The following is a 53,886-nucleotide window of genomic DNA, read 5'->3' as shown; positions in this document are numbered from 1 at the left end:
GCGGGCGCCCTGATCTCGGCCGGGAAGTTCGGCAGGGTCGACAGGTCGTTGCCGAACGACGCGGTCTCCGAGGTGAAGCGGTCACCGGTGAGCTGCATACCGTCGCCCGAGTCCCCCGCGAACCTGATGATCACCCGGTCGAGGCGCCGTACGTCCTTCGCGCCCGCCGCTTTGCGCTGCTCCCCTACGACTGCTCCGTCGGCCTGCTCCGCTGGGCTACTGACCTGGCTGGTCACTGAACTGGACCTCCCTAGAGGCGGCTGTCCCGGACAGGCCTTCCCGCAGGCCTCCCAAAATCAACCCTACGACCGTGAGGGGCGCCTTCCCCGGGTCATTCGCATGTTGGACACGACTTCGAGACGTCCGAACACGCTGAGTCACATCTCGGGAGGCTCACGAGGGCTGGCTCACGAGGGGAGGCTCACGAGGGTTGGCTCACGAGGGGCGGCTCACGAGGGGCGGCTCACGAGGGTTGGCTCACGAGGGTTGGCTCACGAATTGAGGTAGGTCAGCACGGCCAGCACCCGGCGGTGGTCGCCCTCGCTCGGGGACAGCCCCAGCTTGAGGAAGATGTTGCTGACGTGCTTCTCGACCGCCCCGTCGCTCACCACCAGCTGCCGCGCGATCGCCGAGTTCGTCCGCCCCTCGGCCATCAGCCCCAGCACCTCCCGCTCACGCGGGGTGAGCCCGGCCAGCACGTCCTGCTTGCGGCTGCGGCCGAGCAGCTGCGCGACGACCTCCGGGTCCAGGGCCGTACCGCCCCCGGCCACCCGCACCACCGCGTCCACGAACTCCCGGACCTCCGCCACCCGGTCCTTCAGCAGGTAGCCCACACCCCGGCTGGAGCCCGCGAGCAGCTCCGTCGCGTACCGCTCCTCCACGTACTGCGACAGCACCAGCACACCGAGCCCCGGGTGCGCCTTGCGCAGCTGCACCGCGGCCCGGACCCCCTCGTCGGTGTGCGTCGGCGGCATCCGCACGTCGGCCACGACCACGTCGGGCAGCTCGCCCTGCGCGTCCAGCTCCGTGATGGTCTTGATCAGCGCCTCGCCGTCACCGACGCCGGCGACGACGTCGTGCCCCCGGTCGGTCAGCAGCCGGGTCAGGCCCTCCCTGAGCAGCACGGAATCCTCGGCGATGACCACCCGCACCCTGTCCTCCACGATGTTCGGCCCCCCACAGCCAGACGCCGCCCGTCCGCGGCCCCCAACGGCTCCGCGCCCACCCGTGCGACAGGCCCCAGCATTTCAGGCCCGGGGGGTGCGTGGGGGAGGGACCGGCTTCTCGGCTCACTGATTCGGGTGGCGCGGGGGACGGAGAGGCGGACGGAGGGGGGACGCACGGGGCGGGTGGGGCGGTCGGACGGGAGCGGACAGGGCGGACACGCAGGCCGGGGAGGGCGGCGCCCTCCCCGGCCGGTCACGGCGTGGCCGGGGGCCGGGCCCCCGCGCGGATCACCTCACGTGCTCCCCGCGCCACGGCAGCTCGGCCGTGACCCGGGTCGGGCCGCCCGCCGGCGAGTCGACCACCAGGATCCCGTCCACCGCGTCGAGCCGCTCCGCCAGGCCCGCGAGCCCGGAACCCGGGGACACCTCGGCCCCGCCCACGCCGTTGTCCACGACCTGCAGCATCAGCCGGTTCCCGGTCCGCCAGACCTCCACGCCCGCCCAAGTCGCCCGCGCGTGCTTGCTGATGTTCTGCAGCAGCTCCGACACCGTGAAGTACGCGATCCCCTCGATCGCGGGCGCCGGCCGCTGCGCCAGGTCGACCTCGACCCGCACCGGGACCGTGCACCGCGAGGCCACCGAGGACAGGGCCGCGTCCAGACCGCGGTCGGTGAGCACCGCCGGGTGGATGCCCCGGGCCAGGTCCCGCAGCTCCTGCAGCGCCGTCTTCACCTCGCCGTGCGCCTCGTCCACCATCCGCTGCGCCTCCTGCGGATCCTCCTGCAGCTTCTCCTTCGCCAGGCCCAGGTCCATGGCCAGCGCCACCAGGCGGGCCTGCGCCCCGTCGTGCAGGTCCCGCTCGATGCGCCGCAGGTCCGCCGCCGCCGTGTCGACCACGACCCCCCGGTCCGACTCCAGCTCCACCACCCGCGACGCCAGCCGCGACGGCCCGAGCAGCCCGTGCACCAGCAGCCGGTCCACCATCGTCAGCGCCCGCACGATCCACGGCGTGGCGATCGTGAAGAGCAGGCCCACCAGCGCCGTCACCGTGATCTCGAAGGCGTTGTCCAGGTAGATCCGGTGCGTCTCGTCCCCGTACAGCTGCATCCCGTCCTGTCCGGCGTACGTGGGGAACACCCAGAACCACAGCGGGTACGTCAGCAGCGCCCAGCCCAGCACCCACACGTTCACGGCGACCACGAACGAGAACACCGCCCAGGGCAGGTGCAGCACCGAGTACAGCAGCGCCCGCCACGAGGCGCCGCTCTTGAGCACGGCGCCCATCCACGCCATGGCGCCCCGCCGCTTCACCCGCAGCGGCTCCGGGTCGGCCACGTCCAGGTCCAGCAGCGCCCTGGCCCGCACCCGCTCCAGCGCCCCGATGCCGCGGCACCCGGCGAGCGCCCCCGCCAGCACCGGTATGCCGAGGAACGTCACCAGCAGGCCCGCCCCGAGCGACACCATCGTGACCGCGTAGGTGAACAGCAGGACGCTGATCGGCAGGCTCAGCAGCACGTAACCGAGCTCGCGCCAGGTGCGGCCCTCCACCGGCGCGCGCAGCGCGGCGGGCAGCCGGTGCCGACGTTCGGTGCTCCCGGGGAACGAGGACCCGCTGTCGAGTCCGTATCCCTGTCCGTACTCCGTGGCCATGGGCGTCGTCCTTCTCCTCGTCCTGGCGGCTGTGCTCTCGTACCTCCACCCTGCTCCGTCGCAGGTCGGCGGACCATGGAGTCCGTCGGCGTCTTGGACGGGGGGTTTTCCCCACCTCCGGTGCGCGCCGGGCGCGGGCACCGGCCCGGCACCGGGTGTGAGCGCCGGGGGCTGGGTGTGAGCGCCGGGGGCTGGGCGTGAGCGCCGGGGGTTGGGGCGGCGGTCGCCGGGGCGGCGGTGCCCGGCGCTGGCGCCGGTGGCCGGTGGCCGGTTGCCGAACGTCGCCTGCGGTGCCGGGCGCCGCGTGCGGTGCCGGGCGCCGCGTGCGGTGCCGGGTGTCACGTGCGGTGCCGGGCGCCGCGTGCGGTGCCGGGCGGTGGCGCCGGGCGGGCCGTGAGGCGCCTGGCGCCAGGGGGCCGTGTCGTGCGCTAGCGCCGGGTGCCGGGGGCGGAGTCGTCCGTGCGGTCGCGCCAGGGCAGTTCCGCCGTGACCGTCGTCGGGCCGCCGTCGGGGGACTCCAGGACGAACAGGCCGTCGACGGCGTCCAACCGGTCGGCCAGCCCCTTCATCCCCGTACCGCCGTCGAGACTGGCGCCCCCGCGGCCGTCGTCCCACACCTGGATGAGCAGCCGGTCGTCCGTCCGCCACACCTCCACCGACGCCGACCTCGCCCGGCTGTGCTTGCTGACGTTCTGCAGCAGCTCCGAGACGGTGAAGTAGGCGATGCCCTCGATCGCCGCGGCCGGCCGGGCGGGCAGGTCGACCGCCACCTTGACCGGGACCGTGCACCGCGAGGCCACCGACGACAGTGCCGCGTCCAGGCCCCGGTCGGTCAGGACCGCCGGGTGGATGCCCCGGGCCAGGTCGCGCAGCTCCTGCAGCGCCAGCTTCACCTCGCCGTGCGCCTCCTCGACCATCGCCGCCGCCGCGTCCGGGTCCTCCAGCACCTTCTCCTTGGCCAGGCCCAGACCCATCGCCAGGTTGACCAGCCGCGCCTGCGCCCCGTCGTGCAGATCCCGCTCGATGCGCCGCAGGTCCGCCGCGGCCGTGTCGACCACCACGCCCCGGTCCGACTCCAGTTCGGCGATGCGCCGCTCCAGCTCGTCGGAGGGCGACAACAGCCCCCGCACCATCGCCCGGTCCACGTTGGTCAGGCCCCGCGCGACGAACGGCAGCACCGGCCACAGCACGAACAGCGAGACCGTCGTGAAGGCGAAGGTGAACACCCCCCACGGCAGCCGCACGAACTCGTACAGCACCGTGCGCCAGCCCACCGGGTCCTTCAGCTGCATCCACAACCGCTGGAAGAAACCACCTCCGCCGCGCAGCCGCAGCCGGCTCGGCTCGTCCACCCGCACCCCGAGCAGCGCCCTGGCCCTCGCCCGCTCCATCCTGCCCAGCTGCCGCGCCCCCATGAGCCCGGCCGCCAGCAGCGGGAACCCGACGACCGTCAGGGTCAGCCCGAAGCCGGTGAACAGCACCGTCACGACATAGGTGAAGCCGACCAGCGCGACCGGAAGGTTCGCCAGGAGGTGCGCGATCTCCTTCCAGGTGTGCCGGTCGTAGGCGAGGCGGGGCGGGGGCGGACGGTCGTCCCGCCCGGCCGCCGTCGTGGCCCCGGCCGCGCCGGGGGACGGGATGCGTTCGGTCATGTGCGTAAGCGTGCCCGGCGGCGGACCGCCGCGCCATGAGGTGGACCGCCAGGATTGACTGAGGAAAACCCCACCCCCGCATGCCGGGGTGTGACGGGCTGCTTACCCTGCCTTTATCAGGGCCTAGACTCCCGTGCGTACAGATCGTCGAACAGCGGCGTCCGTGTTTCCGGCCGGACCGGGACGCCGCGGTCTCGTCGCAGATCCAGTCCGAGTTTCAGGGAGCGAGGGACGGACGTGCCGGAACCGACCGTCGTCACCACGACCGTCGTCGCGGCGGACTACTTCCAGTCCTACTCGGTCGTCGGACTGCTCGCCGTCGTCGGCGTGCTGTTCGTCGCCGTCGCCTTCGGGGCCGGCCGCCTGCTGCGGCCCGTGGTGCCCACACCGGAGAAACTGCTGACGTACGAGTGCGGCGTCGACCCCGTCGGCGAGGGCTGGGCCCACACCCAGGTCCGCTACTACGTCTACGCGTTCCTCTACGTGATCTTCGCCGTCGACTCGATCTTCCTGTTCCCCTGGGCCACCGTCTTCGCCGCCCCCGGTTACGGCGCGACGACCCTGGTGGAGATGTTCATCTTCCTCGGCTTCCTGGCCGTGGGCCTGCTCTACGCCTACAAGAAGGGCGTCCTGGCATGGACGTGACCCCCGAGCCCGTGTCGCTGCCCGAGCCCGTGTCGCTGCCCGAGCCGAAGCGGCTCGGCGCCCTCGCGCGCCTCGCGCCCGAGCCGATGAAGGTGATCCTCAACTGGGGCCGCCGCTACTCGCTGTGGGTCTTCAACTTCGGACTCGCCTGCTGCGCGATCGAGTTCATCGCCGCGTCCATGGCCCGCCACGACTTCATCCGCCTCGGCGTCATCCCCTTCGCGCCGGGTCCCCGCCAGGCCGACCTGATGGTGGTCTCCGGCACGGTCACGGACAAGATGGCCCCGGCCGTCAAGCGCCTCTACGAGCAGATGCCCGAACCGAAGTACGTCATCTCCTTCGGCGCGTGCAGCAACTGCGGCGGTCCCTACTGGGATTCCTACTCCGTCACCAAGGGCGTCGACCAGATCATCCCCGTCGACGTCTACGTCCCCGGCTGCCCGCCCCGGCCCGAGGCGCTGCTCCAGGGCATCCTCAAGCTCCAGGAGAAGATCGCCCGGGAGTCGCTGGGGGAGCGCTACGGCACCGGCCCGGGCCGCCCTTCCGCGGCGGCCCTGCAGAGCGGCCTGGTCCGGCCGCCGGCCCCCGCCCCCGGCACCGGCCAGGCCCCGGGGTCCGACTCGACGTCCGGGGAGGGACGATGACCGCGGTCGGCTGGCTCCCCGCCGACGCCGGGGAACTCTTCGGCCCGGACGCCACCGCCGAGGAGTCCTACGAGGTCCTCACGGTCGACGTACCGCCGGCCGCCTGGATCGCGGCCCTGGAGACCGCCCGCGACCGGCTCGGCTGCACCTACTTCGACTGGCTGAGCGCGGTCGACGAACCGGGCACCGGCTTCCACGTCTCGGCGCACGTCGCCGCCCTGTCCCCGGTCCGCCGCCTCCTGCTGCGCACGACGGTCCCGCACGACGCCCCCGTCCTGCCGTCGGCGATCGGCGTCTACGCGGGCGCCGCCTGGCACGAACGCGAGACCCACGAGATGTTCGGCGTCACCTTCGAGGGCCACCCGGCACTGGACCACCTGCTCCTGCCGGAGAACTTCGAGGGCCACCCCCTGCGCAAGGACTTCGTCCTCGCCGCCCGCGTCGCCAAGGCCTGGCCCGGCGCGAAGGAACCGGGCGAGCCGGAACACGGCGGCCCCAAGCGCCGCCAGATGCTCCCGCCCGGCGTCCCCGACCCCAACGAATGGGGCCCTCTGAAGGGCCAACTCCCTCCGTCCCCCGCCCGCCCGGCCCGCGGCGCGGCCCGCCCGGCGGGCGAACGCCCACCCCGCGGCACGACACCCCGCGCCGCGGGCGAGCGCCCGGTACGCCGCACCCGTTCGGCCTCGGAGGGCTCGGCGAGTCAGACTCCGGCCGCGTCGTCCGTGGCGGGGGAGGGCGGTGCGTCTTCCCGGGCTGCGGGAGAGGCCGCCACGGCTCCTGCGGCCGGCCCGCGTCGTACGCGTTCGGCGTCGGAGGGCTCGGCGAGTCAGACTCCGGCCGCGTCGTCCGTGGCGGGGGAGGGCGGTGCGTCTTCCCGGGCTGCGGGAGAGGCCGCCACGGCTCCTGCGGCCGGCCCGCGCCGCACGCGTTCCGCGGCCGAAGGCTCCGCGAGCCAGACCGCGCCCGGTGGACCGGCCACTCCGGCTCCGGCCAGTCCGCGCCGGACCCGCAGCGCCGCGGAAGGGTCTGCCAGCCAGACGCCGGACGGCCCCGACGCCCCGACGGCGGAGACCGAGTCCCCGGCGTCCGCTCCCGGGACCGCGCCCTCGGACCCGTCCTCGCAGCGCACGCGGTCGGGCACGCCCGCCGGGCCTCGCCGGGCGCGCAGCGCCTCCGAGGGCAGTGCGAGCCAGCGGACCGCGTCCGCCCGCGGCGACGGCGAGCCCGGCCGTCCCTCCCGCGCGCCGCGCAGCGCGGACGCCCCGTGGCACCACGCCCGCCCCGCCTTCGACGAACCGGCCCCCCAACCGTCCCCGGAGGCCGCGCCGCTGCCGACCACCCCGGAGCCCACAGGCGACCCTGCGGACCAGCCCGGACAGCGCGCGGAAGCGCCGGAGCCGACGGGACCGGCGCAGCCGACGGAGCCGACGGAGTCCGCGAAGCCGACGGAACTCGCGAAGCCGACGGAGTCCGCGAAGCGCACCGAGCCCTCGGAGGAGCGCAGAGAGCCCGAGGAGTCCGGGGGGCCCAGGGAGTCCGGGGAGTCCTCGGATCTCAGGCTGCCCAGGGAGTCCTCGGATCTCAGGCTGCCCGGGGAGTCCTCGGAACCGACTGAGCCCACCACCCCGAATGGTCCGCAAGACCCGAACGGTCCGCCCGACCCGAACGGTCCGCTCAACCGCAACGGTTCGCCCGACCCGAACGACCCGCCCACCCCGAACGGTCCGTCCGACCAGGACGACCCGAACGCCCCGAACGACCCCGCAGGAGGCCCGCGGTGAACGACGTGCTCGACGTCGCCCTGCGACTCCTGATCATCTTCGTCGTCTTCCTCACCTTCCCCCTGATCATCGGCCAGACCGAGCACAAGGTCATGGCCCACATGCAGGGCCGACTCGGCCCCATGTACGCCGGCGGCTTCCACGGCTGGGCCCAGCTGATCGCCGACGGTGTGAAGTTCGCGCAGAAGGAGGACGTCGTCCCGGCGGGTGCCGACCGCCGCATCTTCCAACTGGCCCCCGCCATCGCCCTCCTGCCCTACCTCCTCGTCCTGCTGGCCATCCCGATCGGCCCCGGCGAAGGAGCCGTCGGGCAGGTCATCGACGCCGGTGTCTTCTTCGTCCTGGCCGTCATGGGCGTCGGCGTCCTCGGCTCGCTGATGGCCGGCTGGGCCTCCGCGAACAAGTTCTCCCTCCTCGGCGGCCTGCGCACCGCCGCCCAGCTCCTCGCCTACGAACTGCCGATGCTGCTGACCGCCGCCTCCGTCGCCATGGCGGCCGGCACCGTCTCGCTCCCCGGCATCCTCGACGCCTTCGAGTGGTGGTGGCTGCCCTGGCAGATCGTCGGCGCGATCGTCTTCTTCGTCGCCGGACTCGCCGAACTCCAGCGTCCGCCCTTCGACATGCCCGTCGCCGACTCGGAGATCATCTTCGGCGCGTACACGGAGTACACCGGCCTCCGTTTCGCCCTGTTCCTCCTCGCCGAGTACGCCGGGATCGTCGTGCTGTGCGGCCTGACCACCGTCCTCTTCCTGGGCGGCTGGCACGGCCCCTGGGGCTCCGACGGCCTCGGCTGGGTCTGGACGCTGCTGAAGACCGCCGTCCTCGCCTTCCTCGTGATCTGGCTGCGCGTCACCTACCCGCGCCTGCGTGAGGACCAGCTCCAGAAGCTCTCCTGGACCCTCCTCGTCCCCCTCTCCCTCGCCCAGATCGCCCTCACCGGCGTCGTCAAGGTGGTGATCCAGTAACCATGGCCCCGATCCCAGGAAGTGGCCTGGCCAAGGGCCTGGCCGTCACCCTCCGCACGATGACGAGGAAGTCCGTCACCGCGCAGTACCCGGACGCCCAGCCCGACCTCCCGCCCCGCACCCGCGGTGTGATCGGCCTGTTCGAGGAGAACTGCACGGTCTGCATGCTGTGCGCCCGCGAGTGCCCGGACTGGTGCATCTACATCGACTCCCACAAGGAGACGGTCCCGCCCGCCGCCCCGGGCGGCCGCGAACGCAGCCGCAACGTCCTCGACCGCTTCGCCATCGACTTCTCCCTGTGCATGTACTGCGGCATCTGCATCGAGGTCTGTCCTTTCGACGCCCTGTTCTGGTCCCCGGAGTTCGAGTACGCCGAGACCGACATCCGCGACCTCACCCACGAGCGCGACAAGCTCCGCGAGTGGATGTGGACGGTCCCGGCCCCGCCGGCCCTCGACCCCGGCGCGGAGGAACCGAAGGAGCTCGTGGCCGCCCGCAAGGCCGCCGAGAAGCTGGCCGCCCAGCAGGCCCCGCCGGCCACCGAGCCCCACGCCGACGAGCAGGCCCGCGCCGCCGAACAGCCCACCCGCCCCCAGGGCGACTCCCGGCAGCAGACCGACCAGCCGAACCCGGACCAGTCGAACCCCGGCCGGCCGAGCGTGCCTCGACCGCAGCCGGACCAGTCGAGCCCCGCCGCCCCCGAGCCGGACCGGTCGAGCCCGGCTCAACCGCAACCGGATCCGAAGCAGGAACCGAAACCCGATCCGCGGCAGGAGCCGAAGCAGGAACCGAAACCCGATCCGCAGCAGGAGCCGAAGCAGGAGGGCCGGGAATGACCCTCGCCGCCACCGCCGGCCTCCTCGCGACGGGCCCGGCCACCGCAGCCGCCGCCGAAACCCACGGCTTCCTCTCCCCGACCGGCGTCGAGATCGCCTTCCTCCTCGTCGGCCTGGTCACCTTCGGCGCCGCGATCGTCACGGTCACCACCCGCCAGCTGGTGCACGCCGCCCTCTGGCTCGTGGTCGCCCTCGGCGGCCTGGCCGTCGAGTACCTCCTGCTCACCGCCGAGTTCATCGCCTGGGTGCAGGTCCTCATCTACGTCGGTTCCGTCGTCGTCCTCCTCCTGTTCGGCCTGATGCTCACCAGGGCCCCCATCGGCCGCTCCCCGGACGCCGATTCCGGCAACCGCTGGGCCGCCCTGACCGTGGGCGTCGCCGCGGCCGCCGCCCTGGTGTGGGTCGTCGTCGACGCCTTCCGCACCACCTGGATCGACCTGGACGGCCCCGCCGCCGGTTCCACCGAGGCCACCGGCGCGAGCCTCTTCCAGAACTGGGTCCTCCCCTTCGAGGCCCTCTCCGTCCTCCTCCTCGCCGCCCTGGTCGGCGCGATCGTCCTCTCCCGCAAGGCGAAGGCCGACACCGCCACCACGCCCGGCGGCGCCCCGGCCGGGAGCACCCCTCCCACCCGGAACGACACGGCCCCGGCCGCCCGGAGCGAGAAGGAAGGGACCCGCTGATGCACCTCGCCTATCCCGCCGTGCTCTCCGCCCTCCTCTTCTGCACGGGCCTGTACGGCGTCCTCGCCCGCCGCAACGCGATCCTGGTCCTCATGTCGGTCGAGCTGATGCTCAACGCCGTCAACCTCAACCTGGTCGCCTTCGACGTCTGGCTCAGCAGGACCGCCGAGGAGACCCTGCACTCCGGCCAGGCCCTGACCCTGTTCACCATCGCCATCGCCGCCGCCGAGATCGGCATCGGCCTGGCGATCGTCCTCGCCGTGTACCGCAACCGCGGCACCTCGGACATCGACAAGCTCCGCGACACCTCCGAACGGCACGACCCCGACGGCCCCGACAGCGACGCCCGCACGGCCGAGCGGTCCGGCGAGGCCCAGAAGGCTGAGGCCACCGCGTGACCACGACCACCCTCGCCGTCCTCGTCCCCCTCCTTCCGTTCCTCGGCGCCGTCGCCGGCCTCCTCCTGGGCCGCACGGCACCCGGGTTCGTCCGCCCGCTCGCCGTCCTGCCGACGCTCAGCGCCCTGGTGCTCGCCGCGGTGGTCGCCGTACGCCAGGGCGGTGACGCCGCCGTCGACGCGGCCACCGAACTCACCCCCACCGGCTCGGTCCCGATCGAGCTGGCCCTGCACATCGACGGCTTCGCCGCCCTCGCCGCCGTCCTGGTCGGCCTGGTCGCCTCCTGCGTGCAGATCTACTCGACGGGCTACCTGCGCGACGACCCGCGCTACCCCTCCTACGCCGCCCTGGTCTCCCTGTTCACCTCCGCGATGCTGCTCGTCGTCTACTCCGGCGACCTGATGGTGCTGCTGGTCGGCTGGGAGGTCATGGGCATCTGCTCCTACTTCCTGGTCGGCCACTACTGGGAGACCCCGGAGGCGCGCGCCGCCTCCCTCAAGGCCTTCCTGGTCACCAAGCTCGGCGACGTCCCCTTCCTGATCGGTCTGTTCGCCCTGGCCACCGACGCCGGCTCGTTCCGCGTCACCCGGATCCTCGGCACCGTCGCGAGCGGCGGGCTCGACCACCCGACGCCGATCGCCCTGCTGCTGCTCGCGGGCGTGGCGGGCAAGTCGGCGCAGTTCCCGCTGCACACCTGGCTCCCCGACGCGATGGCGGGTCCCACCCCCGTCTCCGCGCTGATCCACGCCGCGACGATGGTCGCCGCCGGTGTCTACTTCATCGCCCGTCTCCTCCCCGTCTTCGAGGCCTCGCAGGCCGCGATGGTGGTCATGGCCGTCATGGCCGCCGTCACCATGGCCGGCTCGGCCCTCGCCGCGCTCGCCCAGGACGACATCAAGCGCGTCCTCGCCTACTCGACGATCGGCCAGCTCGGCTACATGACCGGCGCCCTCGCCGTCGGCGACCGCGGGGCCGCCGTCTTCCACCTCCTGTCGCACGGCGCCTTCAAGGCGCTGCTGTTCCTCGCGGCCGGCGTGATCATCCACGCCGCCGGCACCAACTCGCTCGCCGCGATGTCCCGCATGCGGAACCTGCGCGACCGGGTCCCCGACGCCTACTGGACGATGACCGTGGCGCTCCTCGCGCTAGCCGCGATCCCGCCGTTCAGCGGCTTCTTCTCCAAGGAGGCCGTCCTCGGCGTCGCCGAGCACGTGGTCACCGGGCACACCGAGCACGCGCCCGCGGCCGCGGGCTGGATCGTCCTCGTCGCCGGTCTGCTCACGGCCGTCCTCACCGCCGCCTACGCGATGCGCCTGTGGCTGCTCGCCTTCCACGGCCGGGGCGCCGCAGCCCCCGACCACGGCAGGCAGCCGCTGACGATGACCGTGGTGCTGTGGGTGCTGGCCGTGCCCTCCCTGGCCCTCGGCGGATTCGCGTTCCGCGTGCTGCCCGACTGGTTCGACGGCCGGGACCTGGGTCCGACCCCGACCACCTCGGTGCTCGGCACGGGCGTGGCGCTGGTCGGCGGCATCGTCACCTACGCCGCCTGGCGGCACACCACCGCTCTCGCGGCCCGCGTCCCCATGGGCGCGGTCGCGGCCCACCCCGAGGGCGACGCCGCCCGGGTCGAGGCGGAGGCCATCGCCACGCACGAGCCGGCCTACGGCGACATCGCCTACGCACCGGACCCCGCCGACCCCGGACGTCTGCTGCTCGGCCCCCTGCACCGGCACGCGGCCGCCGGCTTCCACCTGGACACCGTGTACTCGGCCCTCTTCGTCCGCCCGGTCCAGGCCGGAGCGAGCCTCGTCCGGTTCCTCGACCGCGAGGTCGTCGAGACCTACGTGCGCGGTGCGGGTGCGCTGCCGCGCTGGCTCGGCACCGCCGTACGGCGTTCCCAGACCGGCAACGTCCAGACCTACGTGAGCGCGCTGCTCGCCGGCACCGTCGTCCTCGCGGTCGCCGTCGTCCTCGTCGCCACGGGAGCGTGAGCAGGCGTGATCGATATCAACGAGTCCGTGATGCAGTTCGTTCTGGCATTCGTCGTCGTCGGCCCGCTCCTCGGCGCCGCCGCGGCTCTCCTGCCGGCCCCGCCCGGGCTGAAGGGGACGTCACCCGAGCAGGCCGTGCTCCGGCACGGCGTCACCGTCACCGGCGCCGTGCTCGTCGCGGCGATCGTCCTCGCGCTCGGCTTCGACCACGACCAGCCGTCGAAGATGCAGGCCAGCACCGACATCAGCTGGATCCCCGCGCTCGACGTACGCATCCACCTCGGCATCGACGGCATCTCCCTCCCCCTTCTGGTCCTGACCGCGCTGCTGACCTTCCTCTGCGCGCTCTACTCGTGCTTCAAGATGCCCGCGGGTCCGACCCCGAAGGCCTTCGTCGCCCTGCTGCTCGTCCTCGAGTCCGGCACGCTGGCGACCTTCGCCGTCCTCGACCTGCTGCTGTTCTTCCTCGCCTTCGAGATGGTCCTCATCCCGATGTACTTCCTCATCGCCCGCTGGGGCGGCGAGGGTCGGAGCCAGGCCGCGTGGCGGTTCATCCTCTACACGCTGCTCGGATCCGTGGTCATGCTGCTCGGCCTGCTCCTGATCGGGCTGGAGGCGGGCACGTTCGACATGATGGCACTCGCCACTGACAACGGCCGGTCGCTGACCACATCGGTGCAGGTCATCGCCGTTCTGGCGATCGGGATCGGGCTCGCCGTGAAGACGCCGATGTGGCCGCTGCACAGCTGGCTGCCCGACGCCCACACCGCGGCCCCGACGGTCGGCTCGGTACTGCTGGCCGGCGTCCTGCTGAAGATGGGTACGTATGGATTCGTCCGGATCCTGCTCCCGATCGCACCGGAGGGCTTCCGCACCTTCGCCCCCTACCTCGCGGCCCTGGCCGTCGTCGGCATCATCTACGGATCGCTGGCCTGCCTGGCCCTGGCCAGGCAGGGCGCGAAGGGCGACCTCAAACGCCTCATCGCCTACTCCTCCGTCGGCCACATGGGCTTCGTGCTGCTCGGCATCTCGACGATGACCCCGACCGGCGTGAACGGCGCCCTGTTCGCCAACATCGCCCACGGCCTCATCACCGGCCTGCTGTTCTTCCTGGTCGGTGCCCTGAAGGACCGCACGGGCACCACCGACCTCGACACCCTCGCCGAGGAGACCGGAGCGGCACTGTACGGCAGGGCCCCGCGCCTCGGCGGCCTCCTGGCCTTCGCCGCGGTCGCCTCGCTCGGTCTGCCGGGACTGGCCGGGTTCTGGGGCGAGATGCTGGCCCTGTTCGGCGCGTTCCGGCCCGCGGAGGGCCTCAGCCGCCCGGCCTTCCTCACCTTCATGGTGATCGGCGCGTTCGGGACGCTGCTGACGGCCGCGTACCTGCTGGTCGTGGTCCGCCGCGTCTGCATGGGCGCCCTGCCCCAGGACGCCCCCCGGCTCACCGACGTCCGCTCGTACGAGTTCGCGGCCTGGACCCCGCTCGTCGTCCTCACCGTCGTCGCGGGCCTGTGGCCCAAGGCCCTCCTCGGCCTGAGCGACCCGGCCGTTCAGCAGCTCCTCGCAGGAGGCACCCGATGAGCTCCCCGGCCCAGCCCCTGGCCGCCTCGCTCGTCCAGTCCGTCGACTGGCTCGCCATCGCGCCGCCCACCATCGCGGCGGTCGTCGCCCTCGCCGTCCTGGTCGCCGACCTGTTCGTCGCCGAGCACCGCAAGGCGCTCCTCGGCTGGACGTCGGTGGCCGGACTGGCCGTCGCCACGCTCATGCTGCTGCCCCTGCTGGACGGCGACCGCAGCACCTTCTGCCTGACCGGCGACGCCGCCGTGTGCAGCTACACGGCCGACCGCTTCACCCTGGTCATCCAGTTCCTGGTCCTGGGCGGCGCCCTCCTCTCCGCCCTCCTGTCGGTCACCGCCCTCAAGGACGCGGGCAAGGTGCTGCCCGAGGGCGAGTACTGGTTCCTGCTGCTGTCCTCAGCGGCCGGCGCCGCCCTCCTGCCCGCCTCCCGGGACCTGGCCACCCTGATCGTCGCACTGGAGGTCGCGTCCCTGCCCGCCTTCGCGCTGGTCGGCCTGAAGTACGGTGACCGGAGGTCCTCCGAGGCGGCCCTGAAGTTCTTCCTGTCCTCGGTCACCGCCACCGCGGTGAGCCTCATGGGCATCAGCTTCCTGTACGCCTCCACGGGCACCCTCCACCTGACCCAGGTCGCCGACCGCATCCAGCAGGTCGACGGCCAGCTCCACACGCTCGCGGACACCGGCGTCGTCCTCACCCTCGTCGGCTTCGCCTTCAAAACCGCCGCCGTGCCCTTCCACTTCTGGGTGCCCGACACCTACGTGGGCGCGCCCCTGCCGATCGCCGCCTACCTGTCGGTCATCGGCAAGGCGGTCGGCTTCAGCGGCCTGATCCTGGTCACCGTCGTGGCCCTCCCGTCCTACGCCGACGTCTGGGGCCCGGCCCTGGCCGTCCTGGCCGCGCTCACCATGACCGTCGGCAACCTCGGAGCCCTCCGCCAGCAGGCCACGCGCGCGTACAGCGCGGTACGCCTGCTCGCCTGGTCGTCCGTCGGCCAGGCCGGCTACCTGCTGGTGCCGATCGCGGCCGCCGCGTACTCCGGGGACGCCGAGAGGTCGATCGGCTCCACCGTCGCCTACGCCCTGATGTACGGCGCCGTGAACCTGGGCGCCTTCGCCGTGGCCGCGCTCGTCGGCCGGGCCAGGCCCCTCAACCGCGTCGCCGACTACCGCGGCCTCTACGCGTCGAGCCCCCTCACCGCGCTGCTCCTGGCGTTCTTCCTGCTCTGCCTCGCCGGACTGCCGCCGGGGATCATCGGCCTCTTCGCCAAGGTCACCGTCTTCTCGGCGGCCGTCGACGCCGGTCTCGGCTGGCTGGCCGTGATCATGGCCGTCAACGTCGTCATCGCGCTGTTCTACTACCTCCAGTGGACGGCCCTGCTCTTCCGCGCCGCCCCCGAGGGCGAGGCCGCCGAGCACCGGGTGCCCGCCCCCGTCACCGCCGCGCTCGCCCTGACCGGCGTCCTCGGCATCGCCCTGTCCGGTGCCCCCCAGCTGGTCCTGCGGTTCACCGACACCGGACTCTTCTGAGCCCGGAGCCGGGCACCTCTCCGGGCCCGGACCGCACACCGGCACGCTTTCGCCACGCGCGTGCGGGGCACTCGGCCCCGCACGCGTGCGTGGCGTGTCCGCGGCCGTCACCCGTACGGTCCACGGCCAGCCCCGCGCGCACAAGGGAACTAGTGCCTCCCGCCTGGCGTTGACCAGTACGGGAGGGTCCACTGGACGTGACACCACGGCACCAGCGGCACCGCAGCACAGAAAGCAAGGGTCCCCCTGCCGCACCACTTGGAGGGCGTACCGTGCACCGCCGGCACAACGGGCTCAGGACAGCAGTCCTCCTCGGAGGACTGTCCGCACTCATCATCGTCATCGGCAGCTTCTTCGGCCGCATGGGGCTCGTGATCGCCGTACTGGTAGCGCTGGCCACCAACGCGTACGCGTACTGGAACAGCGACAAGCTGGCCCTGCGCGCCATGCGCGCCCGCCCGGTGAGCGAGTTCGAGGCGCCGGGGCTCTACCGCATGGTCCGCGAACTCTCCACGCAGGCCCGCCAGCCCATGCCGCGCCTGTACATCTCCCCGACGGAGGCGCCCAACGCCTTCGCCACCGGCCGCAACCCGCGCAACGCCGCCGTGTGCTGTACCGACGGCATCCTGCGCCTCCTCGACGAGCGCGAGCTGCGCGGCGTCATCGGCCACGAGCTCAGCCACGTCTACAACCGCGACATCCTCATCTCGTCGGTCGCCGGCGCCCTCGCCTCGGTGATCATGTTTCTGGTCAACTTCGCCTGGCTGATCCCGATCGGGCGCTCCGACGACGACGACGGCCCCGGCCTGCTCGGCATGCTGCTGATCATGATCCTGGGCCCGCTCGCCGCCTCCGTCATCCAACTGGCCATCAGCCGCTCCCGGGAGTACCAGGCGGACGCCTCCGGCGCCCAGCTCACCGGCGACCCACTCGCCCTGGCCAGCGCCCTGCGCAAGCTCGACCACGGCACGAAGCAGCTCCCGCTGCCGCCCGAGCCGCGCATCGAGACCGCCAGCCACATGATGATCGCGAACCCGTTCCGCCCCGGCCAGGGCCTGTCGAAGATGTTCTCCACACACCCGCCGATGGCGGAACGCATCGCCCGGCTCGAGAAGATGGCAGGTGGGAATCAGTGAAGACCATCCTGAACGTCATATGGCTCGTCTTCAGCGGCTTGTGGCTGTTCCTCGCCTACATGCTGGCGGGCCTGCTCCTGTGCATCACCATCATCGGCATCCCGTTCGGCGTCGCGGCCTTCCGCATCGGCGTCTATGCCCTGTGGCCCTTCGGGTACACGACGGTCGAACGCCGAGACGCGGGCGCGCCGTCCTGCGTCGGCAACGTCCTGTGGCTGGTGCTCGCGGGCTGGTGGCTCGCCCTCGGCCACATCGCCACCGGTATCGCCCTGTGCGTCACGATCATCGGTATCCCGCTGGGCATCGCCAACTTCAAGCTCATCCCCGTCTCGCTGCTCCCGCTGGGCCGCGACATCGTGCGGACGAACGAGCCTTTCGCAGTGCGCTGAGCCGGGCGCGAGGCAGGTTCCACGGCCCGACAGGCCCTCGCATTTCGCCGGTTCTCCACAGGCCCCGGGTTATCCACAGGCCCGCCCGGAATTCGGCGGCGGTCTGCATGATGAACCCATGACCGCGACGACCGAGCATCTGCACCGAAGCGACGACCGGCACCCACAACAGCCGCCGGAGGACACTCACTTCCTCCCCGCGCACCACCACCACGGCACGAGCAGATGGGCCACAAACGCGTGGACCAGGAGCACCCGGCCCACAAGCGCGTGGATCAGGAGCACCCGGCCCACAAGCGCGTGGACCAGGAGCACCCGGCCCACAAGCGCGTGGATCAGGAGCACCCGGCCCACAAGCGCGTGGATCAGGAGCACCCGGCCCACAAGCACGCGGCCCACGAGCACCCTGACCGGCAGCAGCCGGAAGGGCCCGTGAACCGGAACAGAGCCCCGAGCAGGCCCGTGCCGACTAGCTCCGGCCGGCCCTCGCCCGCGCCCACCGCCGCACCCCGTAGGCCGCGACCCCCACCAGCAGCACCCCCGCGCCCACCACGACGGAGACGCCGGGCAGCGAGAACGCCAGGACGACGCATCCCACGAGCCCCACCACCGGCACGACCCGCGCCGCCGGTGCCGGATCCAGCGTCCAGGCCGACGCGTTGGCCACCGCGTAGTACGCCAGCACACCGAAGGAGGAGAACCCGATCGCGCCCCGCACATCCACCGTGGCGGCCAGGACCGCGACCACCGCACCCACCGCCAGCTCCGCCCGGTGCGGCACCTGGAAACGGGGATGCACCACCGCCAGCGTCCCCGGCAGATGCCGGTCCCGGGCCATGGCCAGCGTCGTGCGCGAGACCCCCAGGATCAACGCGAGCAGCGAGCCCAGCGCGGCCACGGCCGCACCCACCCGCACCACCGGCACGAGCCAGGGCAGCCCGGCCGCCCGCACCGCGTCGGCCAGCGGCGCCGTCGCGTCCCCCAGACCGTCCGACCCCAGCACGGAAAGGACCGCCACCGCCACGCACACGTACACCACCAGCGTGATGCCCAGCGCCAGCGGAATCGCGCGCGGGATGGTCCGTGCCGGGTCCCGCACCTCCTCGCCGAGCGTCGCGATCCGGGCGTAGCCGGCGAACGCGAAGAACAGCAGCCCCGCCGCCTGCAGCACGCCGCCCGCCCCGCCCGACGTCCCGATGCCCAGCCGCCCGGCGTCCGCCTCACCCGACACCAGACACCCGGCCACCACGAAAGCGAGGACCGCCAGGACCACCGCCACGATCACCCGCGTCAGCCAGGCGGACTTCTGGATGCCGCCGTAGTTCACCGCGGTCAGCGCCACCACGGCCGCGACCGCCACCGCGTGCGCCTGCTCAGGCCAGACGTAGGTGCCCACGGTGAGCGCCATCGCCGCGCAGGAGGCCGTCTTGCCCACCACGAACGACCAGCCGGCCAGATAGCCCCAGAAGTCCCCGAGCCGCTCACGCCCGTAGACGTACGTGCCACCCGAGGCGGGATAACGGGCGGCGAGACGGGCCGAGGACATGGCGTTGCAGTACGCCACCACGGCGGCGACGGCGAGCCCGATGAGCAGGCCGGAGCCTGCCGCGTGCGCCGCCGGAGCCAGCGCGGCGAAGATCCCGGCTCCCACCATCGAACCGAGTCCGATGACGACGGCGTCCCCCACACCGAGCGTCCGGAGCAATTCGGAACCGGAGGTGCCGGAGGAACGGGAGGCAGTCATGGGTCGCACCCTACTGATCAGCGCAACCGGGGCATGCAGCCAGGACGTCCTCCCCACCAAGGGGATGTGAACGGGCGCGGCAAGGACGACGCATCCGGAAGGTCCGACGACGTACGACGCACGGGCACGGCCTGCGGGGAGCAGGATCACAGGGCCGGGACAGTGCGGGCACAGCCTGAAAGGGCAGGTTCACGGCATGACCATCATCAGCTGGATCATCCTGGGGCTGCTGGCCGGGGCGATCGCGAAGTTCCTGCTGCCGGGGCGCGACCCGGGCGGCCTCATCGGTACCACCCTGATCGGCATCGCGGGCGCGTTCATCGGCGGCTGGATATCGGCCCGCTGGATGGACCACCCGATCACCAAGGACTTCTACGACGGGACCACCTGGGCGGCGGCGATCGGCGGATCGCTCGTCCTGCTGATCGCCTACCGCCTCCTGTTCGGCCACTCGCGCGACTGACCGCGCCGGCGGTCTGCGCCCGCAGACCGTGCCCGCGGACCGCGCCCGCGACCGCGCGCGCAGACCGCGCCCGAGTGCGAGAAGGGCGGGCACCGAACAGGCGCCCGCCCTTCCTCGTGACCCGTGCGGACCGTGTGATCCCTGGAGCCCCGTCCGACCCGTGCAGGCCGTGGAGCCCGGGGACCGAGCGGTCCTACCGGTAGTTCACGAACTGGATGGCGAAGTCGAAGTCCTTGCCCTTCAGCAGGTTGATGACGGCCTGCAGGTCGTCACGGCTCTTGGAGCTGACCCGCAGCTCCTCGCCCTGCACCTGCGCCTTCACGCCCTTGGGGCCCTCGTCGCGGATGGTCTTGGCCACCTTCTTCGCGTTCTCCTGGGAGATGCCCTCCTGGATCGACGCGAAGATCTTGTACTCCTTGCCGGAGAGCTGGGGCTCGCCCGCGTCCAGGGCCTTCAGCGAGATGCCGCGCTTGATCAGCTTGGACTGGAAGACGTCGAGGATGGCCTTGACCCGGTCCTCGGAGTTCGCCTCCATGAGGATCTTCTCGCCGGACCACGCGATCGAGGCGCCCACGCCCTTGAAGTCGTAGCGCTGCGAGATCTCCTTGGCGGCCTGGTTCAGTGCGTTGTCGACCTCCTGCCGCTCGACCTTCGAGACGATGTCGAAACTGGAGTCGGCCATGTCCTGTGGCTCCTTGTATCGGGGTGCGTGTCTGCGTACCGGCGTACGGGGCGGCCTCCGGGCCCGTTCAGGCCCCGGCCGCATCCGGACAAGCCTAGCCACCCCCCGCCCCCGGGGCGGCGATCAATCGGGTGGCGAAGCACCCCTCCACATCAGGTATCGTTTACGTCGTTGCCACGGAGCACCGCCGGAAAAAGCGGCGCTACGAGCAGCAACCCCGGCGGTGTGCCCGAGCGGCCAAAGGGAGCAGACTGTAAATCTGCCGGCTCAGCCTTCCCAGGTTCGAATCCTGGCGCCGCCACACTGGGGAAGACCCCCTCTGATCAGGTTCTTTGCCTGCTCGGAGGGGGTTTTCGTTTGCCCTCCCCGTTCGATTCGTTGTGGACTGGGCATGGACGTGTCTCACCTCGTACCGCCCGAATCCCACCGTTGATCAGTGCGTGTCCCCCAGGCGTCCCCCGGGGGTGAGCATGATCACTCCGGCTCGTTCCACTCCCGCAGGGCCGCATCGATCCGGCTGTTTGCCTGCTCGCGCGTCTCGTCGAGCACCTTGGCGTACACCTTGTGCAGCACGGCGATGCTGTGGCCGGCACGGCGGGCACACTCCATAGCGTCGACTCCGGAGCTGAGCCAGAACGAGACGCCAGCGTGCCGGAGGTCGTAGGGGCGGCGAGCCAGCAACGAGGACGTTTCCGCCTCGCTCAGCACATCCTTCCGAGCCTTCGCCCACACCTCCCCGTAGCCGGTCTCCTGTAACAGGCCATCGCGGTTCGTCCGGAAGAGCCGACCATCGGGGGCCGTTCCGTGCCTGGCGATGTGCTGCCGCAGCAGACGGACGAAGTGCGGCGGGATCGGCACCGGACGGGAGTCGTTCTTGGCGCGGGCCTTGAGGTGGCGCGTCTCATGCGCCGTGCCGTCATCGGTCCAGCTCCGACCGGCCCGGACGACCCCTTGCCGCAGGGTCAGCATCCCCCACCCCGTTTCTGGAAGGTGGCACTGACTCACTCGCAGTCCGGCAGCCTCAGCGGGACGCATGGCCGCGTAGTACAGGCACCCGAAGAATGCTTCCAGGTGCCGCCCACGCGGGCCCTGTTCACGCACACCGGCCAGCAGTGCGCGGACCTGACGTGGGTTGGCCACGCTCTCCGGGTCCACTGCTTCCACCGACTTCGGGGCGGTCCACTTCACGGCCGTGATCGGGTTGACCGGCACCGTGAAGTACTGCTCTTCCACGGCGAGCCCGAGAACGTCACTCAGGCAGGCCCGCTTGCGCTTCGCGGTGCGCGGCGATGCTTCCTTCCCGTCCAACCGCAGGGACAGCGCGTCCAGGGCCAGACGTACGGTCGCAGGGTCCTCCAAGGCGGAGACCGGCATGGAGTGCTTGGAGATCCAGGCGAGGGCGCGGGCCACATCGTCCGGCGGGGTCTCCTCCCAGCGCTTCCGGTTGTACGCCCACCCGTACAGTGCGCGCCGCATCAGCGAGGGGTCGGGCATCCCTGTCTTCGTCTTTACGAGCGCAGGGGTGATGGTCGCCAGAGCATCGGCGTAGTTCTTCCGCGACTTCGCCGGCGCCAGCGCCCACTTGCGGTCGATGTATGTGCGGCTGTGCTCGTACCAAGTGATGGAGCCCTGCTTGGCGCGCAACTCGGATACGGGTAGGCCGGTCTCTTCGTCGAACTGGTCGCCGCGCCGCACGGCCGACATGAGTTCAGAGCGGCGACCCTCGGCCTGCACCTTGAGTGTGTAGCTCTTGGAGTGTTTGCGCTCCCCGACCAGCCAACGCAGGCGGTAGGGCTTCGGGCGATCCTTGCGGACTTCGATGGAGTAGAGGCGAACGTCGTAGGTCAGTGCCATGTGAACTCCAGAAGGGCCCGCCGGAAGCGGGCCCCTCGTGTCTTGGGTGCGGGAGGCGGTCAGGCGGCGTCTTCCATGGACGACCACCACGCGTCAAGGTCGGCGCGGCGGCACCGGAGTTGACCGTTGGGGAGCTTGATGAGCTTGGGTGCCTGGCCACGGGCACGCATGCGGTAGAAGGCCGCGCGGCTCATCTCGATCTCTTCGAGGACTTCGGGGAGCTTGAGCATCTTGGGGCGGGCCAAGCCAGTGACTCCTTCGGAGAGTTCAGCGGGCAAGGGGAGGGGCGGCAGCACGGCCGCGTCTGTCCGAGGTGCGGATTTCTGCGTCACCGCGTCATCTGCGTCATTCAGGGCGCTGACCTGCGTGTTTGAGTGACGCAGGGCGTTTCGGGGTGCGTCACCGGTGACGCAGGCTTCCGTCACCGGTGACGCGGGTGACGCGGGGTGACGCACCCGGCCGCCCGTCTGCGTCACCGCTCTCGCAGCAGGTCACGGGGCGTTTGCCGTCCGTGGGTGACGCGGGTGACGCAGCGTCTCTTTCCTTCGGACAAGAGAGGGGTTGATGTCTGTTGTAGTGCGCGGCTCAGGGCGTGAAGAACGGGCCGCTTCGCGGCGCGACCATCGCAGGGCGGCGCCGCCGCCGAACAGCAAGAGGAGCACGCCGGGGCGGGGTGCTCCTCTTGCTCGTGTCGACGGGCGGTGCTGGCGGTCAGAACGCCGGTTCCTGCTCGTGTGCGGGCGGCGGGGCCGGGGGCCGGGCCATCTCGATGTACCGGGCCGCCTTGGTGCGTCCCCAGTCGATGAGGACGCCCCGGGCGGCGAGGGTGGGCTGAAGGCGCTTGAGGCGGTCTGAGAGCACCTTGCCGGTGGTCGGCCAGCCTTTTGGAAGGGGTCGGCAGTCCTCGCCGCTGTAGAGGCCCGTGAGGGCGTGCAGCCACTCGGCAGACGTCATCCGCTCTTCCGCCCCCGGAGCGATGCCGGCGGCGTGCTTCAGGACGGTCTGCGCCAGCAGATCACCTTCGATCACGTCGTCGTTGAGGTCGTCCAGGCTGGCCCGGTAGGCAGCGAGCGCCCCGAACCCTGTGGCCGCATCGAGCTGCGCGCACAGATGCGCGAAGTCAGCCATCCGCAGATCGGTCGGAATGTCCGCCTCTGCTGCACGAACCTTGGCCGTGAGGTCGAGCAAGGACCCGAGGATCACGGGCAGGGCTTGCGCGTACTCCGCCCACAGTTCCGCCTCGGTCCGCCGGACGCTGGGGCGTTCCAGGCGCAGCGGCAGGAGCCGTTCGGCAAGGTCGGGCCGGATCACCCCCACGTCAATGCCGGTCAGCAGCAAGGGGCGGCGGTAGCGGGCCCGGACGACATCCCCATCGGTGTACAGGGCGCGTTTGACGGTTTCGGCGCCGGTGACGATGCAGCACATCGCGTCGGACAGGTCCGGGGCGAGGTGGGAGAGGTTGTCCAGGGCGGTGACCCATCCGGCGGCCACGGCCGCGATCAGGTTCTCTTCGTCCTTCGGGGCCCGGCGCAGGTCCCCGCTCATGCCCTCGATGATCCGTACGAGCATCCGCCCACCGGTAGACTTTCCCGCGCCCTGGGGGCCGGTGAGGAACGGGGCGGGGACGGGAACGGACGGTCCCAGGCAGCCGATCAGCCACGCGATGGCCAGGCACTCGGTCTCCGCGTTGGCGAAGTTGCACAGCCTGAGCAGGAGATCGATGCCCTTGCCGTTGGTCTCCTTGACCGGCAGGGGCAATTCGCCCGTGAGCTGCGTGCGGCGCCAGCAGACCTCTGCCGGGTCGGGGGTGCGGATGTCCCATCCGGTGGGGTGGATGCGGACCGACTGTCCGTCGTCGCGTCCCAGGTCCAGCCATGTCGCCCCGTCAAATCCCGGGGCGACGCGGATGTGGACGGGCTGTACGTCCTGGCTCAGTGCGAGTGCCTCGATCAAGTCGAGTGCCTCCTTCAAGGCGGTGCCGTTGAAGACGCCGTATCCGTCGCGGAAGAGACCGACCATGAGTTCCTGCCGGTGGCTGCCCGAGGTGCCCTGTGAGCGGATCGGGCGGGCTACGGGGTGGCCGTTCTTCTGCGCGTACACGGTCCCGTCAGCAGTGCGGAAGTACCGGAAGTGCTCTTGCGCGTAGTCCGCGATGACGTCGCGTGCGGGGGTCTTGTCGTCGTCGGACATGGGTCACAGTCCCAACGCGGTGCGGGCGTTGTTCCACGCGTCCGTGCAGTGCCGCAAGGACTCCCCCTTGGTCTGCGCGGCAGCGAACAGCCGCGCGACGTGCGCCTCGGAGAGGCAGCCGCACCGGCCGTGCGTGGACAGCACCGCGAGGAACGTCCGGTACACGGTTGCGTGGATCGCGCTGCGCGCCTCGGTGATGCGATGTTCGGCCATAGCGATGCCGCGTTCCAGGTAAGCGGGCGTGCGGTGCGGGCACTTGCCGGCCCCTGCGGGCAGGGTGCTGACATGCGGCGCCGGCCGGACGGGGGAAGGCCTCTTCACCGCGAGGGCGCGCACGGCGTCCGGCAGGTCGACCAGGTGGCCGGAGCCGGGTCCCAGGTAGCGGGCGTAGGCCATGGACGACTTGATGTCGACACCGGGCCGGATCGCGTTGTGTGAGGTCATGGCGCCCCGGTAGATCCAGTGCTCACCGCGTGTCGTCGCCACCGTGCGGGTGGCCGGCAGGGCGGTGCGGGCCCATGCGATGGCGTCCGCGTTGTCCAGGTCCACGATGGTCAGCCCGGCGGCGCCGGGGTGGTAGGCGACGCAGATGGCCCGCCGCCACGCCGCCGCCCACGGGGCTGAGACGATGACGGCCGGGTCGGTGGTGGCGGCGGCCCACGCGTGGCAGACGTCGGGGCAGTCGCAGGGCCCCGGGATTTTCATGTTCGGCCGGCCGCCGCACGCGTTGCCCGCGCAGGTGGGGCAGTTGCCGAACGGGACCTTGCCCCTCCGCAGGGGCAGCACCGGCACGCCGGCAGCGGCCAGTGCTAGCGCAGTCGGCAAGGGTTCGGGGAGCGGGCCCACGCCGCCGTGCCCTCGCCGGATCAGGGTCGGTTGCGTCATGCTGGGAGACCTCCACAGGTCAAGTGGTTGGCAGGTGGACAAGGGCGGCCCCGGTTCTTTGGCGAGATGCGGGGGCCGCCCTTGGCGTAGCTAGAAGTCGGTGCCGGTCATGTGGGCGATCGGGCCGGGGCAGTAGCTGTCGGGGCAGTCGCAGCCGTTGCACTCGTTGCAGATGTCGCCGGAGCACTCGTCACACAGGAAGTGGCCGGGGCATCCGTAATCGCCGCATTCGTCGCAGTACTCGTCTTCGAACACGCAGTGATCTCCTCTGCTCAGCCGTGGAAGTGGTTGCGCTTGATCACGGCTTTGCGGATGTTGACCGTGGTCCCGCCCTGGTGGCCGCTCGCGCTGAACACCTGGACAGCGATCCAGCCGCCGAAGATGACGGCGGCGAGGATGATGAGCTGGCCGATGAACGCGGTCAGGGCGGCGATGAACGAGGTGAGCAGCAGCAGGCCGCCGCATACCGCGAGGAACCCGACGCCCCCGAGGGCGACGTTCACCGCCGTGCGGGACATGGCCGGCTTGGCGGTGACCGGTTCCGGCTGAGCCGGTGCCACGGCGTAGCCGGTGACGACGCGGCCGTCCGGTAGGACGACGCTCGCCACGGCCGGGATGTGGCCCGGCTGGACGGGGACGACCGGCGCCGCGTGGACGGTAGCGGGGGTGATCGGGGTGGGGTGGTGGACCGCGAGGGGTGCGGTCCGGTGGGTGGTGGGTTCGTTCACGGCCGGGTCTCCTTCAGTTGTCGAGGGCGGACAGGGCGTCGGCGGATGCCTGTACGAGGTTGTGGATGGGCTCGTAGGCGCCGGTTCCGGCGGCGAAGAACCCGAAGAGGAACAGCACGAGTGCGGCGCCGCCGCCGGCGGACTTGGTCTTGACGGCGAAGACGGAGGCGGCGCCGAACAGCAGCACGGCGGAGATGTTGAGGATCATCGGGACCCTTCCGGGGTGTTGGTGCCGGCGCGGTAGATGCGCGCCCAGCGGTTGTAGAGCCAGCGGCCGGTGCGGATGCGCTTGCCGGTGGCGTGGCAGCGGCGGCAGTCCTTGCCGCGCTTGATGCGTCCCTTGCGGTCGGTCTTGAGGGCGTGGCCCATGCCGCGGCAGCGGCGGCAGTCACCGAACGGCGACACCGCACACACACTTCCATAACCGAGGGTGATGGCGAGCAGGCAGGCGATAGCGAGCAGGGCGGGGGTCACATGAGGCCCTTCCTGGCGGGGTTTTGGGGTTTGCGCAGGTGGGCCGCTATCCGCTAGCGGCCTGATCAGAGGCGGTTTGGGGCGCTAGCGGGGCCGCTAACGTTAGCGGGGGGTGCCGCTATCGTTAGCGGTCCCGGAGTGTCAGCCCGCGTCCCGCTTTCCGTCACGCTCCGCGATCGCGGTGGTGATGTGGGCGCGGTCGACACCGCGCCGGTTGACGACCTTGCCGTTCACCCGGCGGCCCACCTGGATCGTGGACACTCCGTGCGGCTTGAGCGCCGCGGCGAGCGCGTCGGGGTCCCATCCGTCGTAGACCTCCGGGCGCAGGTCCGCGAGCCGGGCCACGATGGTTTCCGACCACGCCTTGGCCTCCTTGGCCGGGACGACCGCGAGGATGTCCGCCAGCAGGTCGTAGGCCGCCGCGGTCGGCTCCGGTGCCTCCCCGAGGGCGTGCCCGGCGAGCAGCCCGGCCTTCTCCCGCACACGCCGGGCGCGGCCGGCGATGGCTTCGGCGCCGCCGGCGTCGACGTAGACGGAGCGGACGATACGGGCGTCGGAGCCTTCACCCACGAAGTAGTGGATGCCCTTGTCTCCCCAGGCGAACATGGTCGCCCGCACCCCGCGCTTGTAGGCGGAGGTGCCCAGGACCATGTCGTTCTCCAGCTGGCCCATCACCTTCAGGCACCACCGGGCCGACGCGTTCGCGGAGATGCCGGTGGGCAGCGACTTGGCGTCCGGGCGCTGCGTGGCCAGCAGGACCACGATGCCGGTGGCGGGGCCGCGCTTGACCAGGTCAGTGATGATCTCCTCGAACTCCTTGCCATGCTCGGGGTGTTCAAAGAGGACCTGACACTCATCCACCCCCACCACGATCGGGTGCAGCCCCAACGACCGCTTGTCGGCAAGGGCGCTGGTCACCTTGGACTCGGGGCAGATGTCGCGGGGCAGGGAGCGGATCACCTTCGTGCGACGGCGCAGTTCCTCGCGCAGGGCCCGGAAGTCGTCCAGCGCGTACTGGACCGGCTCGTCGTCGTCGCCGGCGGCATGCCGGAACCCGACCGCGTTACCCACCGGGTCCAGGTCGCCAGTGCCCTTCATGTCGTAGGTGTGCAGCTCAGCACGCGGATCCAGGGCTGCGATCAGCAGCAGCAGACGCAGCAGGAACGTCTTGCCCATCCGCGGGATCGCGCCGATGACGCCCGCGATGTACATGAGCGTCACTTCGGTCCACCGGCCGCGCTGGTCGGTGCCGTAGGCGACCGGCTTGAACAGATCCACCTGCCCGGACTTCAGCAGCGGCCACGCAGGCTGAGACGCCCGGGACATGTCCTGATCCCCGACCCACAGCACCAGATGCCCGGTGTGCTCATCCGGCACCGCCTCGGGCCACACACACCCCAGCGGGCGGCGCAGACCGGACGCGAGACGCTCGCGACGCTCGATGATGTCCGTGACCGTGACGCCGTAGGGCAGGTTGCCTTCCGCACGCCAGCCGGGCCCGTCGCGGGTGATAGGGGCGGTGAACTCGAACCCGTCCCGTCCCTTGCCCTGCGCCTGATTGATCGCGGGAATCCCCAACGCCCCCAGCGCCCGAAGGACGATGTCACTGGTGAGCTTGGTCGCCTTAGGCAGCTCCACCGCCCGGTGCACGACCGGGGCGTCCGCCTTACGGCCGGCGGCCCCCAGGGCGAGGACGACCGCGCTCACGGACACGGCCTGCAGCCAGTCGGGCGCCAGCACGTAGATCGCGAGCGCCAGACCGACACCGGTGAACATCGCGAGCGCGGCGACCAGGGTCCGCAGCCGGACCCGTCCGTCACGCTGCCGCGACAGCTTCAGGTACTCGGCAGCGTCCTCACGCCGCACCGCGGCGAGCCGGACCGGTTCGCCCTCACGGTCGGCCACCCACCGCATCGTGCCCCCGACCACCTTCGCGGCGCCGGCCGGGGCCTGAAGCGCGAGGCGGGCGGCGTAGACCGGGGCACGCAGCGCGTGATAGCCGGCGGCGTGGGCGTAGTGGCGGGCCACCCACGCGGAGGCGGTGCGCAGCTCAGCCACGGACTTGAGCCAGACCGGCACGACCGCGCGGCGGCGGGCGCTGGCGAGCCGACCGAGGTAGCCGGGACCGGTAGCCGCGGGGGCGGGCTGGTCGACCATGACCGGCGTGTCCGGGTCGGCCGGCTCAGACTCTGGGGCGGGGGTGGTGGGGGCCGGTTCGCGGGCCGCGCGGGCCTTGCCCAGGTCGACCACGTCGGCACCGTGCTCGGCGGCCATTTCGGCTTCCAGGCGGTTGAACAGTTCGTGGTCATCGTCGGGATGCTTCACTGAGACTTCCTTCTCTCATGAGGGAGGGCCGGGCCCGACCGGCGCTGTGGAAGGTGAGCGGTCGGGCCCGTGGGAAAGCCTGAGGCGAGGCAAGGGCCGTAACTATCACGACTTCTTGATAGTTCTGGCCAAAGCCCCACTCTGCGGAGCGAATCAGGCAACGTACTGGTTGGGGTAGGCGCACGGCACGCACATGCCGAGCGACACGGGGATGACGTAGCCGGCGTCACGACCGCAGTCGGGGCACCGGCGGCGGGCGGCGTTGGCCTTGGCGAGCGCCGCCCACCGGGCCGGGGTCATCGGCCGCACCGGCTTGGCCAGGTCGACGCGGTAGAGGTAGGCGACCAGTGGGGCCCGGCGGCGGCGCGGCCGTTCGAGCTGCGCGGCCACGTCCTGGCCACCGGGCCGCAGCCCACGGGCACGCAGTTGGCGGCGGGTGGCCAAGCCGTCCGGGGCCAGGCGCCACCGGTAGACCGGCAGCGCAGCCATCAGGCGACGCGCTTCCACGCGGCCCGCAGCCGGACCTCAGAGGCGGAGTGGCCGGCAGCACGGAAGCGGGCGGCCATATCGCGGTAGGACAGGGGCGGCGTCTGGCTGTGCCGGATGTCGTGAACCAGCGTGTCCAGCACGTCATCCGACAGCGCGGGCGCCCCCGATTCGAGCGCCGGCACCGCCTCACTCGGCCCCCACACTGGCAGTTCCCAGCGCGGTGTGACGCCGGGTGTGACGGGGGTCGTCACGCTGGTCAGGACCCTGCCGGTCTCCTCGCCCTTGCGGGCAGTCTCCAGCGTCGACCACGCCCCCGCGAGCCTCTGCGCGGTCTCGGCCTGGACGCGTGCGACGCGGGCGCCAGCTTCCGTCACGGCCGTCAGCCGCGTCTCCTCCGTGGCCGCTTCCGCCCGCAGCCGGGCGCGGGCCACGGCCGCTTCGTCCCGCGCCTCCTGCTGAATGCCCCGGATCGCGTCCAACGCGAGCGGGGTGAGCGCGGTGCGCTCCCACAGGCTGTGCACCATCCATAGGGCCTTGGCCGCGATCGGCAGCCACGCCACAGCCAGCCACGCGCCGGCGGAGTGCTCAGCGGTCAGCGCGTGGGCGACTAGGACGCCGGCGGCGAGGACGCCGAAGAACCAACCAACCGCCGTCACGGCGCGGTTGTGGTCACCTTGCGCGGCGAGGCGGCGTTCGTAGGCGAGGGTGGCCAGCCATCCGCCATCGATGCCAAGACCGACGACCAGAGCGACCGGCCACGGCACCGCCGCCCCCAGCCACATCATCACCACCGCGAGGGTGAGGACCATGGACACCGCCGTCATTCCGACGGCCGGCAGAACAGTCTTCGCGCTCATTCGGCAGCCTCCCGCTCTCGCAGGTCAAGCAGATGGTTGATCTCCCGGTGGTAGAGCTCCTCGGCGACTCGGTCGCCGACCAGGGCGCAAGTCCGGGCCAGCGCCACGTTCGCTTCCAGGGCCCGAACCAGCAGCGTCCGGAAGTCCTTCTCGTCGGCACGGGGGCCGTAGACGATCTCAAGCAGCGTCACAGCGCACCCCCTGCCGTGAGTAGTGCGGCGAGGATGAGCAGCGCCCCGCCGGCACACGTCAGGTCGACCGCGCGACGCAGGGTCGTGAACTTGGCGACCGCGAGCCGGGACAGCCCGGCAATGTCGGCAGCCATGTCCCGCTCCACGGCAGCGGTGATCTCCTCGGCCGTGAGGGTGGCCCACAGCAGGAAGCCGTGCCGGCCGCGCAGGTTGGGCCGGGTCGAGCGCAGCAGCAGACCAGCGGCCGCGACCAACAGCGCCATCCCGAGTCCGCCAGCGATGTAGGCCGGCAGGTTCATCGGCAGATCGCCGGCGACCGTCCACGCGCCCGCCAGGACCGCGCCGACGAACGCCAGCAGTAAGCCGGTCTTGGTGTCGGTCCGCGTGATCTCCGCCTTCACCTCAGCGTGCGCGGTGCTCAGGTTGCGGCCGGTGGCGCTCACGCGGCCCCCCCAGGGACCGTTGCGGCGGTGGTGCGGTTGGCCAGAGCGATACGCGCGGCCAGGGCCCGGCGGCGGGCGCGGCGCAGGCGCCGGTTGTCCAGCTCGGTCGGGATGCGGTCCAGGGTGATGATCTGCGCGTCCAGCAGGTCAACGTCTGCCAGGATGACGGGCATCTCCTGCTCGATCGCGTCCAGCTCCGCGTCCGTCGGCTCCATGAAGTCGGAGAACGCGGTAACAGCGTCCTGAACAGTGACGATGTGGCTCATTGGGTCGTGTTCCTCTCACAGGGTGGAACGGCCCGAACAGCGGCTCCCGGGAGGCACCCCGGGAGCCGCGCGCCGTTGGAGTCGGTTCCGGCTCCCCTCAGCGCTGCTCGTACGAGACGAGCAGCGGAGGCAACCGGCCCGAAGCCGCTAGGGCTGCGGGGAGGTCGAGTCGCGCTGTACCTCACGCGGGAACTCCCGCGTGGCCGCCTACTTGGCCGAGGAGAGGCGGCGTGATCCCCATGCAGTTGTCAAAGAACGCCCAGTCCAGGGACTTACGGCGAACCGCAGTAGCCCTGCCTGGCATAAAGACTGACTCAACGGTGTTGGTGGTGTTGTACCAACAACCGATGCCCTGAGTGTTGCCTCAAGTCGCTACGACCGTCAAGGCAAAGGGCGTATGTTGTTGGCACAAGTCAGCCAACTAGCAAGGAGACACCGTGCGGGAGCAGCGCCCCAGGTACCACCGCATCGCGGATGACCTGCGAGGACAGATCGAGCGGGGTGAGCTGGAGCCGGGTCAGCAGCTCCCAACTGAGTTCGAGCTGGTGGAGCGATACGAAGCGAGTCGCAACACGGTCCGCCTGGCTCTGCGACGCCTGACCGAAGAAGGACTAATCATTGCTGGTCAGGGGCGAGGAAGCTTCGTTCGACGCAGCCTTACGCCAGCTGTCTGGGACTGGTCAGTACTGGAGTCTCGGACCCGGCACCAGTCCAACGATCGCGGGGACCAGTGGGCCAGCATCGTGGCTGAAAGTGGGCGTCAGCCTCGCCAGGAAGTTCGCGTCTCCATCCGCCGCCCGCCGGCTGAAGTCGCAGAACGCCTGGAGCTGGATCCTGAGACCGCGCTGACTGTCGTCCGGGAACGAGTGCGCATAGTGGATCACGACCCGTATGCGCTGGCTGACTCGTACTTCCCGGAGGAGCTAGTCCGAGGCACGCCCTTGATGCTGCCCGAAGACGTGTCAGCACCAGGTGGCGTACTGGCCAGCGTTGGCCTCATTCAGGCTCGCTACCGGGACGAAATTACTGTGCGCATGCCGACTCGTGCTGAGGTCGAGAAGCTGTCCTTGCCCTCCGCTACCCCTGTGGCTGTGCACATGCGCACGGGCTACGACGAGAACAATCGGCCCCTACGAGTAATGATCACGATCCTCCCTGGAGACCGTCATGTCATCAGGTACGACGTTTCGGCAGACTGAGCGCAACTCCCGGGAGCAGGCCAAAGTGAAGGCCCTACAGAGCATCGATCCGACGTTGCCAACCGACCACTATCCGGAACGGGTTTGGTACACGTCCTACGGATCGAACATGCACCTCGATCGACTGGCCGCTTACATCCAAGGCGGTCGCCCACCCGGTGCTGCAAGGGAGTACCCAGGGTGCCGAAACCCGGCGATGCCGGCCCGATCCATCCCTGTTGAACTGACTGGCGCAATGTACTTCGCAACCGAGTCACCCGTGTGGGGAGGAGGGAGGGCGTTCTACGACCCCCAGGCAACCGGGCGAGTGTTGGCCAGGGCGCACCTAGTGACTACAGATCAGTTCTTTGACATCGCTGCCCAAGAGATGTACAGGGCACCGGGCGCAACCCTTGATTTGGTTGACGTGCTGGCAGCGGGCCGTGCGGTGCTAGGTGATGGCCGCTACGAGACACTCGTGTGCGCCGGTCAGGTCGATGAGTTGCCGGTCTTGACCTTCACCGCCCCTTGGGGCGTGCGGGACGTCGAATGGATCCCGCCCTCCGCCGCCTACGTGCGCTTCTTGGCGTCGGGACTATTGACCGCCGGCGCATGGGACGTAGAGGCGGTGGCCTCATACGTAGCAGCGTGCCCCGGCGCCGCAGGGCACTGGACGGAGCAGGCTATCTGCGACCTTCTGAGCTCAACCTGAAAGGCGGCTATCAGAGGTGGCGAGCAGGGGCGCCGGGGCTCTGGGTATCGCTCAGCTACGGAAAACGGAGTCTTCCTGGCCGGGCCAAGCAAGGGTCACACCGACCCGCTGACACAGGTCAACCCACCTTTCCTCCGACGGCGCCCGTTCGACCCACAGAACGGCCGATGCCTCCAGAGCGCGCTCACGAAGCTGATCCTGATAGTCGAGGACTTGCCCAAGACCAGCGCGAAGCTGGCGGGCCTCATTAGCGATTGTCAGCGACTTGACCTCGCAGACGGTCACTCGTCCCGCGGCATCGCGCCATGCCACGTCGAAATCGGGGTCGGATGCGTCCGGGGAAAGCGCTGTGAAGCCGCGCTTCTGTGCTTCCTCGGCCAAGGCGTTCTGGAGTCGCCGGTGCGTCGACAGGTTACGCCCCACAAGATCTGGATCCGGCGTGCTGGGGGCGGCCGACTCCGGCGAGACATTCTCGTCTGGCGCCACGTATGCCTGCCCGATCCCGACGTCAGGGGCGGTGATCGTGGCCTTCACCGGCACGAGGTGGAAGCGAATGACCTTACGTAGAGGACCACCGCCCGTAGCGGGCGCCTCATCCTCGGAGTAGGGATCGTCTGGGTCGAGCGCCCACTCACCGAGATAGCGCACCGTCCCGCGGGCCCCGTCGAACAGACGCAGGCGCTTGCCGGTCTCCTGATGCTCCAGGATGGCCTTGTTGCCGCGGAGCATCTTCTGATCGCCGGTCTGTCCTTCGCCGGTGTAGTGGAAGGTGCCGTCTTCGTTCCAGGTGTCGTAGTAACCGTGCTGATGACCAGAGCTGGCCGCTGTGAAGATGAGGATGTTGTTCGTGGTGCTCGACGGTGAGATCCCGTTCTGGGAGCTCCCTCCGTACTGCTTGTGCAGCTCGACCCGCCGAATCTCGTCCCCAGGCTCCAGGTGCCACTTTGGATCATTGCCCTTGAAGATCTCGATGGCTTCTCGGATGGCTTGCCACTCATCCTCGGCCAGGAGGTGGGGGTTGCCGGCGAAGGGCTGCCTGAGGATGGTCGCCCTTGACATGCGTGGATCGGCTGCAAGTTGGCTCTTGGGCACGCGCAGGTCCAGCCACTCATCAACCTGTAGGGGCACGTAGTGCCTTGTTCCGGGGTCTTCTGCCCAGTAGTCCAGGTCGGGTTGGCCGTACCCCGCGCTACCGGTGAAGTGGCCGTGGGCGATTACGCCGGCGTTCGGTCCGCTCATCCACAGCACGAACTTGTCGCCGGCTGCCACGTCGTTCACGTAGCGCGCGATGGTCCATGACGGCAGAACGTGCCCGTCGCGACGGAAGCCCTCCAGGTCAAACCTCTTCGGATTGCAGTGCAGAAGCCACGCATGCACAGGACCCCCAGGTGTTGGTGCAGTGGGTGAACTTTACGGCGCAGCACTGACAACGAGGCCCGTTTCCCCCTTCGCCGCCCGTTGCGCTGTGGCCGGGTTGACTACGCGGCTCAACCTCCTACTCCTTGGTTAGCTCCCATGCTTCGAGGATAGATTCGGCCTCTCTATGCCTTAGCTCTGCCAGAAGTCCAACCACTGTGCTGACCTGCTCGGAAAGGTGGGCGCTTTCCATACTCGCGAGGAGGGGCGGGATATCAGCTACACCCCTAGAGGTTATGACCTCTTCGAGCAACGCCTCGGTGGTGCTGTCGTCCGCCTGTGAGAGGAGTTCCGCTAGCAATCGCGGGTCACGCCTAATTGCGCACTCGCTTTGGATATGCAAGACCCACGTATCGAGCTCTTCCCCTTTCAATTCATTTATGAGGTTGAGCACGTCTTGAGCGTCGCGGAACCATGCGAACTGCGATAGAGCCCGTTCCACGAGAGCGCTGGCCGATCTGCTTGTGTTCTCATCGAACATCAGGGAGACGAACTGCCGCACCGATTGGACGTCGCGTTCGCCGCCTACGGATCCGGACAGGTCATCTGCTGCAATCTCGTATCCTCTTCGCCAAAGCTCCAATCCGATCTCCCTAATATCTTCGAGAGATGCATGCCGGGCAACGGCCAGCGTCAGCTTGTACAAGCCTGATTCATCACCTTTAGCCGTCAAGCGAAGAAAGTCCCGCAGTAGCTCGTCGAGGTCACGGTTGGCTAGTTCTTGCGATTCACGCTCTCGCTCCTCGGCGAATTGCTTCTCCAATTCCTCCTTCGTTAGGCGCATTCTTCCTCGCGTCGCTTCTCGCTCCGCACTGATCTTCTCCAGTTGCTGCCTTAGCTCGTCCGCGACCGCCTTCGCCTCGGCTGCCGCACGATGGGCTTCCTCCAATTCGGTAGCTTCTCTGGCTTCCCTTCCCGCTTGAGCCCGCTCCTCTGCTTCGGCCAGACGTACCTCAAGCGTTTGGCAGCGTTCTTCGGCTTCCCGACTCGCAGTCTGGGCTTCCCGCAGTTCTTCCTTTAGTTGCTCAACCTCCGCTTTAAGGCGGGCCAACTCTGCAATGTCCCTGTCTTGCGAAAGGGTGAGCGCGGCTGTCAATTTCTCGCGCTCGCGTACTTCGCTCTCCCAGCGCGCGGTTAGCTCGTTCTGTCGAACCTCTAGCTGGGCGATGCGCTGCTCGCGCATCTGAAGCCCTTCCATGAGGACCTGCTCACGGATTGCCGCCTGTTGGACGCGTACGTCCGCTTCTTCGAGTTGGTCTTGCAGTACCTGCACCTCATGTTGCTTTTTATTACTCGTTTCGAGCGCCTTACGGTGCGCCTTCTTTACAAGTTCAAGCACTTCTGGCTGGAGCGGCTTCCGCTGGGCTTTAGTGGCCTCCACAAAAAGCTCAGTTACAAACTCCCAGGGAGGTACTCTCGTTCCATTTAGATAGCGAGATACCGCACCCGGATTCCTGTGCACTCGTGCTGCGTAACGCCGTAGTGAAATGCCAATCGCTCCAAAGACCCCCCGAAGCAGGTCTGCCAGGAGCGCAGAGTCCTCAGGGACGTCGTCTCCAAGTGGCTGGAGGATGAATCGGCTCTCCGACACTTCCTGCTCCCTTAGCGTGACTAGGCGTTGCCGGAGGTTGGCAACGTGTTCCAGTAGCGGCAACACCCCCTGTCGCGCCCAGAGTTGGCGTTCGAGGGGCAATCCGCCCGTCGTCAATCTTAGGGAGCGTGAACGTGTCTGAGCCGGCATTCCCGCAGGGACCCCGGATCCGTGAACAGTTGGAGGTCTTGGCCGCCGTCTCGACGGTGCTCTCCTCGCTTCAGTCGCAGGCGTCACCCACCGGCGCCATGGTGACCCTGCTCGTGATCCTGCTGATCGCGGGCGGGTGGTGACCGAGGGGTAAGACTCACGAGGCAACGGAGCGGCGTCGTGTTCTCGGAGGCGGCACCGCTCCATTTGAGAGCCCGTCGACGCCCGGTCAGCCCGAGTTGACGTTGCCTGGCCGTCGCATCATCGAGCACGAGCCAACTGTTTCTCGTTCCGAGGCGGCGCGATGCGGTCGCGCGGTGTGGGGGCCACCATCGACATGCTGGGATCGACTTCCCCCAGGCGTCCCCCATAAGCGAGTGCAACCATGGAAGACCGCAGGTCAACCCAGCCGGACTGAGCCCGCTGTAAATCTGCCGGCTCAGCCTTCCCAGGTTCGAATCCTGGCGCCGCCACACTGGGGAAGACCCCCTCTCATCTGCGGAGACGTAGACGAGAGGGGGTCTTTCGTTGTGCGCTGCCGTGGGCGCGAGGCGGGTGACGTGTCTCACCCGGCGCCACCGCTCCTCGGCCACCGCTCCTCGGCCACCGCTCCTCGGCCACCGGCCGACCGGCACGGCCCCTAGGGAGCCGGTGTGTACGTGACCGTCGCGTCCGGGCAGGCCTCGGCGAGGCGGGTGAGGGACTCGCGTTCCTCGGTGTCCGCGGTGAGACCCCAGCGCAGCTTCACGGCCGTCCACTCGACGAGGTAGCGGCACGTGGCCTTGGTGTTGGGCGGCAGCCACTGGGCCGGGTCCTGGTCCGCCTTGCTGCGGTGTGCGGCGGCGGAGACGGCCACCAGACTGCGGGGGTCTCCCAGGTCGTTGGCGAAGGCCTCGCGGCGGGCGGCCGTCCACTGGGACGCGCCGGAGTCCCACGCCTCGGCGAGCGGCACCATGTGGTCGACGTCCGTGGCCGCGGCGGAGGTCACCTGGCGGGCGTCGTAGTAGGACGACCAGGTGCCGCCCTTCAGCGCGCAGCCCGGGCCCGTGGCCGGCGGTTCGACCGCCTCGGCGATCAGCACCTCGGCGCGGGTGTCGCAGTCGTCGTCGGGCTGCGCGCCGGCGTTCCAGTAGGTGAACTCGGCGCGCTCGTACCCGTCGCGGGATTCGGCGGCCTGCGGCAGGGCGGCGACTGCTTGGTCCAGCGGCAGGGATTTCGCGGCGTGGGCGGGGCAGGACAGGGCGAAGGTGCAGGCGGTGCCCATCAGGGCGGCAGCACAGGCGCGTGCCAGAGAAGCGATCACGGGCAGCAGGATGGGCGACCCGTCCGGCACCAGGACGGTCGGACGCGCGCGGAGATCACTCGGCAGCCGTATGCAGAAACGATGCCGCGTGGCAACAGCGTCAGTCTGGCGTTGACGCGGGGCGTGGCGCTGTGAGGCGCGGGCCCGCTCCGACCACGACTTCTTCTCCCCGGGCCGCAACTGGCCTGTGGCATGGCCCGATTGTCGGCTTGGTGCACGGTAATAGGGCTGGTCCGGGTAAGTGATCTTTCGGCGGGCAGTGCGGGGCTGCTTCTCGCGCGAAGCGGTCACCGATTGACTGAGGCGGGTCACGCGGCGCGGCAACTGCCGTCGGCGCGGTTCCCGTTCGCGGTTCTGAGGAGCAGCACATGGCGCAGATCACCGGCCCCGCCCCGGTCGGCACCTTCCCTCGTCTGGGCTGGGTGGACGACCTGCTGAACCCCGCCCTGCGGTCGGCCGTGGCCGCGTTGCCGGACAGCGAGAGACGGGTGGCGCGGTACCACCGCGGCTGGTGCGAAGCGGACGGCACACCGGTGGCGGCGGCCGCCCGCTCCGGCAAGACGGTCCGCCCGGCGCTGTCCCTGCTGTCCGCCTCCGCGGTCGGCGGCAGCCCGGATCTCGCGGTACCGGGCGCCGTGGCCGTGGAGTTGGTGCACGACTTCACGCTGCTGCACGACGACGTCATCGACGGGGACGCCCTGCGCCGCCACCGCCCGGCCGCCTGGTCGGTGTTCGGCACCCCGGCGGCCGTCCTGGCCGGCGACGCCCTGCTCGTGTCGGCGCTGCGGGCGCTGGCGGACGTCGACGCGCAACGGGCGGCCGAGGCGGTCCAGGAACTGGTCACGACCCTGCTCGAACTGGTCGAGGGGCAGAGCCGCGACGTGGCGTTCGAGAAGGCGCCGGAGGTGTCGGTGGCCCAGTACCTCGCCATGGCGGAGGGCAAGACCGGTTCGCTGATCGGGTGTTCGTGCGCCCTGGGCGGCATCCTGGCCGGGGCCGACGCCGAACGGGTCAGGGGCCTGCGGGAGTTCGGGCGCCGTCTGGGCGTGGCCTTCCAGTGCGCCGACGACGTCCTGGGCATTTGGGGCCGTACGTCGCGCAGCGGCAAGCCGGTCGGGTCCGATCTCGCGGCACGGAAGAAGTCGCTGCCCGTCGTGGCGGCCCTGAGCGGCGAGGGCGCGGCGGCCGAGCGGCTGCGCGCGCTGTACGCCGCCCCGCACCCCCTCGACGAGCGGGACGTCGCCCTGGCGCGCGAACTCGTGGCGGAGGCCGGTGGCCGCGAGGCCGCCGAGCAGGAGGCCCGCCGCCAGGTGTCGGCCGCGCTGCGAGCGCTGTCCTGGGCCCGGCCCGCCCCCGACGTCTACCGGCAACTCCGGGACATCGCCTGGGCGATGACCCACCGCGAGGCCTGACCACCGGCCCGCTCGGCACGGCCTCGGGGAACGGAGAGGGACAAAAGCCGTGACTTCGGCTCAAGTGGACCGTTGTCTGTGCGGCGGCCTGTGACCGCCGTGTCCCACGCCTTGGCCGACAGCCCTGACCCACCGCCGTTGCCGGACCGGGCGGCGCCGACCGGCGCACCCGCCGCCACGAGCGGAACCGAACGTGACGAAACACAGTGGAGTCGTGCAGCAGACCGAGACCAGCCCAGCGCTGCCGGGGGATCTTCCCGCCGTGGCCGCCTACGGACTGCGGGTGGTCCGCGGCCGCCACACGGTCCTGCAGGACGTCAGCTTCACCGTCCCCCGCGGCTGCATCGTCGGCCTGCTCGGGCCGAGCGGCTGCGGCAAGACGACGCTGCTGCGGTCCGTGGTCGGCGTGCAGCAGAGCACCGCGGGCCACGTCCAGGTCCTCGGATACGCGGCGGGCGCCCCGCAGTTGCGCACGCGCGTCGGCTACGTGACCCAGGCCCCGTCGGTCTACGCGGACCTGACCGTGCTGGAGAACCTGCGCTACTTCGCCGCCGCGCTCGGCATGCGGGGCTGGCGCCGGGAGGACGCCGTGGTCCGGGTGGTGAAGGAGGTCGACCTGGCGTCGTACGCGGACAAGCTGGTCGCCCGGCTGTCGGGCGGCCAGTACTCACGGGTCTCCCTGGCCGTGGCGCTGCTGAACAAGCCGGACCTGCTCGTGATGGACGAACCGACCGTGGGCCTCGACCCCATGGTGCGCCGCGAGTTGTGGCTGGTGTTCCAGCGGCTGGCCGGGGAGGGCACCACCCTGCTGGTCTCCAGCCACGTCATGGACGAGGCCGACCGCTGCGACCGGCTGCTGCTGATGCGCGCCGGGCGGCTGCTGGCCGGCGCCGACCGGGAGACGCTCCTGGAGCACACCGGCTGCGACGACGTGGAAGAGGCGTTCATGCACCTCGTGCAGGCCGCGACGGACGCCGAGGAGCGCGCCCGGCGGCGGGCGGCGGCGCAGAGTCTGCTGCCCACGCTGCCCGGCCTGCTCGACCAGGGCGGCGCCCCCGAGGCGGAACGGGCCTACTTCGCCGCGGACACGGCGCGGTGAGCGGCCTCGGACTGGCGGAACGGCTGCCGTTCTCGCCCACCATCACCGGCGCGACCGCGGTCCGGGTGCTCCAGCAGATCTCCCGCGACAAGGGCAGCACCGCGCTGCTGCTGGGCATCCCGTGCATGCTCATGGTGCTGCTGAAGCTGATGTTCCATGACTCGGAGGCCAGCTTCGAACGGGTCGGGCCGCAGGTCTTCGGCATCTTCCCGGTCATCGTGATGTACCTGGTGGCGTCCGTGTCGACGCTGCGGGAGCGCACCACCGGCACCGCCGAGAGACTGCTGACGATGCCCGTGCGACGGCTGGACATCGTGCTCGGCTACAGCCTCGCCTTCGCCTTCCTGGCCCTGCTCCAGGCGGTCCTGTCCACCCTGCTGTCCGTCGGCCCGCTCGGCCTGGACATCAAGGGCCCCGCGTATCTGCTGATGGTCATCGCCATGCTCGGCGCGCTGCTCGGGCTGGCGCTGGGGCTGCTGGTGAGCGCCTTCGCGCGCAACGAGTTCCAGGCGGTGCAGTTCCTGCCCGCCGGGGTGCTGCCGCAGTTCCTGGTGTGCGGCCTGTTCGTGCCGCGCGACGAGATGCACGGCGCCCTGTCGGCCGTGGCCAAGGCGATGCCGATGACGTACGCCGTCCAGGCCGCCGGCGAGGCCGCCACGCACACCGGGGTGACCGGGCTGTTCGTCCGCGACGCGCTGCTCATCCTGGGGTGCGTGGTCCTGGTCCTGGTGGCCAGCGCGACCACGCTGAAGCGCTGACCGGCCGGCGCGCTCCGGAAACGACCGAGGGCCGCCCCGCGGGGCGGCCCTCGGCGCGGTCGGGGATCCCGTCAGTCGCGCACACCCCAGGAGAAGCCGCCCGAGACGGAGCCGTAGCGCGGGAACTCGAACGGCCCGAAGTGCAGCGGCCGGTCGTGGCCGTGGCCGTGACCGCCGCCCCCGAAGCCCTCGGGGCCGGGGTTGCCGACGGCGGTGGCGGCCGGCTGCGTCGAGGCGGCGGCCACCGCCGCCCCGCTCGCGGTGAGGGCCAGCGCGGCGAGCGACACGACAGCGATGCGGCGAACCCGCAGCGACATGAGGAACCTCCGGAGAGAAAGAGAGAAAAGAAAAAGGGGGAGGAGAAGGGTGGAGAAGGAGGGAGTGAACGAGCGCGTACCAGCCTAGCCAAGATGGTCGTCCGTACCGGCCAGGGAAATGCCCTTTTCCCCCGAAGGAACGGCTGGGCACAACAGCGGAAATAAATATCGGTACGGTGTGCGCCGCAAGCCGCAGACGCAGGACGTAAGACGCAGGACGCAAGACGCGGAGAAAAGAAAAGAGAGAGCAGATGACCGGGATGCGCAGGGCCGCGCTCGCCCTGACAGGCACCCTCCTGGCCGTGACCGGACCGCCCGTGCCGCTTCCACCGCCGTACTACCAGGCACCCCTGTGGCCCCTGCCCGCGCCCGGGCCCGCGCCCGTCCAGCCATCGAGGGACGGCGCGCCGTACGCCCCTCCGCAGCGGTCCCGGGACATCGCGGCGACCGAGGTCGTCGCCGCCGTCAACCGGCACCGCGTCCAGGCCGGCTGCCGTCCCGTACGGCTGCGCGCCTCCCTCAACCGGGCCGCCCAGGGGCACAGCGCCGACATGGCACGCCGGCAGCACCTCACGCACACCGGGGGCGACGGCAGCAGCCCCGCCGAGCGGATGCGGGCCGCCGGCTACCGGCCCGGCCACACCGCCGAGAACGTCGCCGCCGGTCCCCGCACACCCGAGGCCGTCGTCCGTACCTGGATCGACAGCCCCGAGCACCGGGCCATCCTCCTGACCTGCCGGTACACCCACGCGGGGGTCGGTGTCGCGTCCGGCGCCGGGGGGCCCTGGTGGACGCTGGACCTGGCCACGGGCGGCTGAGCGGGCCTCAGCCCAGGTCCTCGTCCCACCACCAGGCGACGCCGGGGGCGCCCTCCAGTGGACCCGGGCGGGTGTCGGACGGCTCCTCCGCCCAGGTCAGCGCGGTGTGCTCCATGGCGTCGGGCCACCGGCCCATGCTGAGGTAGCGGGGCACCCGCAGCCCCCACTCGTTGTTGCCGCGGATGCCGTGCCGCAGCCCCTGCAGATAGGCGGCGAGCTCCGGGCCCGCCGTCGGGCGGACGCGGTCGTGCAGCCGCAGGAACCGCAGCAGGACGCGGTCGCGCAACTGGTTGGCTGCCTCCACCGCCTGCTGCAGCGTCAGGTCCCGCTCGTGCATCAGGACGGTGTAGACGTTCTGGTCGGCCTGGTCGCGGGCCCGCTCCTTGGGCAGCGAGTGGCGGTCGTTGTCCAGGGCGGCCACGAGGATGGCCATCTCCTTCAGCGCCAGCACGGCCGGCCGGTACAGCTCACGGTCGGGCACCTCGGCGCCGTTGGCGATCTCCAGCATCGCGAAGGTCGGCTCCCCGCCCGACGACAGCAGCCGCATCGTCAGGAAGTCGTCCAGGCCGGGCATCCGGCCCAGCGCCTGGTTGCCGACCTGCCAGGCCACGCCCGACAGCCAGGCGCGGTGCGCGTGCGTGAACCGGCCCACCTGCGCGGGCGTCCCGAGCGACCGGAGCATCCGCATGATGTCCCGCAGCGCGCAGACGTACCGGTCGCCGCCGGTCGCGGTGCCGTTCTCGCACACCCGCTGCACCTGGCAGGCCAGCGCGTTGAACTGCGCCGGGCGCGTGCTCAGCGGGCCCCGGTCGCAGCGCGCGTCGTCGAAGCCGAAGCCCCAGTACACCCACAGGGCCGTCGCGAGCAGCCGGTCGTCGTCGGCGCCCGGGACGAAACGGGCGAAGAAGTCGGTGCTGTGCGTGGCGACGACCCAGGCCAGTTCCTCCTCGGACGCGCACATGCCGCTGTTCCTGAGCCACTCGTCGGCGCGTTCCTCGATCTGCCGGGCGCGCGGATGGACGTCGGATTCCAGCGGGCAGAAAAGAGGCGGCAGTTCCACCTCGGCAACACGAGATCCCATGCGGAAGATCTTCTGGGACCGGGTGGGGAAGGGGCGGGGAGAACACCCGGTCCCCGGAAAAGACACACAGGCGGTCCAGCTGATAAGCGGAGAGAAAAGGGAGGGAAAACACAAAGGCAGGGAGTCGGGTGCTCCCTGCCACTTCCAAGATATAGCGCACGGGGGGTCTTGCGGCAAGGCCCCGGTGAGGGCGCAGAATCCTCGGCTCCAGCCCGGTGCGGGCGAAAGGACAGGGGATTTTCGTGGTCGATGTGATCATCGTCGGTGGTGGGCCGACCGGCATGATGCTGGCCGGGGAGCTGCGGCTGCACGGCCTGGACGTGGTGGTGCTGGAGCGGCTGGCGGAGCCGACCGGGCAGACGCGTGCGCTCGGTCTGCACGTGCGCAGCATCGAGGTGCTGGACCAGCGCGGTCTGCTGGAGCGTTTCCTGCGCTGCGGGACGCTCCGGGACGCCGGCGGGGCCTTCGCCGGCCTCAGGGCGCCCCGGCCCGACCTGGACACCGCGCACCCGTACGTCCTCGGCATCCCGCAGCCCGTCACCGAGCGCCTGCTGGCCGAGCACGCCGCCGGGTCCGGTGCCCGGATCCGGCGCGGCTGCGAGCTGGTCGGGCTGCACCAGGACGACGACGGGGTGACAGCCGAGCTGTCCGACGGAACGCGGCTGCGCGCGCGCCACCTCGTCGGCTGCGACGGCGGCATCAGCACGGTGCGCCGGCTGCTCGGCGTCGGCTTCCCCGGCGAACCCAGCAGGGTCGAGACGCTGCTGGGCGAGATGGAGCTGACCGCCTCGCCGGAGGAACTGGCGGCCGTCACGGCCGAGGTCCGCAGGACCGAGTTCCGGTTCGGCGCGATGCCCACGGGTGACGGGCTGTACCGCGTCATCGTGCCCGCCGAGGGGGTGGCCGAGGACCGCTCGGCGGCGCCCTCCCTGGAGGAGTTCAGGCAGCAGCTGCGGAGGTTCGCGGGCACCGACTTCGGGATCCACTCACCGCGCTGGCTCTCCCGCTTCGGCGACGCCACCCGGCTGGCCGAGCGCTACCGCACCGGCCGGGTCCTGCTGGCCGGCGACGCGGCGCACATCCACCCGCCGACCGGGGGACAGGGGCTCAACCTCGGTCTCCAGGACGCCTTCAACCTCGGCTGGAAACTGGCCGCCGAGGTCCGCGGCTGGGCGCCGGAGGGCCTGCTGGACAGCTACCACACCGAACGCCACCCGGTGGCCGCCGCCGTGCTGGAGGACACCCGCGCGCAGATGCACCTGCTGACGCCCGAGCCGGGGCCGCGGGCCGTGCGCCGGCTGCTGGCGGAGCTGATGGAGTTCGAGGAGGTGAACCGGTACCTCAGCGAGAAGATCACCGCCGTCTCCGTCCGCTACGACGTCGGCGAGGGCCACCCCCTGCTCGGCCGCCGGCTGCGGGACGTACGGCTGCGGAACGGGCGCCTGTACGAGCTGATGCGCGGCGGCCGCGGGCTGCTCCTCGACCGGACCGGCGGGCGGCTGTCGGTGACGGGCTGGGAGGACCGGGTCGACCACGTTCTCGACGACGGCGCAGAACCGGACGTCCCCGCGGTCCTGCTCCGCCCGGACGGCCATGTGGCGTGGGCGGGCGAGGACCAGCGGGAACTGCTCGCCCGCCTCCCGCGGTGGTTCGGCGCGCCGAACGGCTGAGACCCCGCGCGCTCGTGCCGGTCTCGCCTACCCGGACGGGCGGCCGGTGCGGCGCGCCGCCGGCCCCGAGGACCCGGCCCCGCACGGGAGTTCCGCCCGCGGCGACGGCAGCCTGCCCGACGGCCGGCACCGCGCCCCCGCCTAGGCCTTTGCCGGTTCGCCGGCCGGCGCGTCCACCGGCGTCTGCGCCACCCGCTGCCGCGGGATGAACGAGGCGACCACGGACGCGAGCAGCGCCGCCCCCGCCCCGATCGCCAGCACGACGCGGAACCCGTCCTCGGACGGCAGCACCGCCGGCCCGAAGGGCGTCGTCATCTGCGCCAGGATCACCCCGGCCACGGCGCTGGCCGTCGACGTGCCGATGGACCGCATCAGTGTGTTGAGGCTGTTCGCCGCACCCGTCTCGGAGGCCGGCACCGCGCTCATGATGAGCGCGGGCATCGCACCGTACGTGAAGCCGATACCGGCGCCGATCACACAGGTGACCAGCACGAAGTGCCAGAGCTCGGACATCAGCACGATGTTCAGCCCGTACCCGGCGGCCACCACCAGCGCGCCGGCCATCAGCGTGATCTTCGGGCCCCTGGCCTTGGACAGGGCGGCCGAGAAGGGGGCCGCGGCCATCATGACCAGGCCGGACGGCGCCATCGTCAGCCCGGCGACCAGCAGCGACCTGCCGAGACCGTAGCCGGTCGCCTCAGGCAACTGCAGGAGCTGCGGAATGACCAGGGACATCGCGAACATCGCGAACCCGACGGCGATGGAGGCGAGGTTGGTGACCAGCACCTGACGGCGGGCGGTGGCCCGCAGGTCGACCAGCGGCTCCTTGACCCGCAACTCCCATGCGCCCCACGCCGGCAGTACGACGGCGGCCGCCGCGAAGAGGCCGAGTGTGGCGCCGCTGCCCCAGCCCCAGTCGGCGCCCTTGGAGACGGCCAGCAGCAACGACACCAGCCCGGCCGCCATGCCGACGCCGCCGACCAGGTCGAAACGCCCGCCGGTGCGCACCGGTGACTCCGGCACCACGAGCGGCACCAGCACCAGGGCGACGGCGCCCAGCGCGGCCGAGGTCCAGAACAGGGCGTGCCAGTCGAAGTTGTCCGCGATCAGCGCCGCGGCGGGCAGACCGAGGGCGCCGCCGACTCCGAGGGAGGCGCTCATCAACGCCGTGGCGGAGCCCAGTCGTTCGGCGGGCAGTTCGTCCCGCATGATGCTGATGCCGAGCGGGATCACGCCGGAGGCGAGGCCCTGCAGTGCCCGGCCGGCGATCATCGGGACGAGCGAGTCGCTGAGCGCGGCGGTCACCGACCCGGCCACCAGCATCACCAGACTGACCAGAAGCATCCGGCGCTTGCCGTACATGTCGCCGAGCCGGCCGGTCACCGGGGTCGCGACGGCGGCGGCGAGCAGCGTCGCCGTGACGGCCCAGGCGGTGTCCGACGGCGGCGCGTCCAGCAGGCGGGGGAGCTCCGGGACGATCGGGATCACCAGGGTCTGCATCAGCGAGACCACGATTCCGCCGAAGGCCAGCACCGCGACGACGGCACCGGACCGCGGCGGCGCGGATCTCCCGTCCGCGGCGGGGCGGGTGGGGGCGTGGGACATGGCCGGGCCTCCAGGAAGGCGTGAGGGGGAGCGCGACCGGACCAAGCTAAGCCCCATTGATTGACTTAAGCAACTGCATGCGGGCGTGCGGGCACGTGTGGCACGCGGGCATGCGGTCGGGTCCCGGCAGGCCCGGCAGGGGAGAGGCGTACCGGTGCCGCGCGCGCGGCACACTGACCCCATGTCCACCCGCCGCAGAACGTGCCCCGAGTGCCGCCGCGAGATCGCCGTCGTCGCCGGGCGGTACGCGCGCCACGACCCGCCCGGCGCCCGCGAGCACGGCGAACTCACCTCGTGCCCGGGCTCCCGCCGGCAGGCCCGCCCCGGCCCCGAGCAACCGTCCCTGGACGGCTACACGGTGCCGGACTTCCCGGGCCAGCTGCCGCTGTTCTAGCCGGATGTTCCAGCCGGACCGGCCGAAGCCGCCCCGCGGCGGCCTCAGTTGCCCGCCACCGACTTCACGGCGACCGACACCGGCGCCGACCCGCTGATCAGCTCCAGCGTGAGCCCGGCCGTCGCCGGGGTGTCCACCAACTCCGCGAGCACGGCGGCCACGTCGTCGCGCGGGATCGGCCCGCGGCCCGTGTGCGCCTCCAGGCGGACCAGCCCGGTGCCGGCGTCGTCGGTGAGCTGACCGGGGCGCAGGACCGTCCAGTCCAGGGCGTCCAGGCCGCGCACGTACGCGTCCGCCTCACCCTTGGCGCGCAGGTACACGTCGAAGATCTCGTCGCCCCGGTGCTCCGGGTCGGCGCCCATCGACGACACGATCACGAAGCGCCGCACGCCCGCCCGCACCGCCGCGTCCGCGAAGAGGACCGCCGCGGCCTTGTCGACCGTGTCCTTGCGGGCCGCTCCGCTGCCCGGGCCCGCGCCCGCCGCGAAGACCGCCGCGTCGGCACCCCTGAGCCGCTCCGCGACCTCCGCCACGGACGCCGACTCCAGGTCCAGCACGACCGGTTCGGCACCGGCCTGCCTCAGGTCGTCGGCCTGTTCGGCCTTGCGGATGATCCCCGCCACCTCGTCCCCGCGCGCGGCGAGCAGCCGCTCCAGCCGCAACGCGATCTGACCATGACCACCAGCGATGACAATGCGCATGCCTTCGACCGTACGCCCGGACCGCCCCGTCCGCCGCACGACCCGGGCCGCGCCCCCGGCGCACCCCGCGACCTGGGCGCCTTACGACACCTCGCCCCGCCCCTGCCGCGGCAGCCCCAGCTCCTCCGCCGCGGTCGAACTGCAGTACTCCCGCACCGCGCTGGTCCGCGCCACCACCCGCCCCCGGTGCACGACCACCCGGCTGTACGCCAGCGAGAGCGCCCCCGCCAGCCGGTCCCCGCGCACCGCGAGCAGCTCGGCCGGGAAACCCGCCTCCACCCGCACCTCGGGCAGCCCCAGCACCCTCCGCGCCGAGGAACTCACCGCGTCGTACGCCTCCTCGGGCGACAGCCCGTGACGCGAGGCCAGCAGGAAGGCGGCCTCCAGCGGATCGCCGCGCCCCACCGGGTTGGACACGTCCCGCAGCGCCCCGCTCCCGGCGGCCACCCGCACGCCGGCCGCGCGCAGCAGCCGCACCGGGGCCGTGCCCCGCCGGTCGGCGCCGCCGCAGCCGCCCTGCGGCAGGCACACCACCGCCACCCCGGCCGCGGCGAGCCGGTCCGCCGTCCGCGAGGCCACCTCGCCGGGCAGCCGGCCGAGGTCGCCGCACGGGCCCAGCGTCACCCCGGGGCGCAGTCCGCCCGCCATCGCTGCGAGCCGGGCCAGCCGCGCCGGGTCCCCGGCGTCCATGTGCAGGTCGACGGGACAGCCGTGCTCGGCGGCCACCTCCAGGACCGCCTCCACGTACCCCGCGGGATCCGGGTCGAGGTCGGGCCGGCCGCCCACCACCGCGGCGCCCATCTTCACCGCGTCCCGCAGCACCGCCAGCCCGTCCGCCCCGGCCACCCCGGTCAGCACCCGGGGCATCGCCACCGTCGTCAGCTCCACGAGCCCCCGCAGTGCCCGCCGCGCCTGCAACACCGCCGCCAGCGCGCCCAGCCCCTGCACGTCCCCCACGCGCACGTGCGCCCGCAGCGCCGTGGCCCCGTGCCCGAGCTGGAGCAGCGCGGCCTCGGTCGCCCGGCGCTGGACGTCCTCGGGCTCGGGGGAGGCGGGGCCCTCGCCGTCCGCGGACAGGGCGGTGTCGGCGTGCGCGTGCGGCTCGGCCGGGGCCGGCAGCAGGAGATAGCCCCGCAGGTCGACCCGGGATCCGCACGCGCGCGTGGCGCCCAGGCTGCCGGCCGTGCCGACCGCCTCGATGCGCCCGCCGCCGAGCCGCACGTCCACGGTCCTGCCGTCGGTGAGCCGCGCCCCGCACAGCAGCAACGACGACGAGTCCGCCGGACCCGGCGAGGACGACGGGGGCGGTGGCGGCTGCGGACGGCTGTCGGGCATCGCGCTCCAGGGGCTCGGGCTGTGCACGCGAGGACGCATGATCACTCAGAGTGAGACGAGCCTAGGGCGGCCTCCCGCCCGGAGCGGGGAGGAGCGCAATAGTCGTACCGGTGTGGTCCCCTCGCGTGGAACGGGAGGAAGCCGGGGCTCGGGAGGCACCGGAGCACGGCCGGGAGGGCCGTGCGGGCGGCCCGGGCGGGAGGGCCGAAACGGATTTGGGCGAACGGCGGGCGAGCGTGTAATGTCTTCATCGCTCGCCCCAATAGCTCAGTCGGCAGAGCGTCTCCATGGTAAGGAGAAGGTCAACGGTTCGATTCCGTTTTGGGGCTCTGGTGTGACTGGCTCCCGTCGCAAGACGGGGTCCGGACCACATCAAAGCGGTGTAGCTCAGTCGGTAGAGCAAGCGGCTCATAATCGCTGTGTCACCGGTTCAAGTCCGGTCACCGCTACTCTCAGTAGCCGATTGCGGGGTCGGTCCTTCGATCGGCTACTCTTCTTGCGTTAAATGTCCATCCGTTCGTCTTAGGAGCACTCACGTGGCTGCCACCGACGTCCGCCCGAAGATCACGCTGGCCTGCGTGGAGTGCAAGGAGCGGAACTACATCACCAAGAAGAACCGGCGTAACAACCCGGATCGTCTGGAGATGAAGAAGCACTGCCCGCGTTGCAACGCGCACACCGCGCACCGCGAAACGCGATAAAACAGGCTCGTACACGAGGCCGCTCCCGAGTAATCGGGGGCGGCCTCGCGTCGTTGAGTGACCCAGTACCGGTCAGTAGAGCTACCAGGAGGTGCCGAGCCATGGCGCTCGACCAGTCCTTCGTGGGGCGGACGTACCCGCCCACCGCGCCCTACGAGGTGGGCCGGGAGAAGATCCGTGAGTTCGCCGAGGCGGTCGGGGACGCCAACCCGGCGTACACGGACGCGGAGGCCGCCAAGGCGCTCGGCCACCCCGACGTGATCGCCCCGCCGACCTTCGTGTTCTCCATCACCTTCAAGGCCGCGGGCCAGGTCGTCCAGGACCCGCAGCTCGGCCTGGACTACAGCCGCGTGGTGCACGGTGACCAGAAGTTCGCCTACCGGCGCCCGGTGCGGGCCGGTGACCGGCTCACCGTCACCTCGACCATCGAGTCGATCAAGTCCCTCGCGGGCAACGACATCCTGGACATCCGCGGCGAGGTCCACGACGAGGCCGGCGAGCACGTCGTGACCGCCTGGACCAAGCTCGTGGCCCGCGCGGCCGAGGAGGCGTGAGCGATCCCATGACGGCGAAGATCTCCTGGTCCGACGTCGAGGTCGGCACCGAACTGCCGGCACAGACCTTCCCCGTGACCCGCGCCACCCTCGTCCAGTACGCGGGTGCCTCCGGCGACTTCAACCCGATCCACTGGAACGAGAAGTTCGCCAAGGAGGTCGGCCTGCCGGACGTCATCGCGCACGGCATGTTCACCATGGCCGAGGCGATCCGCGTGGTGACCGACTGGGCGGGCGACCCGGGTGCCGTCGTCGAGTACGGCGTCCGCTTCACCAAGCCCGTCGTCGTCCCGAACGACGACCGGGGCGCCGTGATCGAGGTCGGCGGCAAGGTCGCGGCCAAGCTCGACGACAACACCGTCCGCGTGGACCTGACGGCGACCTGCGCCGGACAGAAGGTGCTGGGCATGTCGCGGGCGGTCGTACGGCTGGCCTGACCCCGGCGGGGTGTGAGTCATGGGGCGTCTCCCGAGGGAGGCGCCCTTCGCGCATGAGGACGCTTGACGCGGTTAGTGATTGAGTACTAACTTTCTTGCATGCCCAGGATGAGTGCGGAGGAGCGACGCGAGAGCGTCATCCGGGCCGCGACGACCGAGTTCGCCCGCGGCGGCTACCACGGCACGTCGACCGAGGCGATCGCGCGGCGCGTCGGGGTCTCGCAGCCGTATCTCTTCCGGCTCTTCCCGGGCAAGAAGGCGATCTTCCTGGCGGCCGCCGAGCGCTGCGTGGAGGACACCATCCGCACCTTCGCCGAGGCCTCCGAGGGGCTCCAGGGCGAAGAGGCGCTGCACGCCATGGGGAACGCGTACACCAAGGTCATCGCGGAGCGGCCCGAGCGGCTCCTGATGCAGATGCAGATGTACGTCGCCGTGCGGGCCGCCGAGGAGGAGGGCGACCACGAGTTCGGCGAGTCGGTGCGGGCCGGCTGGATGCGGCTGTGGGACACCGTCCATCTGCCGCTCGGGGCCGACGTCGACGAGACGACGACCTTCATGGCGTACGGGATGCTGATCAACTGCCTGTTCGCCATGGGCTTCCCGCCCGAGCACCGCGTCTGGGAGGGCCTGTATCCCTCGGCGCGCGTCAAGGGGTCGTTGGAGCACTGACCCGGAAGGGTGCGAAAGCCCTCGCCTTCTTCCTGGCCGCAAAAGTTAGTAATCAATAACTAATCGATCATCGCGAGACACCACACACTCCTGGGGGAGCGATGTCACAGCAGACCGCACGCTGCGGGGGAGCCGCCTGGGCCCTCGTCATCACCAGCGTCGCCGGATTCATGGCGGCCCTCGACAACCTCGTCGTCACCACCGCCCTGCCCTCCATCCGCGAGGACCTCGGCGGTGGCCTGCACGACCTGGAATGGACCGTGAGCGCCTACACGCTCACCTTCGCCGTCCTGCTGATGTTCGGCGCCGCCCTCGGCGACCGCTTCGGCCGCCGCCGGCTCTTCCTCGCCGGTCTGGCCGTCTTCACCGGCGCCTCCGCCGCCGCCGCGATGGCACCCGGCATCGACTCCCTCATCGCCGCCCGCGCGGTCCAGGGCGCCGGCGCGGCCGTGATGATGCCGCTGACCCTCACCCTGCTCACCGCCGCCGTCCCCGCAGCCAAGCGCGGCATGGCGTACGGCATCTGGGGAGCCGTCAACGGACTCGCCGTCGCCTCCGGGCCGCTGGTCGGCGGCACCCTCACCGAACACATCTCCTGGCAGTGGATCTTCTGGCTGAACGTCCCGCTCGGCGTGGCCCTGCTGCCCCTCGCCCGCCTGCGCCTCGCCGAGTCCCACGGCACCGGAGCCCCGCTCGACCTCCCGGGCACCCTGCTGGCCAGCGGCGGCCTCTTCGGCATCGTCTACGGCCTGGTCCGCGGCCCCGTCGACGGCTGGACCGGCGGCCCGGTCCTGCTGGGCCTGTTCACCGGCTCCGCGCTGCTCGTCGCCTTCGTCCTCTACAGCATCCGCGCCAAGAACCCCATGCTCCCCATGCGGCTGTTCCGCTCCCGGGCGTTCTCCGGCATCAACGCGGCGAGCCTGCTGATGTTCCTCGGCATGTTCGGCTCGATCTTCCTGCTCAGCCAGTACATGCAGGGCGTCCTCGGCTACTCGCCCACCGAGGCGGGCCTGAGGATGCTGCCCTGGACCGGCATGCCGATGCTCGTCGCGCCCGTCGCCGGCCTCCTGGCCGACCGCGTCGGAGGCCGCCCGGTCGTCGCCGCGGGCCTCTTCCTGCAGGCCCTGGGCCTCGGCTACATGGCGGTGGTCGCCACGGCCGACGCCTCCTACGGCGCCCAGCTGCCCGCCCTGATCATCAGCGGCATCGGCATGGCCCTGTTCTTCGCCCCGGCCTCCCACCTGGTCATGGCCAGCGTCCGGCCCGAGGAGCAGGGCATCGCCTCCGGTGCGAACAACGCCCTGCGCGAGGTCGGCGGAGCGCTCGGCATCGCCGTCATGGCGTCGATCTTCGCGGCCCAGGGCGGCTACGAGACCGGCCGGACCTTCGTCGACGGCATGCGGCCCGCCCTGGTCACGGGCTCCGCGGTGGTCGCCCTGGCGGGCGTCGCGGCCCTGCTCGTCCCCTCCCGCCGCCGCACCGGCCGGCCTGCCGCCCCGGCCGACGCGGCACCGGTGCTGGAGACGGCCTCCCACTGACCCGAGGACCCGAAGGAGACCCGGCCATGCCCACCCTCCCCTGGACCGTCCCGAACACCCCGCCCCGCGACACCGAGGTGCACGTCTTCGCCTCCCGCTTCGAGACCCGCACCCTGTGGGGAGCGCTGAGGTTCCTCGCCGGCACCCCCGCCGTCTGGCGGCAGGTCCGCCGCAGCCCCGGCGCCTACGGAGCGACCCTGCGGGCCAGGCCCCTGAAACGGACCTTCTGGACCCTGTCCGCCTGGGAGTCGAAGGACGCCCTCCACGCGTTCGCCCGCGCGGGCGCCCACGGACCCACCTCCCGCGGCCTGGCCCCGCAGATGAGGGACGCGGCCTTCACCACCTGGCAGGCCCGCGGCGACGACCTTCCGATCCCCTGGACCGAGGCGCTGCGCCGCCTGCCCTGACCGCCACCACGCGCGCGTGCGGCCCGCGTCCGTCCGACGGGGTCGCACCGACGCGTGCGGGGAACCTCCGATGCCGTCTCGTACTCTTGAGCCCGTGCAGGAACTCCACGACGCCCCCCTCGCCCCGCTGACCACCTTCCGGCTGGGCGGCCCCGCGACCCGGCTGGTCACCGCCACGACGGACGAGGAGGTGACCGCCGTCGTCCGCGAAGCCGACGCGACGGGTACGCCCCTGCTGCTCATCGGCGGCGGCTCGAACCTGGTCGTCGGCGACAAGGGCTTCGACGGCACCGCCCTCGTCATCGCCACGAAGGGCTTCGCCCTCGACGGCACGCGGCTGGAGCTGGCGGCCGGCGAGGTGTGGACCGACGCCGTCGCCCGCACGGTCGAGGCGGGCCTGGCCGGCATCGAGTGCCTGGCCGGCATCCCCGGCTCGGCGGGCGCGACCCCCATCCAGAACGTCGGGGCGTACGGCCAGGAGGTCTCCTCCACGATCACGGAGGTCGTCGCCTACGACCGCCGCAGCGGCGAGACGGTCACCCTCTCCAACGAGGAGTGCGCCTTCTCCTACCGCCACAGCCGCTTCAAGTCCGACCCCGAGCGCTACGTGGTGCTGCGCGTCCGCTTCGCCCTGGAGGACGCGGGCGGCCTCTCCGCACCCCTGCGCTACGCCGAGACGGCCCGGGCCCTCGGGGTGGAGCCCGGCGACCGCGTCCCGCTCGCCGACGCCCGGGAGACGGTGCTCAAGCTGCGGGCCGGCAAGGGCATGCTCCTCGACCCCGAGGACCACGACACCTGGTCGGCCGGGTCCTTCTTCACCAACCCGATCCTCACGGACACGGACTTCGCGGCGTTCCGGGCCCGGGTGCGCGACCGGCTCGGCGACGGGGTGGAGCCACCGGCGTACCCGGCCGGCGAGGGCCGCACCAAGACCTCCGCGGCCTGGCTGATCGACAAGGCCGGCTTCACGAAGGGCTACGGCGACGGCCCGGCCCGCATCTCCACGAAGCACACGCTGGCGCTGACGAACCGGGGCAGCGCGACGACGGAGGATCTCCTCGCCCTGGCCCGTGAGGTGGTGGCCGGCGTCCACGAGGCGTTCGGCATCACGCTGGTGAACGAGCCGGTGACGGTCGGCGTCAGCCTGTAGCCACCGCGGCGGTGGCCGCTGGTGCCGGGTAGGCCCGCAACCCGGCGAAGCGGGGTGCCGCCGCGCCCACCCTCCCCCAAGCTCTCGGCTTCGCTCGAGCAGGGGGGACCCCCATCGCCCCAGGCGGCACGCATGCCCGCGGCCAGGGCGGACCCGCACCCGCCGGACGACGCGAGGGGCCGTGCCGGGGGGTGTCCGCCCGCAGCGGTTGGCGCGTCAACGAACAGTCAGTCGGCACGCAAGTCGATCGCGCCGTTCCGAG

The 53,886-nt window shown here is 71.2% G+C and carries 55 protein-coding genes, 3 tRNA genes and 1 pseudogene; 31 read left to right on the top strand and 28 right to left on the bottom strand.

Annotation, left to right across the window (positions count from 1 at the left end):
• The 4 genes and pseudogenes from ACPXCS_RS38465 to ACPXCS_RS38450 all read right to left on the bottom strand — a co-directional run.
• Nucleotides 1–236 (bottom strand): annotated as a pseudogene (locus tag ACPXCS_RS38465) (2-oxoacid:acceptor oxidoreductase subunit alpha); the annotation flags it as partial.
• Nucleotides 237–491: 255 nt separating this feature from the next.
• On the bottom strand, nucleotides 492–1,151 hold the full coding sequence (locus tag ACPXCS_RS38460) for a response regulator transcription factor (RefSeq protein ID WP_308311412.1): 660 nt from the start codon (nucleotides 1,149–1,151) through the stop codon (nucleotides 492–494).
• 303 nt (nucleotides 1,152–1,454) lie between these two features.
• Nucleotides 1,455–2,816 carry a sensor histidine kinase gene (locus ACPXCS_RS38455; RefSeq protein WP_425952155.1) on the bottom strand — a complete coding sequence of 454 codons (1,362 nt, stop codon included), beginning with the start codon at nucleotides 2,814–2,816 and terminating at the stop codon, nucleotides 1,455–1,457.
• A 428-nt stretch (nucleotides 2,817–3,244) separates the two neighbouring features.
• Nucleotides 3,245–4,468 carry a sensor histidine kinase gene (locus ACPXCS_RS38450; RefSeq protein WP_425952154.1) on the bottom strand — a complete coding sequence of 408 codons (1,224 nt, stop codon included), beginning with the start codon at nucleotides 4,466–4,468 and terminating at the stop codon, nucleotides 3,245–3,247.
• A gap of 237 nt (nucleotides 4,469–4,705) precedes the next feature.
• On the opposite strand from ACPXCS_RS38450, the gene ACPXCS_RS38445 reads away from it, so the two are divergent.
• From ACPXCS_RS38445 to ACPXCS_RS38390, 12 genes are all read left to right on the top strand, one after another.
• Nucleotides 4,706–5,113 (top strand): NADH-quinone oxidoreductase subunit A, encoded by a 408-nt coding sequence (locus ACPXCS_RS38445; protein WP_010041427.1) that lies wholly within the window; start codon nucleotides 4,706–4,708, stop codon nucleotides 5,111–5,113.
• Complete coding sequence (locus ACPXCS_RS38440; RefSeq protein WP_425952153.1) at nucleotides 5,104–5,757, top strand: NADH-quinone oxidoreductase subunit B; 654 nt, start codon at nucleotides 5,104–5,106, stop codon at nucleotides 5,755–5,757. The genes ACPXCS_RS38445 and ACPXCS_RS38440 overlap by 10 nt, the downstream gene beginning before the upstream one ends.
• Nucleotides 5,754–7,538: an NADH-quinone oxidoreductase subunit C gene (locus ACPXCS_RS38435; RefSeq protein ID WP_425952152.1), complete on the top strand. Its 1,785-nt coding sequence runs from the start codon at nucleotides 5,754–5,756 to the stop codon at nucleotides 7,536–7,538. Before ACPXCS_RS38440 ends, ACPXCS_RS38435 begins: the two co-directional genes overlap by 4 nt.
• Nucleotides 7,535–8,503 (top strand): complex I subunit 1/NuoH family protein, encoded by a 969-nt coding sequence (locus ACPXCS_RS38430; protein ID WP_425952151.1) that lies wholly within the window; start codon nucleotides 7,535–7,537, stop codon nucleotides 8,501–8,503. Before ACPXCS_RS38435 ends, ACPXCS_RS38430 begins: the two co-directional genes overlap by 4 nt.
• A gap of 2 nt (nucleotides 8,504–8,505) precedes the next feature.
• The gene (locus ACPXCS_RS38425) at nucleotides 8,506–9,339 is read left to right on the top strand and encodes a 4Fe-4S binding protein (protein ID WP_425952150.1); all 834 of its coding nucleotides are present in this window, start codon (nucleotides 8,506–8,508) and stop codon (nucleotides 9,337–9,339) included.
• Complete coding sequence (locus tag ACPXCS_RS38420) at nucleotides 9,336–10,019, top strand: NADH-quinone oxidoreductase subunit J family protein (protein WP_425952149.1); 684 nt, start codon at nucleotides 9,336–9,338, stop codon at nucleotides 10,017–10,019. Before ACPXCS_RS38425 ends, ACPXCS_RS38420 begins: the two co-directional genes overlap by 4 nt.
• Nucleotides 10,019–10,417 carry an NADH-quinone oxidoreductase subunit NuoK gene (nuoK, locus tag ACPXCS_RS38415; RefSeq protein ID WP_425952148.1) on the top strand — a complete coding sequence of 133 codons (399 nt, stop codon included), beginning with the start codon at nucleotides 10,019–10,021 and terminating at the stop codon, nucleotides 10,415–10,417. Before ACPXCS_RS38420 ends, nuoK begins: the two co-directional genes overlap by 1 nt.
• Nucleotides 10,414–12,408, top strand: a complete 1,995-nt coding sequence (locus ACPXCS_RS38410) for an NADH-quinone oxidoreductase subunit L (RefSeq protein ID WP_425952147.1) — start codon at nucleotides 10,414–10,416, stop codon at nucleotides 12,406–12,408. Before nuoK ends, ACPXCS_RS38410 begins: the two co-directional genes overlap by 4 nt.
• A gap of 6 nt (nucleotides 12,409–12,414) precedes the next feature.
• Nucleotides 12,415–13,989, top strand: coding sequence for a complex I subunit 4 family protein (locus tag ACPXCS_RS38405; protein WP_425952146.1), 1,575 nt, complete (start codon nucleotides 12,415–12,417; stop codon nucleotides 13,987–13,989).
• Complete coding sequence (locus tag ACPXCS_RS38400; RefSeq protein WP_425952145.1) at nucleotides 13,986–15,512, top strand: NADH-quinone oxidoreductase subunit N; 1,527 nt, start codon at nucleotides 13,986–13,988, stop codon at nucleotides 15,510–15,512. The genes ACPXCS_RS38405 and ACPXCS_RS38400 overlap by 4 nt, the downstream gene beginning before the upstream one ends.
• Before the next feature lie 272 nt (nucleotides 15,513–15,784).
• Complete coding sequence (gene htpX / locus ACPXCS_RS38395) at nucleotides 15,785–16,648, top strand: zinc metalloprotease HtpX (protein WP_309097661.1); 864 nt, start codon at nucleotides 15,785–15,787, stop codon at nucleotides 16,646–16,648.
• On the top strand, nucleotides 16,645–17,037 hold the full coding sequence (locus ACPXCS_RS38390; protein WP_425952144.1) for a YccF domain-containing protein: 393 nt from the start codon (nucleotides 16,645–16,647) through the stop codon (nucleotides 17,035–17,037). The genes htpX and ACPXCS_RS38390 overlap by 4 nt, the downstream gene beginning before the upstream one ends.
• Before the next feature lie 469 nt (nucleotides 17,038–17,506).
• On the opposite strand, the gene ACPXCS_RS38385 is transcribed toward ACPXCS_RS38390, so the two are convergent.
• Entirely contained in the window at nucleotides 17,507–18,781 is a 1,275-nt protein-coding gene (locus ACPXCS_RS38385) for an APC family permease (protein ID WP_425952143.1), read from the bottom strand.
• A 196-nt stretch (nucleotides 18,782–18,977) separates the two neighbouring features.
• Between ACPXCS_RS38385 and ACPXCS_RS38380 the strand changes: the two genes are divergently transcribed.
• Entirely contained in the window at nucleotides 18,978–19,244 is a 267-nt protein-coding gene (locus ACPXCS_RS38380) for a GlsB/YeaQ/YmgE family stress response membrane protein (RefSeq protein WP_030234067.1), read from the top strand.
• 193 nt (nucleotides 19,245–19,437) lie between these two features.
• On the opposite strand, the gene ACPXCS_RS38375 is transcribed toward ACPXCS_RS38380, so the two are convergent.
• A complete protein-coding gene (locus tag ACPXCS_RS38375; RefSeq protein ID WP_425952142.1) occupies nucleotides 19,438–19,926 on the bottom strand; it encodes a YajQ family cyclic di-GMP-binding protein in 489 nt (162 codons plus the stop codon).
• A 219-nt stretch (nucleotides 19,927–20,145) separates the two neighbouring features.
• Between ACPXCS_RS38375 and ACPXCS_RS38370 the strand changes: the two genes are divergently transcribed.
• A tRNA-Tyr gene (locus tag ACPXCS_RS38370) sits at nucleotides 20,146–20,227 on the top strand.
• Nucleotides 20,228–20,400: 173 nt separating this feature from the next.
• On the opposite strand, the gene ACPXCS_RS38365 is transcribed toward ACPXCS_RS38370, so the two are convergent.
• The 14 genes from ACPXCS_RS38365 to ACPXCS_RS38300 form a co-directional block, all read right to left on the bottom strand.
• Entirely contained in the window at nucleotides 20,401–21,780 is a 1,380-nt protein-coding gene (locus tag ACPXCS_RS38365; protein ID WP_425952141.1) for a tyrosine-type recombinase/integrase, read from the bottom strand.
• A 59-nt stretch (nucleotides 21,781–21,839) separates the two neighbouring features.
• Nucleotides 21,840–22,025: a helix-turn-helix transcriptional regulator gene (locus tag ACPXCS_RS38360; protein ID WP_425952140.1), complete on the bottom strand. Its 186-nt coding sequence runs from the start codon at nucleotides 22,023–22,025 to the stop codon at nucleotides 21,840–21,842.
• Between the two features lie 466 nt (nucleotides 22,026–22,491).
• The gene (locus ACPXCS_RS38355; RefSeq protein ID WP_425952139.1) at nucleotides 22,492–23,970 is read right to left on the bottom strand and encodes an ATP-binding protein; all 1,479 of its coding nucleotides are present in this window, start codon (nucleotides 23,968–23,970) and stop codon (nucleotides 22,492–22,494) included.
• Between the two features lie 3 nt (nucleotides 23,971–23,973).
• On the bottom strand, nucleotides 23,974–24,855 hold the full coding sequence (locus tag ACPXCS_RS38350; RefSeq protein ID WP_425952138.1) for a bifunctional DNA primase/polymerase: 882 nt from the start codon (nucleotides 24,853–24,855) through the stop codon (nucleotides 23,974–23,976).
• A 90-nt stretch (nucleotides 24,856–24,945) separates the two neighbouring features.
• Nucleotides 24,946–25,110, bottom strand: a complete 165-nt coding sequence (locus ACPXCS_RS38345; RefSeq protein WP_170109904.1) for a hypothetical protein — start codon at nucleotides 25,108–25,110, stop codon at nucleotides 24,946–24,948.
• 17 nt (nucleotides 25,111–25,127) lie between these two features.
• On the bottom strand, nucleotides 25,128–25,583 hold the full coding sequence (locus ACPXCS_RS38340; protein ID WP_425952137.1) for a hypothetical protein: 456 nt from the start codon (nucleotides 25,581–25,583) through the stop codon (nucleotides 25,128–25,130).
• Nucleotides 25,584–25,596: 13 nt separating this feature from the next.
• On the bottom strand, nucleotides 25,597–25,791 hold the full coding sequence (locus ACPXCS_RS38335; RefSeq protein ID WP_425952136.1) for a hypothetical protein: 195 nt from the start codon (nucleotides 25,789–25,791) through the stop codon (nucleotides 25,597–25,599).
• The gene (locus ACPXCS_RS38330) at nucleotides 25,788–26,057 is read right to left on the bottom strand and encodes a hypothetical protein (protein ID WP_425952135.1); all 270 of its coding nucleotides are present in this window, start codon (nucleotides 26,055–26,057) and stop codon (nucleotides 25,788–25,790) included. Before ACPXCS_RS38330 ends, ACPXCS_RS38335 begins: the two co-directional genes overlap by 4 nt.
• Nucleotides 26,058–26,198: 141 nt before the next feature.
• A complete protein-coding gene (locus tag ACPXCS_RS38325) occupies nucleotides 26,199–28,382 on the bottom strand; it encodes a cell division protein FtsK (protein ID WP_425952134.1) in 2,184 nt (727 codons plus the stop codon).
• Nucleotides 28,383–28,535: 153 nt separating this feature from the next.
• Nucleotides 28,536–28,871 (bottom strand): RRQRL motif-containing zinc-binding protein, encoded by a 336-nt coding sequence (locus ACPXCS_RS38320; RefSeq protein ID WP_425952133.1) that lies wholly within the window; start codon nucleotides 28,869–28,871, stop codon nucleotides 28,536–28,538.
• Nucleotides 28,871–29,728, bottom strand: coding sequence for a protein spdB (locus ACPXCS_RS38315; protein WP_425952132.1), 858 nt, complete (start codon nucleotides 29,726–29,728; stop codon nucleotides 28,871–28,873). Before ACPXCS_RS38315 ends, ACPXCS_RS38320 begins: the two co-directional genes overlap by 1 nt.
• Nucleotides 29,725–29,919, bottom strand: a complete 195-nt coding sequence (locus tag ACPXCS_RS38310) for a hypothetical protein (RefSeq protein WP_425952131.1) — start codon at nucleotides 29,917–29,919, stop codon at nucleotides 29,725–29,727. Before ACPXCS_RS38310 ends, ACPXCS_RS38315 begins: the two co-directional genes overlap by 4 nt.
• Nucleotides 29,916–30,362 (bottom strand): Pycsar system effector family protein, encoded by a 447-nt coding sequence (locus ACPXCS_RS38305; protein WP_425952130.1) that lies wholly within the window; start codon nucleotides 30,360–30,362, stop codon nucleotides 29,916–29,918. Before ACPXCS_RS38305 ends, ACPXCS_RS38310 begins: the two co-directional genes overlap by 4 nt.
• A complete protein-coding gene (locus ACPXCS_RS38300) occupies nucleotides 30,359–30,628 on the bottom strand; it encodes a DUF6284 family protein (RefSeq protein WP_425952129.1) in 270 nt (89 codons plus the stop codon). The genes ACPXCS_RS38305 and ACPXCS_RS38300 overlap by 4 nt, the downstream gene beginning before the upstream one ends.
• Nucleotides 30,629–31,065: 437 nt before the next feature.
• On the opposite strand from ACPXCS_RS38300, the gene ACPXCS_RS38295 reads away from it, so the two are divergent.
• A complete protein-coding gene (locus ACPXCS_RS38295; protein ID WP_425952128.1) occupies nucleotides 31,066–31,827 on the top strand; it encodes a GntR family transcriptional regulator in 762 nt (253 codons plus the stop codon).
• A gap of 742 nt (nucleotides 31,828–32,569) precedes the next feature.
• Here ACPXCS_RS38295 and ACPXCS_RS38290 read toward each other — a convergent pair.
• Nucleotides 32,570–33,796 (bottom strand): hypothetical protein, encoded by a 1,227-nt coding sequence (locus ACPXCS_RS38290; RefSeq protein ID WP_425952127.1) that lies wholly within the window; start codon nucleotides 33,794–33,796, stop codon nucleotides 32,570–32,572.
• 217 nt (nucleotides 33,797–34,013) lie between these two features.
• On the bottom strand, nucleotides 34,014–35,525 hold the full coding sequence (locus ACPXCS_RS38285; protein WP_425952126.1) for a hypothetical protein: 1,512 nt from the start codon (nucleotides 35,523–35,525) through the stop codon (nucleotides 34,014–34,016).
• A gap of 134 nt (nucleotides 35,526–35,659) precedes the next feature.
• On the opposite strand from ACPXCS_RS38285, the gene ACPXCS_RS38280 reads away from it, so the two are divergent.
• Entirely contained in the window at nucleotides 35,660–35,818 is a 159-nt protein-coding gene (locus ACPXCS_RS38280; protein ID WP_425952125.1) for a hypothetical protein, read from the top strand.
• 497 nt (nucleotides 35,819–36,315) lie between these two features.
• Here ACPXCS_RS38280 and ACPXCS_RS38275 read toward each other — a convergent pair whose 3' ends face one another.
• A complete protein-coding gene (locus ACPXCS_RS38275; RefSeq protein ID WP_425952124.1) occupies nucleotides 36,316–36,978 on the bottom strand; it encodes an HNH endonuclease family protein in 663 nt (220 codons plus the stop codon).
• Nucleotides 36,979–37,346: 368 nt separating this feature from the next.
• On the opposite strand from ACPXCS_RS38275, the gene ACPXCS_RS38270 reads away from it, so the two are divergent.
• From ACPXCS_RS38270 to ACPXCS_RS38260, 3 genes are all read left to right on the top strand, one after another.
• A complete protein-coding gene (locus tag ACPXCS_RS38270; protein WP_425952123.1) occupies nucleotides 37,347–38,390 on the top strand; it encodes a polyprenyl synthetase family protein in 1,044 nt (347 codons plus the stop codon).
• 214 nt (nucleotides 38,391–38,604) lie between these two features.
• Nucleotides 38,605–39,489: an ABC transporter ATP-binding protein gene (locus ACPXCS_RS38265; protein ID WP_425952122.1), complete on the top strand. Its 885-nt coding sequence runs from the start codon at nucleotides 38,605–38,607 to the stop codon at nucleotides 39,487–39,489.
• Nucleotides 39,486–40,247, top strand: a complete 762-nt coding sequence (locus tag ACPXCS_RS38260; protein WP_425952121.1) for an ABC transporter permease — start codon at nucleotides 39,486–39,488, stop codon at nucleotides 40,245–40,247. Before ACPXCS_RS38265 ends, ACPXCS_RS38260 begins: the two co-directional genes overlap by 4 nt.
• 71 nt (nucleotides 40,248–40,318) lie before the next feature.
• Here ACPXCS_RS38260 and ACPXCS_RS38255 read toward each other — a convergent pair whose 3' ends face one another.
• Entirely contained in the window at nucleotides 40,319–40,564 is a 246-nt protein-coding gene (locus ACPXCS_RS38255; RefSeq protein WP_425952120.1) for a hypothetical protein, read from the bottom strand.
• Between the two features lie 251 nt (nucleotides 40,565–40,815).
• Between ACPXCS_RS38255 and ACPXCS_RS38250 the strand changes: the two genes are divergently transcribed.
• The gene (locus ACPXCS_RS38250; protein WP_425952119.1) at nucleotides 40,816–41,382 is read left to right on the top strand and encodes a CAP domain-containing protein; all 567 of its coding nucleotides are present in this window, start codon (nucleotides 40,816–40,818) and stop codon (nucleotides 41,380–41,382) included.
• A gap of 7 nt (nucleotides 41,383–41,389) precedes the next feature.
• On the opposite strand, the gene ACPXCS_RS38245 is transcribed toward ACPXCS_RS38250, so the two are convergent.
• On the bottom strand, nucleotides 41,390–42,463 hold the full coding sequence (locus ACPXCS_RS38245) for a terpene synthase family protein (RefSeq protein ID WP_425952118.1): 1,074 nt from the start codon (nucleotides 42,461–42,463) through the stop codon (nucleotides 41,390–41,392).
• 242 nt (nucleotides 42,464–42,705) lie between these two features.
• Between ACPXCS_RS38245 and rox the strand changes: the two genes are divergently transcribed.
• Nucleotides 42,706–44,133, top strand: coding sequence for a rifampin monooxygenase (gene rox / locus ACPXCS_RS38240; RefSeq protein ID WP_425952117.1), 1,428 nt, complete (start codon nucleotides 42,706–42,708; stop codon nucleotides 44,131–44,133).
• 141 nt (nucleotides 44,134–44,274) lie between these two features.
• Here rox and ACPXCS_RS38235 read toward each other — a convergent pair whose 3' ends face one another.
• On the bottom strand, nucleotides 44,275–45,738 hold the full coding sequence (locus ACPXCS_RS38235) for an MFS transporter (protein ID WP_425952116.1): 1,464 nt from the start codon (nucleotides 45,736–45,738) through the stop codon (nucleotides 44,275–44,277).
• Nucleotides 45,739–45,919: 181 nt separating this feature from the next.
• Here ACPXCS_RS38235 and ACPXCS_RS38230 point away from each other — a divergent pair, with 181 nt between their 5' ends.
• The gene (locus ACPXCS_RS38230; protein ID WP_425952115.1) at nucleotides 45,920–46,132 is read left to right on the top strand and encodes a hypothetical protein; all 213 of its coding nucleotides are present in this window, start codon (nucleotides 45,920–45,922) and stop codon (nucleotides 46,130–46,132) included.
• 44 nt (nucleotides 46,133–46,176) lie between these two features.
• On the opposite strand, the gene ACPXCS_RS38225 is transcribed toward ACPXCS_RS38230, so the two are convergent.
• On the bottom strand, nucleotides 46,177–46,833 hold the full coding sequence (locus ACPXCS_RS38225; protein WP_425952114.1) for an NAD(P)H-binding protein: 657 nt from the start codon (nucleotides 46,831–46,833) through the stop codon (nucleotides 46,177–46,179).
• 81 nt (nucleotides 46,834–46,914) lie between these two features.
• Complete coding sequence (locus ACPXCS_RS38220) at nucleotides 46,915–48,168, bottom strand: amidohydrolase family protein (RefSeq protein WP_425952113.1); 1,254 nt, start codon at nucleotides 48,166–48,168, stop codon at nucleotides 46,915–46,917.
• 256 nt (nucleotides 48,169–48,424) lie between these two features.
• Here ACPXCS_RS38220 and ACPXCS_RS38215 point away from each other — a divergent pair.
• The 9 genes from ACPXCS_RS38215 to ACPXCS_RS38175 all read left to right on the top strand — a co-directional run bounded on the left by ACPXCS_RS38215 (nucleotide 48,425) and on the right by ACPXCS_RS38175 (nucleotide 53,624).
• A tRNA-Thr gene (locus ACPXCS_RS38215) sits at nucleotides 48,425–48,497 on the top strand.
• A gap of 47 nt (nucleotides 48,498–48,544) precedes the next feature.
• A tRNA-Met gene (locus ACPXCS_RS38210) sits at nucleotides 48,545–48,617 on the top strand.
• A gap of 87 nt (nucleotides 48,618–48,704) precedes the next feature.
• On the top strand, nucleotides 48,705–48,869 hold the full coding sequence (gene rpmG / locus ACPXCS_RS38205; protein ID WP_003948671.1) for a 50S ribosomal protein L33: 165 nt from the start codon (nucleotides 48,705–48,707) through the stop codon (nucleotides 48,867–48,869).
• A gap of 101 nt (nucleotides 48,870–48,970) precedes the next feature.
• On the top strand, nucleotides 48,971–49,423 hold the full coding sequence (locus tag ACPXCS_RS38200) for an FAS1-like dehydratase domain-containing protein (protein ID WP_425952112.1): 453 nt from the start codon (nucleotides 48,971–48,973) through the stop codon (nucleotides 49,421–49,423).
• Between the two features lie 8 nt (nucleotides 49,424–49,431).
• Nucleotides 49,432–49,860, top strand: coding sequence for a MaoC family dehydratase (locus ACPXCS_RS38195; RefSeq protein WP_425952156.1), 429 nt, complete (start codon nucleotides 49,432–49,434; stop codon nucleotides 49,858–49,860).
• 99 nt (nucleotides 49,861–49,959) lie between these two features.
• A complete protein-coding gene (locus tag ACPXCS_RS38190; protein WP_425952111.1) occupies nucleotides 49,960–50,529 on the top strand; it encodes a TetR/AcrR family transcriptional regulator in 570 nt (189 codons plus the stop codon).
• A gap of 101 nt (nucleotides 50,530–50,630) precedes the next feature.
• Nucleotides 50,631–52,067, top strand: a complete 1,437-nt coding sequence (locus ACPXCS_RS38185; protein ID WP_425952110.1) for an MFS transporter — start codon at nucleotides 50,631–50,633, stop codon at nucleotides 52,065–52,067.
• A 26-nt stretch (nucleotides 52,068–52,093) separates the two neighbouring features.
• Nucleotides 52,094–52,474: a DUF3291 domain-containing protein gene (locus ACPXCS_RS38180; RefSeq protein WP_425952109.1), complete on the top strand. Its 381-nt coding sequence runs from the start codon at nucleotides 52,094–52,096 to the stop codon at nucleotides 52,472–52,474.
• A gap of 94 nt (nucleotides 52,475–52,568) precedes the next feature.
• A complete protein-coding gene (locus ACPXCS_RS38175; RefSeq protein ID WP_425952108.1) occupies nucleotides 52,569–53,624 on the top strand; it encodes a UDP-N-acetylmuramate dehydrogenase in 1,056 nt (351 codons plus the stop codon).
• The last annotated feature ends 262 nt before the right edge of the window (nucleotides 53,625–53,886 follow it).

This window comes from Streptomyces sp. DT190, assembly GCF_049846985.1.
Classification (GTDB): Bacteria; Actinomycetota; Actinomycetes; order Streptomycetales; family Streptomycetaceae; genus Streptomyces.
Note: the sequence above shows the minus strand (reverse complement) of the source record. Positions and strands in the feature narration are given on the sequence as shown.

Bases quoted from the DNA above. Each gene is read 5' to 3' on its own strand.
- ACPXCS_RS38455 (WP_425952155.1), bottom strand. From the start codon at position 2,816: ATGGCCACGGAGTACGGACAGGGATACGGACTCGACAGCGGGTCCTCG.
- ACPXCS_RS38450 (WP_425952154.1), bottom strand. From the start codon at position 4,468: ATGACCGAACGCATCCCGTCCCCCGGCGCGGCCGGGGCCACGACGGCG.
- ACPXCS_RS38440 (WP_425952153.1), top strand. From the start codon at position 5,104: ATGGACGTGACCCCCGAGCCCGTGTCGCTGCCCGAGCCCGTGTCGCTG.
- ACPXCS_RS38435 (WP_425952152.1), top strand. From the start codon at position 5,754: ATGACCGCGGTCGGCTGGCTCCCCGCCGACGCCGGGGAACTCTTCGGC.
- ACPXCS_RS38425 (WP_425952150.1), top strand. From the start codon at position 8,506: ATGGCCCCGATCCCAGGAAGTGGCCTGGCCAAGGGCCTGGCCGTCACC.
- ACPXCS_RS38420 (WP_425952149.1), top strand. From the start codon at position 9,336: ATGACCCTCGCCGCCACCGCCGGCCTCCTCGCGACGGGCCCGGCCACC.
- nuoK (WP_425952148.1), top strand. From the start codon at position 10,019: ATGCACCTCGCCTATCCCGCCGTGCTCTCCGCCCTCCTCTTCTGCACG.
- ACPXCS_RS38400 (WP_425952145.1), top strand. From the start codon at position 13,986: ATGAGCTCCCCGGCCCAGCCCCTGGCCGCCTCGCTCGTCCAGTCCGTC.
- ACPXCS_RS38385 (WP_425952143.1), bottom strand. From the start codon at position 18,781: ATGACTGCCTCCCGTTCCTCCGGCACCTCCGGTTCCGAATTGCTCCGG.
- ACPXCS_RS38380 (WP_030234067.1), top strand. From the start codon at position 18,978: ATGACCATCATCAGCTGGATCATCCTGGGGCTGCTGGCCGGGGCGATC.
- ACPXCS_RS38375 (WP_425952142.1), bottom strand. From the start codon at position 19,926: ATGGCCGACTCCAGTTTCGACATCGTCTCGAAGGTCGAGCGGCAGGAG.
- ACPXCS_RS38365 (WP_425952141.1), bottom strand. From the start codon at position 21,780: ATGGCACTGACCTACGACGTTCGCCTCTACTCCATCGAAGTCCGCAAG.
- ACPXCS_RS38355 (WP_425952139.1), bottom strand. From the start codon at position 23,970: ATGTCCGACGACGACAAGACCCCCGCACGCGACGTCATCGCGGACTAC.
- ACPXCS_RS38350 (WP_425952138.1), bottom strand. From the start codon at position 24,855: ATGACGCAACCGACCCTGATCCGGCGAGGGCACGGCGGCGTGGGCCCG.
- ACPXCS_RS38335 (WP_425952136.1), bottom strand. From the start codon at position 25,791: ATGATCCTCAACATCTCCGCCGTGCTGCTGTTCGGCGCCGCCTCCGTC.
- ACPXCS_RS38320 (WP_425952133.1), bottom strand. From the start codon at position 28,871: ATGGCTGCGCTGCCGGTCTACCGGTGGCGCCTGGCCCCGGACGGCTTG.
- ACPXCS_RS38315 (WP_425952132.1), bottom strand. From the start codon at position 29,728: ATGAGCGCGAAGACTGTTCTGCCGGCCGTCGGAATGACGGCGGTGTCC.
- ACPXCS_RS38300 (WP_425952129.1), bottom strand. From the start codon at position 30,628: ATGAGCCACATCGTCACTGTTCAGGACGCTGTTACCGCGTTCTCCGAC.
- ACPXCS_RS38270 (WP_425952123.1), top strand. From the start codon at position 37,347: ATGGCGCAGATCACCGGCCCCGCCCCGGTCGGCACCTTCCCTCGTCTG.
- ACPXCS_RS38255 (WP_425952120.1), bottom strand. From the start codon at position 40,564: ATGTCGCTGCGGGTTCGCCGCATCGCTGTCGTGTCGCTCGCCGCGCTG.
- ACPXCS_RS38250 (WP_425952119.1), top strand. From the start codon at position 40,816: ATGACCGGGATGCGCAGGGCCGCGCTCGCCCTGACAGGCACCCTCCTG.
- ACPXCS_RS38245 (WP_425952118.1), bottom strand. From the start codon at position 42,463: ATGGGATCTCGTGTTGCCGAGGTGGAACTGCCGCCTCTTTTCTGCCCG.
- ACPXCS_RS38235 (WP_425952116.1), bottom strand. From the start codon at position 45,738: ATGTCCCACGCCCCCACCCGCCCCGCCGCGGACGGGAGATCCGCGCCG.
- ACPXCS_RS38230 (WP_425952115.1), top strand. From the start codon at position 45,920: ATGTCCACCCGCCGCAGAACGTGCCCCGAGTGCCGCCGCGAGATCGCC.
- ACPXCS_RS38225 (WP_425952114.1), bottom strand. From the start codon at position 46,833: ATGCGCATTGTCATCGCTGGTGGTCATGGTCAGATCGCGTTGCGGCTG.
- ACPXCS_RS38220 (WP_425952113.1), bottom strand. From the start codon at position 48,168: ATGCCCGACAGCCGTCCGCAGCCGCCACCGCCCCCGTCGTCCTCGCCG.
- ACPXCS_RS38200 (WP_425952112.1), top strand. From the start codon at position 48,971: ATGGCGCTCGACCAGTCCTTCGTGGGGCGGACGTACCCGCCCACCGCG.
- ACPXCS_RS38195 (WP_425952156.1), top strand. From the start codon at position 49,432: ATGACGGCGAAGATCTCCTGGTCCGACGTCGAGGTCGGCACCGAACTG.
- ACPXCS_RS38190 (WP_425952111.1), top strand. From the start codon at position 49,960: ATGCCCAGGATGAGTGCGGAGGAGCGACGCGAGAGCGTCATCCGGGCC.
- ACPXCS_RS38185 (WP_425952110.1), top strand. From the start codon at position 50,631: ATGTCACAGCAGACCGCACGCTGCGGGGGAGCCGCCTGGGCCCTCGTC.
- ACPXCS_RS38180 (WP_425952109.1), top strand. From the start codon at position 52,094: ATGCCCACCCTCCCCTGGACCGTCCCGAACACCCCGCCCCGCGACACC.